This is a genomic window from Desulfovulcanus sp. (assembly GCF_982781345.1).
In genome coordinates this window covers 1-52,389 of the sequence record NZ_CEYAEZ010000012.1, presented here as the reverse complement: position 1 = coordinate 52,389, position 52,389 = coordinate 1, and the positions used below count along the sequence as shown (strand labels likewise).

The following is a 52,389-nucleotide window of genomic DNA, read 5'->3' as shown; positions in this document are numbered from 1 at the left end:
TCAAGGAATGATTTTTAAAATTTTCTTATTTTTACATTTAACACATTGATTTTGTTTTATTTATTATGAAATCAAACTGGTTAACTTTCCCATGAAAGTTAGCAAGTTAATTATTTAGAGAGAGAATTAACTTCGCTAATAAAAAAGGCCAGGTAAGAATACCTGACCTAGAAAAGAGACTATTGTCTTGCTAAGGAAACTTCAATTCTCTATTAAGTCTCTTGATAAATCTTCAGCTAGTCCAATTAGTTCTTTAGCTTTTGTGATTAAGTCTTTTATTCTTCCTTCAACTCCTTTATCTTGAATGTTCTCCCATTCTTTATAAAATACCTTAGACTCATTTTCTTCAAGGTAAAAATGAACATCTTGCCAGATTTCTAACTCTTTACCTTCTATTCTAAGAAGTAAATCAACCATAGAAAATACCTCCATTTAGTTAATGTTATTGAATTAACTTTAAAGAATGGTAAAGTACACTATGGATTTAGTTTAAACTACTTTTTTTAGATTTAGTCAAGGATTTAATTTAATGAATAGTTAAACACTAGCGTCTAACTAATCAAAAAAAATAGATTAAGAATAAAAGAGATAAAGATTTTTATTACTAGCTCTTTTATTGTTGCACATCCTTTCTTTGAGAAACTTCGTTTCGGTATGATGATTGACAATAAAAAGGAAGGGCTTTAGTATCTTTTAAAATAGAGTTAAAGACTTGCCTTAGCTTATAAGGTAAAAGGTAAGGGGCAAGGGGGGGGAAAAGTTACAGGCGAAGGAATAGCTTAATGGTGTCTCAAATTTTTGTACCAAAAAAAATAGAGCAAAGATAATCATAAGGAAACAAAGGAGGGAATAAAAATGAAAATCTTTACTAACAACAAAGAGATAAATAAAAATAGAGACTCCGTTCCGATTAAGAAAATAAAAATAGAAATAGAGTTTACAACAAAATTAGCCTTGTTTCTTATCGGCATATCATTAAGCGTTCTTTCAGTTCTTTATTGTATTAATTTATTTGTAATCAACCGTTATCAAATTTCATCTAATTTTCCTTCTCTTTTATACGATAAGATTAGCCGAGAATTTTATCTCAATTACGGAGAGATTACTGGGTGGGAGTGGCAGAGCTTAAAAAATATAGCATCACGATACAATCAACCCAAAAACAGTCTAGAAAAAACTAGTAAAGAAATTGAAGAGAAATTACTCAACCTTCTCTGTGCTGAAAAAGTAGAGAAATTTAAAAAGCTAGCCTTAGAATATAAAAAACACAAAATAAGTAAAGAAAAATTCCTTGAGAAAGCTAAAGAAATTATGGGAAAAGAAAAGAAATAAAGAAATCAGTTTACATCACTAAATTTAATGAAGTACATTTTAACACCTTGTTTAAGAAGATTTATTTCTTCATAAGGTATTACTAATCCCCAAAAAAAGTGTTACAAATTTTTTAGAAAACTAGCTTAAATGGTGTTACAAAACAAAAATAGTAATACAAAAAAAGGATAAACTACTCCATTAAGCAACAGCTTTGAAGTAATTTATCCCTTATGGAAGAATGATGGAAAGGAAGGAAGCTAATTAGGAATAATTGCTAATAAGAGATAAAAAAAGAAGGGGGACTAAGAAGGATAAAGAAAGGGAAGAGATAGAAAAAATAATTTTTAACGAGACTAAGCCTCTCTTTATAGAGAAACGAAGCTTTCTTAATAAACATAAAACCCCCCTTTTTTGCTTCTATTTTGCTTCAAAATCTACTTAGATGACCGAAACTATAGGTTAATCCATTTTCGAGCATTCTAGAACAAAAACTCGCTTGTCCATAGGCTTAAATTTATGATTTTGAGCAATTGCTCTTCTCTTTTCCCGTGTCTCTTTACTTATATTTGGATTTGTGCCCAGTCTGAACAACCATAAGAAACATGGCTCATTATCAAGATAAGGTTCATTGCCTTGGCACTCTTTAACTTCTTTGGCACTGCCTAAGCAATCAAGACAATAATTGTGGATAGCCTTTAGTGTCCGTCTATCTGTACCAGGTTCAATACGACCTAAACGATAAGGAAAGAGTGAACAATCTTGATTTTGACATTCTTCTACAAATTTATAACTACCGCCCATACAACTTAAACACTGCTTCCTGATTGCTTGTAATGGAGTAAGTCTTTTCATGTTGTCTCCCCCTTTGTTTTTTATAGTTTTATCTTTTTAGTAATATATCTTTAACTCCCCCCTTTCTTTTTAACAGTAGAATAAAATAATAAATAATAAAAAAAGGCTCAAAGAACAAAATAAAAAACTTCATTCTTTGAGCCTATATAAGGGGGAGTATATTTTAATTTCTATCTATTAAGAAAGAGAAAGATGTTTCTCTTTAGCGAGACAAAACCTCTCTTTATTCTTGATTATCGCAATATCCTTCACGATTACAAAAATATTTTTCAGTCGTATAGCCAATCCATTTAAGATTGCTGGCTCTGTTATCTGACCTATCACAATTCTTATGGATAACAATAGGAAGGTTTTTCGGATTGGGAACAAAATATTCAGCAACCAACCTGTGAATAGGATAAGTTTCACGTGGTTTCCCTTTAGCTACAAAGGAAACAATCTTTTTACAGTTTAATATTTTTTCTTTACCTTTGTGGAAGCTCTTAATTCTTCCAAAATTTGAAATTTTATAAAGACCCTCATAGCCTTTAACGTCTTTCCAAACTTCTTGTTCTGCCATAATTCTCCTTTAATGATGATTTTCCTTCTTAGTTAGGTATTTTTGTAAAGACCATCACTAAGGATAGAATTAAGAAACTTATTCTAAATCCTTTTTTAGGTTAGTTTTTAAAGAATTCTATTTCATAGGTCTTTTTAAAATACATTTTAAAGTTTATTTTTAGTATTATCTTCTTCTTGGTGTATTATCTTCTTTTTTAAGAAAACTTTCTTGGTATTCTTTTCTGGTATATATTTAATTATATATTTATAATAATATTTATAATAAGTGTTTTCCTTTCCTTTTTTTTGGATTCTTTCTTCTTCTCCCTTCCCTACAGTGCGGGTATTAACTAACCCTTCGAATTCATTAATAAATTTCAGTCCACAAAGAACCCTTCTTTAGATTAGGATTTGCACCAACAAAATGTTTTATAACTATCTGTAATTATTTATATAATTGTTTTTTTGTTAGTATTTCTTTTTCTACCTAAGATGAAACTTAAAACTCCCATCAAAGGAACTTTGTCTTTCTCAGGGAAAAGATAAGAAAGTAAAGAATATTCTCAGGTTGTAATTGAGTTAAATCTTTCCCTTTTCTCTAATGGTGCGACCTAAACTCCCGTCAAAAGTCCCGTCACCTAAATTTCATAGTTTTTATTTTTGGGTTGTAACTTATTGAAATTTTTGGCCCGCCCTGCACGATTCGAACGTGCGACCTACGGATTCGAAGTCCGGCGATAATCATTTAAATTTAATTATTTCACTAGGTTATGAATATAAAAAGGTAGGGATTTAAGAAGGACTAGCATCAGTATTCATGTCAGTTTTACCGTCAGATATACATCAGGTAGTCTTAAAGAAAAGGGAAAGGACAGATTGACAAGCCTTTTAGTTGAACATAAAATTTTATACAAATTTTTAACACAACAAAAGTGATGAGCTTGAAATTAGTGTAATTTTTCTAATTAGTTGTTGATTTGAAGCGAAAAGTATTAAAGTGGTCGTAACGGGGGCGACTCGAAATCGCTTTGTCCTGTGAAGGCAGGGCACGTGGGTTCGAATCCCACCCTCTCCGCCAATTTTTACTTTGTATGGCCAGGAAACAAAACAAATCCAGTCAGCCTAGCACCTCACCTAGGCTTCACTATCTTTTTGCGTCTTCCTAGCCACAACTTTGGCTAAAATAGCCTGCAGCTCTTCTATCTTAAAGGGTTTGGTCAAAAAGTAATCTATACCACTTTCAAAACACTTCTTCTTGTAGTTCTCAAAGGCGTGACCAGTCATAGCTATAATAGGAATATTAATCTCTTTTTGGCGAAGTTTTCGTGCACACGTTAATCCATCAACACCAGGCATTTCCAGGTCTAAAATCAAAACATCAAATCTCTTTTCATCCTGCTCAATCAGATCCAAAACGTTTTGCCCGTTGCTAACGCATAATACTTCCTGCACTCCTAAAATATTTAAAACATCTTCCATTACTTCCAAATTCTCTTGACTATCATCAGCCACTAAAACACGCATTTTGCTGAATCCTGCTCCTTCAATTTTCCGGGTTTCGGTCCAATCCTTTTCTCTTTTGCCTAGTTGCATAGGCAAAACAAACCAAAAAGTACTCCCCTTCCCCTCTTTACTCAAACAATGCAGACCATCACCACCCATTCTTTTGACCAATTCATTGGCAATGGTCAGGCCCAGACCAGTCCCACCATATTCTCGGTTTAAACCTTGGTAGGCCTGGACAAAAGGAGAAAAAATATCATTAATCTTATCCTCGGGAATTCCCACTCCCGTATCCTGAACGGAAAATCGAACAAGAACCTCGTTATTATCCCCAACCTTTTTGTCCTTACCTGAAACTGAGAATTTGACTTCTCCTTTGGAGGTAAATTTTATGGCATTTGATAAAAGATTCATCAAAACTTGTTTCAAACGCGTCTCGTCGAAAAGCATCCACTGGGGTATGGCAGGATCTATATCTTTTAGAAATCTTAACCCCTTATTTTCAGCTTGATGATGATAAATCTCGGCCAGATCATTGATTAACTGATGTAGATTATTATTTTCAAGTTTGATCTCTAAACCGTCAGCTTCCATTTTAGCGACATCTAAAATATCATTGATAATCCTCAGCAAATCTTGTGATGCATTTTTTATCATGCGTACGTATTTTTTCTGTTCCAAACTTAATTCAGATCTTTCTAATAACTGGGCTACTCCCATAACAGCATTAATTGGAGAACGAATCTCATGGCTAACATTAGCCAAAAAAACATCCTTCATCTTGCTAGCTTTCTCTGCCCTGTCTATAGCCTCGTTTAAACTCTTCACCATTTGTTTAAAATTAAAATATAAAATATGAATCTCATCATGTGAAGAATAAAAATTGTCTATACTATACCAATCAATATTTTTACCTTCTTTAATTTCTTGTGATATTCTGGAAAGTTGAGCAATTGGTTTAAATAACTTTTTCTGAAGAGATCTGAGACTAAAAATTAACAAAACAATTAAAAACAATGAACCCATAATAAAAATTTCTAATAATCGATTTAATGGAATTCTGATCTTCTTAATTTCCTGTAGAATCAATCCTACTAAATGAGCTCCTTTATATTTAAAATTAAATTTTTTAAAAGCATAATTCTTATTTTCCTTTTCTAAAAAATAAAAAATATCAAAAGAATACCTAGACACTTTATTACTATCTTCTAAACTGATTGAATTGATATATTCTCTTATCCAGCTCGAACATAATATTACCTCGTTATCTAAACCAAAAGCAAGGCCATGCTCTCTGCTTCTAGATAATTTTTCAATCCTACCTATTCTTGGAAAATGAGTATAGGCAACCAAATAACCAACAATGTTGTTATCAAAAACTACTGGTTTGGTTACCAAAGCGAGAATCTTATTTTTAAGATTGACAATTCTTATTGACTCATTTTTATTTAACTCTAGATGAAATTCCCTATTTAAAGTAGAAAATCTTTCTTTTCCGTTTATATCATATATAACCAATCCCAAAACTTTAGTGTTAGCGATTAAATCTTTAAAATAATTTCTGCCATAATCAGGTAAATCCAATTTCATAACAACTTTCAAGACATTGTCTTTAGTTAACTGCTCTACTTTCTCTTCAAAAGAAATCAGTTCTGTCCACAATACTTCATTAACATATTTTATATCATTCTCTAAGCTTTGCTCAACATATATATTTAATATTTTCTTATAACTATATACAAAAATAAAATTATAAACCAAACCTAAAAAAATTAACACTAAAAAAGGCAAAAAAATTTTTACCTTTAATGATTCTTTAGGATTAAAATTCATGTCTGCAAGCCTAACAATAACTTATATTTTTTAATTCAAGGCAATAAAGCAATATCTTCATATATTACATCTCCTGCTAGTAAAATTTCTTTAGGAATTCCTATCTTTAGCATCCTGGCTCTAGCCCGATTAAAAACTATCGCATACTCCCTGGCATCTTCAATGGATAAATCACCAGCCTTCTTCCCCTGTAAAATATAAAGCACTTTTTCTCCTGCCTGCATACCCATCTGACAAAAATCTACGGCAGCTCCGCCAAACAGGCCCAAACTGCAAAAATAGTAATTTACAGCTAGCTCTGGCAACTTTGAATGCTCAATCGTCCACTTGAAAATCTCTTTAAATGTCACCTGACCCTGGGCACTGGGTAAAGATAGGGCCACAGGATAAAGAGCATCAGCTAAACGTTGCTTGTTTATCTTCAATACCAAATTTTGGTATTCTTCATAGGATTTCACTTGAATGGTTTTCCAGTCGACATCAATATTTTTTGTTTCCAATGCAATCTGCTTCTTTATGGCATTGCCAGTAATTGTAGAATCAACAATAGCAATGAGCCTTTTCACCCTCGGACAAATACTTTGTAGTACATTGACCGATTTCTGGATATACAATTTTTCATAAACCCCGGTTACATTATAACCTGGTCTGGCTCGCGTAAGCATGAAATCTCTTTGTCGATCATAGTCTTCAGGCTGACCATTTAGCCCGGTAAACACCACGGAAATGTGAGGATCTCCCACAAGTTTCAATCCCACATAAGCAAAGGCTGCATCATCAAAAGTAACCACCACATTTGGCTCATTTTTGGCTATGACTTCCAGAGCCTTTTGAGCCTGCATTATGATCTGTTCTCTGGTGGTGTAAGTAGCTTTGGTATCCATATAAAAGTTTATAATCTGCATTTGATCATAAAGCTGCGATCTTCTTAATACCTTTAGCACTCCTTCATACTGTGGCCTTCCGCACACATCGTCGCTAGCATAACTATGCACTAAAACCAGGTTAAATTTTTTCTGCGCTGCCCATAGGTTAGATAGACAAAATATCTGTATACTCAAAAGATAAAGGATCAGCTTGATATACATAACCTCACCCGTTTAAACTTTTTTTAAAAGAATTATTAATTAGCTTATTTTTTTATAGTATTCCTTAAAAAGAAAGAACTGGTGGGTCAAGTAGGATACAAACAAAAAAAGACAAAAAAGAAGCCCAGGAGCACCGTTGGTGATTGAGCCGGATTTTTTAATAGGCATTTCAAACTAACTTTTCTTAGCCTATTAGATCCTATGTCAATCTACCGACAACTTTATCCTGGGCAGGAAGGCGTGAATTTGCAATGAAAGTGTTCTGATATTTAATTGTCAAGGTTCAATGCCCACATGCTTAGCCTTTCTTAAACCATGTTTGTTTAATTATCCCCTCTTACTCACATAATGACTATGGATTGGCGTCACTTTTGTAGCCTTTTTATAGCCTGAAAACCTTTTGCTTTCTCCTTTTACTCTGATTAACTCTTTTTGCAAAGTAGCGTGAAGCCCTCGGGCTGCTGCCATTACCTGGCCTTGGAGTTTTTGCAATTGTTTTAATTTTTGTAAAAATTCATCCTGTGAAAAACTATCCTTTTGGGCAAAAAAACGCTCCAACACCTCCCCTCTTTTCTGGGCCAATTCTTGAGCTTGCTCCACATTTTCGTCTTGAAGAGAGGAGATTTCTTCCTGACTTAACCAAATCGCCTGTTCAAAATATTCATTTGCCTTATTCATTATATTATGCCTTAGCAATTTTTTTGATTTCATCTTGCAAATAAGCAACTATCTTCTTCCATTCTTCCACTAAAGGCAAAAATTCATATTCGATTAAATCAGATAGCAGTATCCAATCTTCATTTTCCTGTACTTCCATCATTTCAGAAAAAAGCTCGGAAAGCTTGTCTAAGGAGCTTTGAAATTCAGGAATATCCTGCAACCTAAACTCAGCGCGTAACACTCCAACCATGCCCAAAAAATCCCTGGTCACTTCCAGTAAATCCTGGTACATGTCCAGAGCTTCCATGTCGTCAGCCTGACGAAAAAGACTGGCAATTTCACGACCACCCTTACCCATAAGATTAATCACCTTATATAATTCGCGAGTAATATTCACGGCCATCTCACTTATGGGCACAGTCTTGATTTCTACCTTTTCAATTTCCTCTGCGCCTACATCCTCAGCTTGATGAGGATAAATTTCTGAAAAAGCTTCATCATTGACTAAAACATCTGTGACAATGCGATCATTCATCTGTTCATCTTCCATGAGCTTAACCAATAAATCTTCCAGATTATCAAAATTTTTCACGCTTAAGTCACTTCTTTGGCCATCAATTATAATCATTTTTCCCCTCCTGGCTTAACAATGGTATTTTCTTAAATTTAATTCAATTTACGTGCCACGATCAACAGAAAAAAAGTTAAACATGCTCGTTAAAAGAGTGGAGTAATTAGAACAAAGGCGGACAAACGCATCAAGATTCTGGCCTGCTTCCTGGGACTGATAGGTCCAGAGCAAACCAAGTACAGAAAAATATCTATTTTTTTCAAATAATTGTCCAAGTCTCTGCCAGGTCTGCATAAATTTATGCTGTAAAGTCTTTACCCGCCTTTGCTGTAATACTCTGGCCTGCTGAACCAGTAATTCAAGAAGCGAGTTTATCTTTACAATGTCTTCAATCAATTTCTGTCCAAATTCAAAGCCAGGAAAATTTTTTCTATCCGGAGACAAACAAGGTCTATTATCCAAAAAAGAAGCATAAAAGTAACGCTGCAAATACATCCATTTGACTCTATCCGGCACATCATCTCCAAGTTGTTCGAGCCCCATAAAGTGACTTTCCTTTATGGTTTTCCAGGCCAAAACCCTTGATTCTAAAATTTTAGGCCAAGACTTCGTATTTAAAAAACTTTCGATAGCCTTGAACACAACCTCCGGGTCAATAGTTTTCCTGCATTTAAATTCATGCTCACACACCTGATCGAAAGAGCAGGGATGACAGGAAACTTTCGGCTCCAAACATAGGCTGTTTTCTAAATAAGGCCCGGTATCCCAGGGCTGGGCAGTAGCCAGGAAAAAAGCCACGATAGGAACACTCAAACCTGCTGCCAGATGCATAGTTCCGGTATCATTGGTGACCAACAGTTTACACTGCCGCAAATATCCGGCCAGATGCACAAGGTCTGTCTGACCAATTAGATCAATATACGGCCCGGAGCTCATTTGTTTAAACCGATTAGCAAGGCCCTTCTCTGACCCAGCCCCAAAAAGGACGGGACAAAGCTTTAATCCAGGCCACAACAACTCTGCCAGGCGGACAAAATGGGCAACGGGCCATCGCCGCTTGTCATCACTGGCTCCCAGTTGAAAACCAATAAACCCCTTGGCCCCTTCAGGGGCCAGACCATTCAAGTTTCGTTGACATTTTTTAACTATTCCAGGCTCTGGGTCTTTGAGCTTGAAAAAAATATCTCCTGGCTCAAGTTCTGCGGCGCGAACCTGAATATCCACAAGATTAAATGGACTGCACCCTCTGGCTTTTGAGGATGCCTGTAAAAAAGCTGCCCAGTTATTGGAGTAATAGCCAAAACCAAGTTCATCCAGACCAAAACCAACGCTTCGGCTGCGTTCGTCACTTACGCTAATTTTTACACCAGAAAATAAACGTGAAAGCAGACGGGCGCTTATGGAGGGTGTCAAATTAACAACCAGGCTAATTGGTAAATTATCAACGATATTTCTTACCCACAAATGAAGTTCTTTAAGGGCCTGGGGCCATGAATTATCAAGCAGGGCCAGTAGCTTGGCCCCGGGCAGGGGGAAAACATGATCCACATCCCGAAGCAGGCAGGCTGCACCGGCAAAATTTTCCAGACAGACCAGAGCGACATCATATCCCTTTTTCTTGTAACCACTAAAAACAGGCTGGGTCTGTAAAAGATCCCCAAATCGCGTCAAATTTATGACCAAAACATTTTTATTATTGCTCATCTGAATTCTGAGTCCTGAGTTTTAAAAAGACGAGATGAGCCAATCTCGCCTTTTACCCTACCTCTTAATATTTTAACCTTTTTTGCCCGTAAACAGCCTGTCCCAAAGAAATACAAGCATCATTTGGTGGAACCTGTCTATGCACAAGAGGCTTTAGTCCTTGCCTTTTTAGCATCTCTGGCAGTTCCCTGTGCAGGGTCAAATTTTGCATAACCCCGCCACTTAAGGCTACATGCTTAATGCCTGTCCTGGCACTTGCCTTCTTTGCCCAGCTACATAAACCATGCATAAGTCCCAGGTGAAACCTGCGGCTTATCCGACCCTTGTCCAACCCTTTTTCCATATCATCAACAATTTGGGCCATAAATTCTACGGTATCAAACACTAAAAGACCATTTTTCTCTTTTATTTTTACCTCATAAAAATCTTTCTCAGAAAAATCCTGCACCCTCTCCAAAAGAATAGCGGCCTGTCCTTCATAGTCTATTTTTAACTTAAGACCCAAAAGGGCTGCCACCGCATCAAAAAGCCGGCCGCAACTGGAAGATTTCGGACAATTGATATCTTTTGAGAGCATTTGAATGACAATTTGATCCGCCTTTGCAAAACTCTTCAGCCATAGCAATTTTCCCTTGCTTTCATCGATCCCTAATGAATAGAGAAAACTGCGGGCTATGCGCCACGGCTCATGGATAGCCATTTCTCCGCCGGGCAAGGAAATTGGGCTGAAGCAACCAAGCCTGGCATGGGAAAGTCGAACATTATCAATCAGAAGAAGCTCACCACCCCATAAAGTACCGTCCTCGCCATACCCTGTCCCGTCAAGAGCCAGCCCAAGACAAGGACCTGAAAACTTATTTTCTGCCAGGACTGCATGAATATGGGCAAAGTGATGTTGCAAACTATATACCGGCAAGCCATGCTCACGTGCATATTTGGTGCTTAAATAATCGGGATGCAGGTCACAAACTATGGCTTTTGGACTTACCTGGAGAATTTTTTGCCAGTGCGCAATGCTCTCCAGGAAAAATTCATAGGTCTCCAGGTTCTTTAAATCGCCAATGTGCTGGGAAACAAAGGCCTGGTTTTCCTTGGTTAGACAAATGGTGTTTTTAAGTTCGGGGCCAACTCCAAGGACTGTCTCTCCATCGGAAGCCAAAAAAACAGGCGATGGAGTATATCCCCTGGCCCTGCGGAAAAAAAGCCTTTTACCCTCACTAGTGTAAACGACCGAATCATCACAGCGAACTAAAATATCTCTATTATGGACAAGAAAGTAATCGGCAATTTTTGAAAGTCTCTTTAGAGCCTCCCGGTTACCTAAAGAAATAGGCTCAGAACTGAAATTGCCCGATGTCATAACCAGGGCAGGCAACTTCTCCGCTCCAATATATTTCTGATACAAAAAAAGAAGAATACAATGAAGCGGCGTGTAGGGCAGCATGAGTCCAATATAATTGGTATCCGGGGCCAGATATGGACTTAAGGCAGTATCTGACTTTTTCTTAAGAACTACTATGGGGTGCTCCCGGCCCAGGAGGAGTTCTTCTTCATGGGTATCAATATGGGCAACTTGGCGGGCAATAGCTATGTCCGGAACCATAATCGCCAAAGGCTTGGCCGGCCTGTTTTTTCTCTGACGCAAGGAGTTTACCGCGGTATCATTTGTGGCATCACAGGCCAGGTGAAATCCGCCCAACCCCTTGATGGCCAGAACACGCCCCTGGGTCAAAAGTCTGGCTGTTTGTTCTAACGCTTCCTTCTCCCTGCTCAAGGTCTTTCCCTGCTTATCTATTAGCCAGACATGGGGCCCACACTCTGAACAGGCATTGGGCTGGGCATGAAAACGACGGTCTAAAGGATCCTCATACTCTTTCTGGCATAGAGGACACATGGGAAAGCAGGCCATTGAGGTCTTGTCTCGATCATAGGGAATAGAACGGGTAATGGTAAACCTGGGCCCACAATTGGTGCAATTGGTAAAAGGATACATGTAACGCCGGTCTTCAGGATCAAAAATTTCCTGCAGACAATCATCACAAATACATACATCCGGGCTTATCAAAACCTGATGCCCCTCACCGCCTTCGCTTTTTAAAATGACAAACCGGGTTTCGTCCTCGTGAAGGGGAATCTCCTTTCTTTCCAGATGGACAATTCTAGCCAGAGGCGGCAGCTTATGCTTCAAGGCAAATTCAAACTGGCTTAGCTGGCTATCACTACCCTGGACTTCGATAAGTACCCCGGCAGAAGTGTTCTTAACCATTCCGGTCAGATTTAAATCCATGGCCATTTTATACACAAAAGGCCTGAATCCCACGCCCTGAACCTGACCATTAACAATATATGAATTTCGCTTTAAAAGAATCTTATTTGAGTTCATTGAATCCTTTTAATGGGTTTGTTGAATCTGTTGACTTTATTGAGAAGGCTATAACATTTGCACAATTCATTCAACTTCTAAACAAGTGATATAATTACTCGTTTAAAATCATCGCGACTATAAGCGGTGCGGTGGTGGATAAACAAAAAAGGATACCATGGCACAATGGAATAGTAATGGGTCAATCTTGGTTTTGAAAACAAACCAGGGGATATGGCGGCCAGATATGGATGCAGCTGAATACAAGCTATGCGGGAAAAGGTGTAAGCCGAGGCCGAATCGGGTGTCCGGTTCGGCGATTTTTTGTATTCTGCGAAAGAAAAAGGGTAGAAACAATTCCAAGTTTCTACCCTTCCTGTAATATTGCAATATAAAATAACAATTTTTAGGTTACGGTGTTAAGCCAAGAGCAACTCTCTTCTTCTTGATTCGTTCATCAAATAGCTGAGCCGCTTTGACCGGATCAGGTTCGACTAGATAACAGGCCCCCACCAGATCTTCAAAGCCCTCAAGCACAAGGTCGGTAACAACCTTTGAACCGAGTATATTGGGTGGAAAACCAAGATGGGTATAAATTCCTGAAGCGACCGCATAGGTTGCAATGGCAGCCGCTTTTTCCGAATACCATTCCGGCGAAGAGGCTCCTACGGGAAGATCAGATATACTCACTCCCAACTCATTGGCGATGAGTGCACATGCCTGCAATATCCTGGAATTGTCCACACAGCTGCCCACATGCAGGACGGGCGGCACGCCAAGGGACCCACATATTTCCCGAATACCCGGACCGGCCTGGTCTATACTTTCAGGTAAAAGAAGGCCAACCTTGCCAAGGGCTGTGGTCACACATCCGGTTACCAGCACCAGAATATCTTTTTTAATGAGCTCCCTTGCCAGGGTGACATTAGAATAATCATGCTTGAATTTCGGATTGTTGCAGCCGACTATACCGACTATTCCCCGTATTTTTCCCGCCTTGATGGCATCAATTAACGGGGTAAAAGAACCACCAAGTGCCTCAATGAGGGCCTCGTTGGAAAAACCGGTCATAACTTCCACCGGTTCAACAGGGATATCAACCCGTGTTTGATCTCGCTGCTCAAACCGCTCAATTGCGAGTTTGACTACCTTTCTGGCCTGCTCCCTGGCATTTGACATCTCAAAGCGATAGTGGTCCGCGCCGGTAAAACGTGCCTTGTCAGCGGTCGTCACCATCTTGGTATGATAACATTTACTGACCTGAACAAGACTTGGCATGATGCACTGATAATCTACGACAATGAGTTCAACTGCACCGGTAACAATAGCAAGCTCGGTCATCAGGTGATTACCGGCCATGGGAACCCCTTGACGCATCAAAAGTTCGTTACCTGTACAACATAAGCCGGCCAGGTTGATTCCGGCAGCTCCTTTTTCTTTGGCAAGCGCAATAAGTTCAGGATCATTCACCGCCTCAAGAATTTTTTCCGAAACAATGGGATTATGTCCATGAACAAGGATATTTACCTGATCTTTTTTTAAAACACCAAGATTGACCTTTGATCTCTTTGGTTTCGGGGTGCCGAAAAGCATATCAGACACCTCGGTTGCAATCATGGAACCACCCCAGCCGTCAGCCAAACAAGTCCTGGCGCAATGCAACAGGGTGTTGAGTGCGTCATTATCGCATCCCATGTGCGTCCGGTGCATCATCTCAGCAATTTCCCTGTCAATTCCCCGCGGCGTAATACCCAATCTTTTCCAGAGTTGCCTCTGTTTTTCAGGAAGCCTGCACAGAAAAGAGAGCTCTTTTTTGCGACTGCCAAAATCGCCAAAAAATATTTCAACAAGGTCCTTGCCCACTTCCAGTACGTCCCTGTCTTCCGTGACAATGCCCAACTCATCGGCAATTCGCAACAGTTTTTGCGTATCAGTTATCGTATAATCATCGGTCTCTTTTTCGACCACAGCCTCAAGGGCCTCTATGCAGTCACGGCCGTGGTCAGAATGTCCGGCTGATCCTCCGGCAACAAACCGGCCAAAGTTGCGGGCAACGATAACATCGGCATTAGCTCCGCAGACTCCCCGTTCAGCCTTTTTACCGATGCGACAGGGGCCCATCATGCAGATTCTACAGCAAACGCCACTTTCCCCGAATTTGCAATGGGGACTCTGGGCCTGGAGCCTGTCCCATGCTGTTTCTACCCCATCCTTCTTTGCTTTCAGCAACATAGCCTGAGCATCTTTATGGATTGACATTTCTTCGACATTAAACTCTTTCTCTGCCATGGGACAACCTCCTGTTTTTATGTTATCTGCTCAATAGTGAAAGGACTGGATAAAAATAGGGAAGGAAAATAGTCAGCCTTGTGGTGAAAGACACAGATTGATTTTCTGATTTTTAAGGCCCAGCTTTTTTCTCAAATTCGCCCGGTATGTCTCGACGGTGTATTGTAAAACACCCAGCAATTCAGCTATTTCTTTGCTCAACCGTCCCTATTTTAAAGGCTAATTGAACAGGAATCAGTTTAAGGCTATAGTAGGTAGGTACATGAAACCGCCGGAGAGAGCTATTACCCTCAGCAAAGCTTCACAGACCGGGCCTGAGCTACATATCTTGCAACCGAACCTTTGCCTCCTGAATTTTCAGGGTCAAGCAAGCTAACTCGCCCTTGAACGCAGCGTATGAACCAAAAAACGCAGCCAATTTGGCGGTTAGCTTGACATAGTTGTTTAACACAAATCTTTCATTTTAATTCATGTGTCTTAATAGTCCTTATTAACTTATCAAACCAATCAATAACTGAGGATATTTCCCCTTCTGTAAACTTCCGATTAACAAGAACTTTTAATTCATGACCAGCGGATTGAAACAAACCAGTATGTTGTGCTTCTTGCCAGAGTTCTTGAGTTACAGTTTCGGATACTTCCAGTTTGCTTGAAAACCCACCTCTACCAAATAAAGCCGTATACATAGCTTGTTTAAAGACAGCCGCAGGGGGATAACCATAACATATGGGAACATGAATACCTTCCTTATCAACATTCATTGAAAAACCTTTTGTCCCCCAACGAATCAGTAAAGCATTCTCATCTGAGTAATGTAATATTTTTTGAAAAAAATCTCTGCCATTTTCGTCAAGAGACTCCAGAAAAGCCTCTTTAGTTACTATCGGTAATGAACCTGAAAAAATCTCTCTTATTTTTTTTGGTTCCTTTCCAACAACTATATTGTATGATAATAAATTCTTTTGGTCGTCGGCCTGGAAAAAAGAAAATTCAAGACAAGTAACCTGAATCCCTTTCATGCGCAAAAATGTTGCAGTCTGTCTAACTTCACTAGTTATATTTTGGCCAATAATTACTATTCGTTGATTTTTAAAAGATATTGCCTCATCTGATTTTAATTCAAAATAATCTCTATGAAATTCTGCTAAATTTAGTGACTCATCATTAAGATAATGTTGAAGAATTTTTTCTAATTGTTCTGTATCTAATTCTTCAATAAATGATGCGTATTCAAGTGCTTGTGCTAATGTCTCTCTTGGTGTTCTATCCCTTTTAAGCTCAAGAACAACAATATTTCCTTGTCTGTCTATACCAAGTAAATCAATAATACTTCCCAAATTAGTTGTTGTCTGTCTTCCGATGATTAAAAGTTTACTATTTTCAAGAATCTCATTTGGATTATTCTCAAGCCATTTTTCTAAAATGACCTCTTCATAATTTATATGAAAAGGTATGTGGGTAAATTCTTTAAATTTTCCGTCTTTTTCTATACTAAATATTCGCATTTTCAATAACTATTTCTTTTTTATGCCAAATGTCGTAAGTCGCAGATAGACCACTAAAGGTGCATCCAAGGTTCGGCACAGGCTCTTAAATGGTATTTACATACACAATTTAAACTTACTTAACCATTCAGTTGGGATATTCGCTTTTTTCTTTCCTACTATAGCAATATAGTAAAGCGGTTTACCCTGAATTGATAATCTATGCTGATATCTTTCTTGTAAGCGAACATCAAGAATATCATTCTCTATCATATTTCGTATTAAAAAATAAAATCCGGTTAAACCATCACCTGAAAGGAAGCCTTCCTTAATATTGAAAGCAACCCATCCTGGAGTCGAGAGCAGGTTTATTCCTTGGATAAGCACTTCAGGAGGCACACTGAATCCCAAGGCTGCAACCGCAACTAAACAATTAAATCTTTTTTTGTTGAGCTCATCACGCAGAGATTGAGGTAAGCGCGTAAGGTCAGCCACATAATAATCATTATATACCGTTGGACGATCTCTTTTTACCGCTTTTTCTGCGAATTTTTCTATATCAATTCCGTATACTGTTTTGACACCTATATTGCGCAACTGTTCTCCAACCATTCCATTTCCCGCACCGAGGTCTAATACATAAAGATCACTCATATCAAGAGACTCAGTTTTGATTGCACGTTCAAGAAGACTACAAACCTTCTCAGGTGAACAACATTGAAGCTTATCATAAAACAGATACTCATAAAGTCCAGGTATTGAATATATTTTCCCGTATTCATGAAATCCAATCTTGTAGGTTTTTTGTTTTTCCCTATCTTTTACAATACAGTACTCTTTATCCTGAGGAAGGTTATCTGTTTCATTCCATGGTATTGTAACCGAATAAATACTATCCATATTCATTTACCCCTATATATTCTCGCTGTTACATGTTGAAAATCAATCGTGATTATACTAAAAACATACAGCACAATTCATTGCAACAATGACAAATCGTATCTTCAATGAACGAATAATCTTTATTAATTATCCAAAATTGTCTTTTTGTATATCTTATTTTTATCTCATTATTTTTAATTTGTATTTAATTTAATCACAAATCATTAACCTAATGTCAACAAACAATCATAAAAAACATCCTTCAACTCTAAAAACTTCAACCATATCAACGAATTAAAAAAGATATTTTATCCTTTTCACACCATAACTTTTTTATTTTTTATGGATAATATTAAGTTAAAATCAATTCCTTGGCTAAACGAGGAGACACCTTTTAATATATGCCAGCTCAAGTCTGTATCAAAAGTCTCCGTGCCCCAACACCATCACACACCAACTTTTTAGAAGAAACTTGACGGGGAATCATGATCGGAGACTTGTTAAAATTAGTTGACGAGCAGCTATGCTTTGCTTTTGAATAGAAGCGGATGAACGGACAAGGGATTAAACCGAACAACCTTTTATCCAACTGACTAAAATATAAGCCTTTTTTCCAGACAACAACAAAATCATTAAAAATAAAAATGGACTCAAAATTCATACATATTCAAGGCGCCAGGCATCATAATCTCAAAAACCTGACTCTGGACATCCCCAGAAATAAACTGGTGGTCATTTGCGGCCCGTCCGGTTCAGGAAAGTCAACGCTGGCTTTTGATATTATCTATGCTGAAGGGCAAAGAAGATATGTGGAATCACTGTCCGCATACGCTCGTCAATTTTTGCCCCAATTAGACAAACCCCTTGTGGATAAAATTGAAGGACTCTCCCCTGCTATTTCTTTAGAGCAACAGACCGTTTCCCGGAACCCCCGCTCCACAGTAGGGACAACAACTGAAATTTATGATTTTTTGCGCGTGTTTTTTGCCCGCCTGGGCACGCCCTTTTGCCCAAAATGCCATCTGCCCATCTCCGCGCAAACCAGTGATGAAATCATCGACCGCATTTTAGACTTGCCAGAAAAAACGAAATTTCTCCTCTTAAGTCCTCTGGTAAATAACAAGAAAGGAACCCATCAGGAGCTTCTAAAAAAACTTAAAAGCCAGGGTTTTGTACGCGTACGCATAAATGGAGAAATAACCATTTTAGACCCTCTGCCAGAGTTAAATAAAAACCAGCGCCATACCATTGAACTGGTGGTGGACCGCCTGGTCATGAAAGAAAATTTACGCAAAAGATTGGCGGATTCTGTTGAACTGGCCTTAAATTATGGTCAGGGCAGCCTGATTCTCTCCCTGGTTGATGGGGAAGACATATTGCTTTCCACCCAAGCTGTTTGTCCCAGGTGTAAACTTTCTTTACCCAGGCCCAGCCCACAACTTTTCTCTTTTAATAGCCCGCAGGGTGCCTGTACCACATGCTCTGGTCTTGGCAGCGTGGACTATTTCGAACCTGACCTTATCGCACCGAACAAGGGCCTGAGCCTTGCTCAAGGGGCCATAATTCCCTGGAAACGGCCAAAAATCTTTGACCGCTACGTACAAAGCCTTGAGCAACTAGGCCGGAAGTTTGGCTTTACCCTGGATACGCCATTGCAAGAATTTTCCCAAGAAGCATTGGATGCCCTTTTTTACGGTCATGCTCCCTTATCCTGGCCAGGAGTAATAGTTTTGCTTGAACAGGGCTATCACCTGGGCCGTATCTGGCGGGACGAACTGGCTCGTTTTCGGCAGACAAGACCGTGTCCGGATTGTAAAGGAGCAAGGCTTAGACCAGAAGCCCTGGCCGTGTTTGTCCAGGACTTAAATATCTTTGACTTCACTAATCTGTCTATTGCCCGTGCACTTGAGTGGCTAAAAAAACTGAAATTTTCCGGAGTACAAAACAAGATCGCTGCCCCATTGACCAGGGAGCTAAAACACAGGCTGGAATTTCTGGTCAATGTAGGCCTGGATTACTTGAGTTTATCGCGCAACATGTCCACTCTGTCCGGCGGTGAGGCCCAGCGCATAAGGCTTGCCAGCCAATTGGGCTCGGGGCTGGTCGGGGTTACCTATGTCCTGGATGAACCAAGCATTGGTCTGCACCCCAGGGACAACTACCGGCTGCTCAGGACTCTGCGCGAACTGCAAAGCAGGGGCAATACCGTATTGGTGGTGGAACACGATGAATCAACGATTCGGGCCGCAGACCATGTTCTGGAGCTTGGCCCCGGTTCAGGAGCCCTGGGTGGAGACCTGGTTTATAGCGGGGATGTAGAGGGATTATTAAAGTGTGAACATTCACTGACCGGCAAATATATGCGCGGTGAGCTTAAAATCAAAAAGCCACAAGTAAGAAGAACGCCTAAGGATTATCTTCTGCTCAAAGGCGTTCAGACCAACAATCTGAAAAATATTGATTGCCGGATTCCACTCGGTTGTCTGGTGGTTGTAACCGGAGTTTCAGGCTCGGGTAAAAGTTCTCTGGTCATGGATACATTGTATAAACACCTGGCTATGGCAAAAGGGATCAAGGTAGAAAACCCGGGAGTTATCAAAGGTATTGAAGGCCAGGAAAAGATTGAAAAGATCATTGCCATCGACCAGACACCTATTGGCCGGACCCCCAGGTCCAATCCGGCTACATACACCAAAATCTTTGATGAAATTCGCAAAATTTTTGCCGGAACCAAAGAGGCCAGGAAACGTGGGTATAAACCGGGCAGGTTCAGCTTTAATGTCCGGGGAGGTCGATGTGAAGCCTGTCAGGGCGACGGCCAGATCCGGGTAGAAATGCATTTTCTGCCCGATGTCTTTGTTACCTGTGAGGTCTGTAAAGGCAAGAGGTACAATCGCGAAACCCTGGATATTGAATATAAAGGACTGAACATCGCCCAAGTGTTAGACCTTACAGTGCACCAGGCCAAAAAATTCTTCAGCCATTATTCCATCCTGGAACGCAAATTAGGCATCCTGGAACAGGTCGGCCTGGAATATTTAAAACTGGGGCAAGCCGCAACCACACTCTCCGGCGGTGAGGCCCAACGCATAAAATTATCCAGAGAACTTAGCAAACGAAGCCTGCCCGGAACGCTGTACATCCTGGATGAACCGACCACAGGCCTGCATATGGATGAAGTAGGCAAGCTGATCCACGTCTTAAATCAACTGGTGGATAAAGGGGCTTCTGTTGTCATTATTGAACATAACCTGGATGTGGTCGCGTGCGCTGATTATGTCCTTGATTTAGGCCCTGGAGGAGGTGAAAACGGAGGCCAGATCGTGGCCCAGGGAACACCCGAAGAGATCAAGAACAATCCCCACTCGATTACAGGCAAGTTTTTATAGATGCTAGCCACATAATGGATGTCAGAGGGAAAGCCTGAGCGTTTAGTCTATTATGGCTTAGGGTTCACCTATTTATTTTTCTTTTTGTCCATAAAAAATTTGGTCAATCCGGCCAGGAGCCCACATAGAATCCCTAAAGCCAAAGCACGGCCAGCGTGCATACCTGTCCACCCGGCAATTAACCCAATAGAACCGCCCAAAATGACTCCACGCAAAATAGCACTGTTAGTATCCATGATAGTATTTTCCTGAGTGTAAAATTTTTCTTACTTGATTTTTTATATCAACCCAAGTTGAGTGATTTTTAATAATTTAGTTTTATATTAAATTGTGTGGTTTCGACACATTGGTGCAAAACTACATTTTGAGCCAGCGATTTACACCCTATGGGTAAAATTGGGTCAAGGTTTACGCTTCTCGCAATGATTTAGCGTTTATTCTGTCATTGCGAGGGCAGCGAAGCTGCCCGTGGCAATCTCAAACTTTAAACTACAAAAAATCACTCAATTTAGAAACAATAAAATTTTACTTGAGCCTAAGCTTATAGCCTGGTTAGGGAACCAAACACCCGAAAACCTACACAAATTCTTTATTAACCGGCAACTACCCAAAAAACCTCATATAAGCAAGATTAACCACAGTCACATTGTCACCTAATCTGTTAGAAAAATACACTTATTAGCGCTGACCGGTATCGTATATAAAACGTGTATCAACAAAAATCGAAAAAATAAAGCCAAGTATAACTAAGAAAGTTTGCACAAACAAATCCTTGTTCGATAGAACACATCTATCCCGCCCATTCCTCTAATACGAGGACAGCCGCAACTTCCCTCGAATTAGCGACATGCTCTGGCCACAATCACTAATGTCCGCTTAAGTCCCAATTAATTTTTAAATCTTTAAGCGGTACTTCAAGACCTTCAGCCTAACTTATTAACCAACTACAATCTTATGGCATTACTTAAACCAAAATACAAACAACTAAAAATAAATACTAACCACCTGCCTTTATTAAAACTTTTAAACCTGCATTAATGAGTACAAATAACTAACAAATATCTTCTCATTTTTAATGTTTAGTTGACTTTTAACATAAAATATGTGTATTATGATAATAAAAACATGCTAGATTAATAAACTTAATAAATTTTTAGAATCAAAATACTTAAAACTTAATCGTGTAAAATATTAGTTACATGTCAATATACATTTTTTCCTAAATATAAATCTTGTAATGATTAGAAATATTTACAAATTAAATTTTTAATGTCTTCGTAAACAACGAATCAGTTATAAGGATGCACCTGCAAAAAGTCCCTTTTTGCAGGCAATGTTGAATTTTGAATTATGAATGTTGAATTATTTAAACGGGTTATAGGATATTTTTTGCCAAAATTGTAAATTTTTAATTTTTGCAGTTGCATCTATAAGTATAGAAAAAAAGAATAAAAATCAGTTATTACTATAAGTAAAATTACCTAGCGAGAATCGCTTCGGCAAAAGTGATCGTGTTTAAAAATGGGCCAGAGACTACTTGGGCATGCGCTGCGCTCAACTCGAGAATAAATGACGCAATTCAAGTCAAAATTATTGAAGTAAATAAATGAACAAAATCAACCATTATAAATCAAACAATGGTTTCACCCTGATAGAGCTTCTTGTCGTTATAGCTATATCCGGAATTCTCCTAACCGCAACATACTCGGCTTTTCAATGGCAGCACAAAAGCTACCACATCCAGGAAGAGGTCGCTGAGATGCAGCAGAATCTGCGGGCGGCCATAGACATAATGGTCAGGGAGATCAGAATGGCAGGCTATGACCCGAGAAATAGCGGAAAATTTGGCATAACAGATGTCAGGCGCTACGACCTTAACGGCAACCTTAACTCTTCAGGATTCAGCGCCATCACATTTACTACTGATTTGGATGGCGACGGCACTGTCGACTCAAATGAAATTATCTCCTATTCCATATATGATTACGATAATGATAATAATCTTGATCTGGCAAGAAAAATCGGAGGTAGCGGCCGGCAATTACTGGCTGAGAACATAGACTCATTTGTCCTGGCCTATGCCTATGACGATGACCGTGATGGTGAACTGGAAACCAACGCTTCCAATGATATTATATGGGCAATTGATAAAAACAACGATGGTAAACTGGAGTATTCTACCACATCTGTTGCCATTGTCCGGATACGTGCGGTCAGGATCTGGATCCTGTCCAAGACAGGCGAGCAGGACCCGGATTTTCAGAACACGAATACGTACGTGGTCGGCAATCAAATCATAACACGTAATGATAAATACCGTCGACGACTTCTTACCACGTTCGTACAATGTCGGAACATGGGGCTTTAGTGGATCATGAATAAAGAAAGTCAGAAAGGTCTCTCCATGATAGAGTCATTAATGGCCTTGACAATACTCGTCATTGGCATCCTGGCCGTCGGCGGGATGCAGACTACCGCCGTCAAGAGCAACGCTATTGCCAGCGACATCACAGAAGCCAGTGTATTGGCCGCGGGCCAGATAGAGTTGCTGGCGGCGTTACCATATAACGACCCACTATTAAACGATACGCACGGTGACGGCACCACTGGCCTGGACAAAATCGGGGCGAGTGCAGATCACCAGAGAACCCAAAGTAAATACACCATCTCCTGGAACGTCGCGACTAATTCGCCAATGAATAATACCAAAAGCGTAAGAGTCATTGTAACCTGGACAGGGAACGGAAAATCAAGACAGGTCTCCATTGATTACATTAAAGCGGACAATTAATCGGGAAGGGAGAATAGAAGATGAAAAATTTAATATCGTTTAAAAAAGAAGAAAGGGGCTTTGTATTTGTGCTCGCCCTTTTGATAATGACATTACTTCTTATTATCGGCATAACCGCCAATAAAACTAGTAGAGTAGAAACTCGGATAGCCGGAAGTGATAAAACGTATAAAACTGTCTTCTGCGCCGCTGACGCGGGTATTGAAGCTGGCCGTGCAGCGCTTTACATTCTCAAAAAAGCCGATAGCGGCAACTGGGACAATCTCCTTGCCAGGAAGGGTCTTGCCGGGCCATATGGGGGTAGTAACACCTTAAACGATGTAATTGATAAGCTCAATCCTAACGGGCGTAATGTAAACGGCGCTACCTATACTCTGCGAGTTGTTGACAACAATGACCTGGACGGTGACCCACTGGTGGATACTGACAATACCGTTATTCTTATCTCCACCGCTACCTCATACCAAAACGCGCAGACCAAAATCCAGGCCCGAGTGCGTTACATTGGTGCTGCGGATGAAGCCCCACAGGAACGTTACGGAGCAGAGAATACAGGCCAGGCAAAAAACGAAGTCTCTGCAGTGACAACAACAAACCAGCGCTGGTAACAAAAAGCGCTGGGCCCTGGGCAAGTAGCATCAGGAGCTGTAATTATGAAGAACAAAGTCCGCATTTTTATTACGATAATTTCTCTGTTCTGCCTTCCACTGCGGGCACTGGCCGTGGAACACAATTTTCCGGCCGGTTCTCTCATCATCCCCATGGATAGTTTTTACCAACCAGACACTGACGGCGGCATACTGGAAGCATACGGCCTGACCTTATACTTGCTGAAGGCCGGAGTCTCGATATACTGGATAATTAACACTGAAAAAACCGAGATCAACGGCACTGACGTCGTGATCGAGGACCTCTCTCTGGAAAAAGACAAGGCGGTGGTCAAACTTTATGACCATAAAGGCGGAACCACCAATCTTACCTTTAAGCCTGGCGACAACCCCAAAAAAATTACATACATCGGCGCCCCATTTATAGTGGATGGCTCAGATGCGGAGAAAGCCAAGGAGGTTATCAACCAGGACGGCTGGGCAGCAGTCGAGGTGCACGAAGCTCAAGTGCCATTCAAAGCCCCTGTCTACCGAAAGATGGAGGGTGCACTGCCAAAAATCGCCTTGATGGACAGCAGCGAGAAAGGAGGCAACGCCGCCATTCTGGAATCCTATCTGCGGCTGGCCGGCATCTGTACGGATATCTATGAGGTAGTGACGCCAAATCAAATCAGGGACGGTATTCTGCAACTAAAAGATTATGATTTTCTCTGGGCACCACACTGGGAGGGTTATAATAGCTATTCAGAAGACGCGGATGGAGATGGCGTTTCCGACGTGGAAGAAATTGTTGCCAATATAAAAAAATTCCTCCTGGCCGGGAAGGGCATGCTTGCCGAGTGTGCTTCCATTGAAACCTTCGAACACAGCAAAAACGGCCGCTTTCTCAGCACCAAGGGTTTTGGTCATAACGGCGGCACCAATAAAGCGGAGGATATAATCTATAACGATAAGTCTCTTCCCTACTCTCAGATCGGCGACTTTCCGTTTGTGCCTGAAGGCGGCCATCTGCACAACTGGCGCCCCTTTGTATATGGCGACCCGTACTCTAACGTCGGCGACCCACCAAGTAATTGGGACGAAGATAAAGTTACAGAGAGTAATCCCAGCGTTTACAGGAATACGGTAACCCGTTTTACAATAGACAATACTGGATGGGACTACTACGTTGGCGGTTATGCTTACGGCAATCGTGATTATGGTTATGTGGTTTATCTGGGTGGCCATAAGTATGCCGCGTGCAAAAGAAATGTCAGCGAAGATGTAAATCCTGAACCGGAGATCCACCGCCTCGATTTTGAGTTTAACAAGAATATCAGCAATGAAAGTTTCACTCTCGTGGTCAAATATAATGGCGTCTCCAACAGCACGGTAACTTTCAACAAAAACGAACTCACTGCCAAGGCCGGCAGCCCTCTGGAGCTTGATCTTACCACTGCCTCGGTAAAAAATAAGAGGCTCACCGAAGTAACCTTCAGGAATAAAGGGGATAGCACCATCACCGTGGATTCCATCACTCTTTTCTGGAACGGCGGCGATACTTCTCAGACTCTCAAAAAGATTACCGATACTAAAACCGATTATGAACTTTACAATGACAAAAGAGGGGTCTCATCCGGCGTTGAGCTAACCGCAAATTTCACCATAGGTACAACTGGCGGCGAATCCGCCATTTGTACCTATAACGACGACTGCTCCTGGAAAAACATCGCCGGAGTCCGGTATGTTCTCAACACCCTTTTTGACATCAAGTACATGCTCACTAAACAAGAATACACACGCGCAACACCCATAACATCATTCCCTTATTTATACCAAGGAAGCTTCGAATATCCTAGCTTTAAAGGGCACTTTCGCTGCTATGATGTGAGGAAGGATAGCGCCAACCCCGAGGAAGCCATATGGGATACTGCTGATCATATCAAAGATTCAGATACCCGGCAGATATTTACGGCCAGACAGGAAAGAGATGGTACCTGGTCCCGGATAGGCTTTGATGCAAGCCATATTGAGGAACTCAGAGCGCTTCTCAATCTCACGCCAAAAACGCCGGCCGAAGGCGGCAACGACACAGATGAAATCCAACTCATCAACAGAGTAAGAGGGAATAAACTAGGCGGGATCATGCATTCAGCTCCGGCGATTGTTGGACCCAACAGCCGTACCAACAAAGACAGGGAAGAGATAGCCTATGTTGGGGACCTCTACGGCATGCTGCATGCCATTGAGACCAAAACCGGCAAGGAAAAATGGGCCTATATTCCGAGAAACCTGCTTGGCAAACTCAAAAATGACCGAACCGATCCCTATGCATTCCCGGACTTTGCCGCTGTAGACGCATCACCAACGGTCAGAGATATCTACTACGATCATGACAACGACGGTGACAAGGAATGGCGCACCATCCTCGTGTGCCCCGAGGGCATGGGAGGCAGATACCTCTTTGCCCTTGATGTTACTAATCCTGACGATGTGAAGGTGCTTTGGGAAGTCACCGACCAAGAAGATCCCGGAGGTGGCATGGGACACGCGTATCGCGCCGCTATTGGCAAGGTGAAATGGCCTGTTAAGTATATAGACGATCCCGGCAAAATAGTCCTGAACGAAAAGAGCAAGATGCCCTATGCTTACGAAACAAAATGGGTGGTTTTTGTAGCTACGGGCTATGCAAAAATTGCAGAAGAACACGGGGGAATCAGTATTTTTGCCTATGACTTGAAAACCGGCAAAAAATTGTGGCGCTTTTCTCAAGACTACCAAAGCGCAATAAATGACATCCCCGGGGCCATAAGCCTTTTTGACATTGATGGTGATACTTTTGCGGATCGACTTTATGTGGGAGACATGGAAGGCAGGATGTGGGAACTCAACACCTTGTGGGAGTCCAACTGGGAATTTAAGAATGAACTAAATCCCGGCCAATATGAACGGAAACCCGACGGTGTAGGTTACTATGTAGGTCATAGACTCAACCCTAACGGTACTTATGACGATTTTAAATACCCTGAATATGCTGACAAACAGGTTCCCCTTTGGGACGCCGGCGTGGGCAAGCCTATCTCGGTGTCACCGGCAGTTACCCGCTTTAACCCCGTGGTAGTAATCTTCGGCACCGGCGGCGCAGACTGGGCGGACGATAATGAACGGTATAAAATTCTGGCCATAGACGCCACGGACAAAAATCCGGATCCGGACCCCAGGGATCCGGCCTTGGCTGGCGCCGGCACCTTGTTATGGGAGAAGGATACCGGGGTGGGAGAAAAAGTATGGTCCTCGCCCACTGTTGCCGCCAAGCATATTTATATATCCACAGCCACTGGCACGATGGAAAGCCACGACCCGGCCAATGATAAAATGGGGACCGGCTACTTGTATAACCTTAATTTAGCGGATGGCTCCGGAGGATGGGTCACCGATGACGGTTTAGTCGAGTCCATCAGCATAAGGAAAAGCCGCGGCGCCCCTTACGTGGACAGAAAACATATCTACCTGACCACCATAGACAACCAGGTCATCCAGATTGGTGATGGAAATTTTACCGCCCCACCCGGCAACAGAGTGATCCTGCAGAGCTGGCGGGAGATTTGGCAATAATATCAACATCTAAGCTACCGGGGAAGAAGAAATAAGAAGGAAAGAACACTATACCAAAGGACGCATCCGCTATTTGCACTGATTTTTGAGAAGCCTTAATTTTGGCATTGCATCTGCTGATTGTTTTCTCTCTTCACCTACTCTCCTACTCACCTCACTCGCCTAACCAACCCACCCCACCTAAGTTCTCATCTTCTCAACTTCAGAGCTTCCTCTTCAATACGCCCTTTTCTCTTCTTTTTCATTCAACATTAAGCATTAAACATCCAACATTAAAATAACCCCACTCAACACTCAACTACTCGACCCAAGTGCAGCCAGCTGTGATCCGCCCTGAATTCTGGTTCTTCCTTTTTGCGTGACCACTGACACTCCCTCAACATAAGAACCGCTGTTCTCATCTCTTGAAACCGCGATGTTTCAACTAAGCCGGAGTAACTACAAGTAGATTCGGCCCTTTAATTAATTCTTTACTTTCTAGTTGACTCAACACTAAATATGAATATATATTTTAATATAAAAACATAGCGAAAAATAGGAACCAGACGAGCGTTCGGGCTTTAATTATAAATTCTCGAAATACCAATGCGTAAAATATTAAGGAGGTAAATACAGGTAGGTTCTACAAACTTTACAAAGCTGACAAAGCTTCGATGGCTTATATTTTTAACTCCGGGCTACAATAAACCAACTGTAAACATGGGAAAAAGAATGAAACACCGTCTTTCTCATAATCTTATTCACCAGGCGGGAATTACCTTTATTGAGATGGCAGTCGTCATTGCCATCATGGGCATCCTGACCGCCATTGCCGTGCCAAATATTCTCAGTTGGTTTCCCCGCCACCGGTTAGAGTCGGCGGCAAGGGACCTGTTGTCAAATATGCAAAAAATCAGATTGAACGCTGTCCGGGAAAGTAAGGAGTGGGCCATAGTATTTGATGTTCCCAATAACCGTTACTTCATTTGTTCAGACAAGGGCCCAGACAATAACTGGGCTACACATAGTGACAATACCGTACAGGAAACAGTCAACTTAGATGATTATCAAAGTGGAGTAGGTTATGGCCATGGAAACGCCGCATTTGATGTAGCACACAACACAATTTGGGGCGACCATGTTACCTTTACTAATAACGTGGCCGTATTTAACGCAAGGGGACTTCTATCTGGCTTTAATGGCTATTGTTATCTTTCAAACAACAACAATGACGCCGTCGCCATAGGCGCAAGGTCTTCAGGGGCAATTGTCTTAAGAAGCTGGAACGGAACCGATTGGGAATGATCTGCGTCTATAGAGATAATAAATAACGCAATTCAAATCTTCGGTTCAAAACAAAAATAAAGTAAAAGAGATGAGTAAAATCTATCATTTTAAATCAAATAATGGTTTCACCTTGATAGAGCTCCTTGTCGTGATAGCCATATCCGGGGTCCTTCTAACCGCGATATACTCGGCATTTCAGTGGCAGCACAAAAACTATCACGTTCAGGAACAGGTCGCTGAGATGCAGCAGAACCTAAGGGCGGCCATGGACATAATGAGCATGGAGATCAGGATGGCAGGGTATGATCCGACAGGTAGCGGAAACTTCGGTATAACTAACGCTGCATTCAACTTCATCAAGTTCACCAGTGATATGAACGACAACGGCAATGTCGACTCAAATGAAACCATCTCCTATTCCCTGTATGATTTCGATAGTGATAGTAATCTTGATTTGGCAAGGGACGACGGCAGCGGACGGCAATTGCTAGCCGAAAACATAGAGTACTTTGGCCTGGCCTATGCTTATGACAAAGACCTCGACGGTAATTTGGAAATCAACTCGTCCAATGATGTCATTTGGGCAATAGATACTAACAACGATGGCAATCTGGATTACAGTATCTTCGACAACTCTCCTATAAGTCCAGTTGCCCTTGACCGGATCCGGGCGGTCAGGATTTGGATTCTGGCCAAGGCAGACAAGGAGGACCCGGATTTTCAGAACACAAATACGTACGTGATCGGCAATCAGGTCATAACTCCTAATGACAAATTCCGTCGGCGCCTTCTTACCGGGATCGTACATTGTCGGAACATGGGTCTTTAATGGGTTATGAATAAAAAAAGTCAAAAAGGTCTCTCCCTGATAGAGGTTTTAATAGCCATGACGATACTTGTCATTGGCATTCTGGCCGTTGGCGGCATGCAGACTACTGCCGTCAAAAACAACGCCATTAGCCGCGGTATCACCGAGGCCAGCGCATTGGCTGCAAGCCAGCTGGAATTCCTGACGACCTTACCATATAACGATCCCTTATTAAATGACAGGAACGGAGACGGTACTACCGGCCTGGACAAAACCGATGCACAGGCAGATTTCAATATAACTCAAGGCCAATACAGTATTTCCTGGAACGTCGCGCTGGATTCACCGGTACCTAATACCAAAAACATAAGGGTCATTGTGACCTGGACAGACGGTGGGAAATCAAGACGCGTCTCCTTTAATTGTATTAAAGCGCCATAATTAATAGGGACGGGGGGGCATATGAAGAAAGAATCATCAAGTCATTTTAAAAAAAATGAAAAAGGTTACATCCTCATAGTCTCCCTTTTGGTAATGGCATTACTTATTATTATCGGCATATCCGCCACCAACATCAGTAGAACAGAAACCCAAATCGCCGCTAGCGACAAGGCTCAGAAAACGGCTTTTTTTAATGCCGAAGCAGGCGTCCAGTACACTCTGGCCCAGATTAACAATAAAACTTTTCCCCTCCCCGTAACAGACAACACTTCTGTAACCCCAACCTATACAGTGCCGAACGGTTATGATTTTACCATTTCGGCCATATCTAAAAACGGTACTAACTACAGCTTTACAAGTACAGGCAGAGGCCCCCAGGGAGCCAAGGCAGTCATCCGGGTAGTTTTTCAAAAAACCTCCCATACGCTTCCCCCTCCGGATGGGGCCATGGGGGTCTATGGCTCTAACTCGACCATCCATTTCGCCGGCAGCGGTGCACACAAAAATTTTGTAGATGGCCGTGATTATGACCCGCCGGCCAATTTTTACTGTTCAGGTGCAAATTGCGCGGGAACACTTACTAGCAAACCTGCAAAGCCCGGCTTATATACCGAAAACACTACCCCCACGCTTAGCAACGTGTATGACTCGGGAGGGAAACAAAATGTATATGGCGACCCGCCCGTAAAGACAGGCGGAGGGAACATGACGGCAACAGACTGGCAAGATTTTGCAAATGAGCTTATTCCTCTGGCCGATAATACTATCAACGGTACACCAACCATAGCTGGTTCCCTGACCCTTGGAACGCGAGACGATCCTCAGATCACCTATGTAACAGACGACACAAAGTTCGCGGGCAGCGTGGACGGGGCAGGCATATTGATCGTGGAGGAGGGTGCAACATTTCAAGGAACTTTTCATTTTGAGGGATTGATTATCGTCTTAAACAAAACCTGGGATGTTGGTACCTGGGACCTGGATCTAGGGAAAGGGAACGCCTATCTGTTTGGCGCAGTTGTGGTGGCTGGCAACAATGTTGCCGATTCTGAAGTGGAGCTTAGGGGAAATGCCAAAATCCGTTACAGCAGCCAGGCACTGAATAACGTGGGTAATAAATTATTATACACCGTAAGCATGACCTCCTGGCGGGAGGTTAGGTAAAATTTCAGTAGAAACTATCTTTAATCAAGCTCAATTCCAATGTTCATCTGGGTCGCAGAACCATACATTGTCTTACCGAGACTTGCATAAGAACCTTTATTAAAGGCCCTGCAGTAGAGGCGAGTTTTATTGCCGGTAGAAGGAATTATATTCTTTTTTTCAATTATAATCTACATTTTATCTTTTAGTAACTCAACTTTCCGACGTGTTCAACTCATTGATATTACAGCATTTTCAAAAAACACTTTTTCTTTATTGCTAACAAAGAAAATCTGCCCGTCTTTTAACACGGAAAGTTGACCTGGTAATTTCTTCTCATTACTGACACATCCAACTATCACTCATCAAATCATCAAAGCCTGAAGTTTGATCTCATCGTAGACACATTGATTGACTTACTTGACTTTTCATCATTCATGGGCGAGATACAAAGTTTTCATACGTTAAGGAGAATCACTTATGCCTGTTCTAGTTGTCAATGTCGACCATATAGCTACTTTGCGTCAGGCTAGGCTAGGCAAAGAGCCAGACCCTGTCACCGGGGCACATCTAGCTGAACTGGCTGGAGCCCATGGCATTATTGTTCACCTGCGCGAAGACCGGCGTCATATCCAGGACAAAGATGTTGAGCTTTTAAAAACAACCTTGAAGACCAACCTGCACCTGGAAATGGCAGCCACTGAAGAAATGCAAAAAATCGCTTTACACACTGTTCCTCACATGGTCTGCTTGGTTCCGGAAAAACGCCAGGAGTTGACAACCGAAGGAGGTTTAAACTGCCTGGGTCGTGAAGGGGAACTAAAAGACTTCCTAGCACCAATCAAGGCCAAGGGGATAAAAACCAGCTTGTTTATAGACGCTGAAAAAGAGCAGATAGAGGCCGCGGCCAAAATTGGTACCGAATACATAGAAATCCATACCGGTCATTATGCAGATGCCCAAAACACGGAAGTTCAACAAAATGAGTTTAAAAAAATTGTTGCAGGCATCGAATTTGCGAGAGAGCTGGGGCTCAAAGTCAATCTTGGACATGGTCTAAATTATCACAACATTTTAGCCTTTGCCAAAGTACCAGGGATCAGTGAATACTCTATTGGTCACAGCATTATTTCCAGGGCTGTTTTTGTCGGTATGTTCAAGGCTGTACAACAAATGGTAAATATCATTAGTCAATTCGTATCGTAATCAGGTCTAAACACATGATACTTGGGCTAGGGCTAGATATAGTTGAAATTGACCGCATATCTCATAGTTATGCCAAATTTAAAGATCGGTTAGTACATAAAATTCTTACACCAAAGGAAATAGAAAATCTACCTCAAAACCCTATCTCCTACTTAGCTTCGCGTTTCGCAGCAAAAGAAGCTGGCGTCAAGGCTTTGGGAACAGGTTTTGCTCAGGGGATTACCTTTCAACATCTGGAAATAAAATCCTCAAAATCCGGTCAGCCACATTTATATTTTATTGGCCCGGCCTACAAAAAAGCCCTATCCCTGGGTTGTAAAAAAGTACATTTATCAATCACCCATAGCCGTAACACAGCCGCGGCTGTTGTCATTTTAGAGGGATGAAAAGTTTGTTTGACCGGCTTTATTAGTTCAAGAGGATAGTGTAACAACAAAAAACTAAACTTTATAACTCAGACAATATATTGATTAAGTTAACACGTTAAAACAATTTAACATTTTAAGATGTTACTGTAAAAACCAAAAAACTGACTTTTTTACAAAATTCTTAGCGCATAACTGTTGGAAAACATTGAACCTTGGATTTTGAACAAAGTCTGCAAAAATGTAGTTTTTGCAGGCGCATCTTTTAAAGCCTATGCACTCTGCCGCTGCTGAGATTGCATGTATGTCTAAACTCCAAACTTTTAACATTTTTTTCGGAGAAGATACTATGTACAAACCCCTGCCAACTCCTTCAGAAATGGCCCAATGGGACCGACTTTGCATGGAAGAGTTTGGTTTACTCCCAGAAATTTTAATGGAAAATGCCAGTCGCGAAGCATTGAATCTTCTCAAACAAAAACTCGGTTCTCTCAAAGGAAAAACAGCTCTTATATTTGCCGGATCTGGTAACAATGGAGGAGACGCCTTTGCCTTGGCCCGGCATTTACATAACCATGAAGTGAAAACAATGGTTCTGCACACCAGGCGACAAAAAGAGTACACTGGTACAGCAGGATATCACCTGTCTTTAATCCAAAAAATGGGCATCCATCTCATGCATTTGCCCGAATATCACATGGACTTCATAAATAAAGTTGATATCATAGTTGATGGTTTGTTGGGAACAGGTTTTTCCGGACAACTACGAGAGGACTATATCTCCTGGATCAAGGCCATCAATAAACTGGGGCAGGACGGCTTTATACTCTCTCTGGATATCCCGTCAGGCATAGACGGGTTAACGGGAAAACCAAGTCCTATAGCCGTGGAGGCTCATGCTACTATCACCTTTGAAGAAGCCAAGCTTGGCCTATTTCTTCCACCTGCCAAGCCATTTGTGGGCGAACTTGTCGTTGGGAAAATAGGTATCCCCAAAAAAATAAAAAAAGAGCATCCCTGTACCCACTACGCTCTGACAACTAAAGTCCTGGATATGGTCAAAGAGCCCAAAAGCACTATGCACAAAGGCGAAGCAGGTCATGTCTTAATTTTAGGCGGCTCTTCCGGACTAACCGGAGCGCCTCTGCTGGCTGCTTTAGGGGCCATCCGTTCTGGTGCTGGCCTGGTGACTATTGGCTGCCCCAAAGACTTGGCCCATGAAGTTAAATGCAGTTGGCCGGATATTATGACTTTGCCTCTGGGAGAGGGAAAAGATTGGGATGAAACATGCATTAAAAACGTAGAAGAAAACTTTTTTAAGTTTGACGCCGTGGTCTTCGGCCCTGGTCTGGGACGAACTTCAGGCGCTTTGGACTTTTTGAAAAAATATTTAAGCATAACCCATCCTAAAACCATTTTTGATGCTGACTCCTTATATTTCTTTGCCAACCATCCGGAACTATTCGACAAAATCCATACCCTAGATGAAGTCATTTTCACTCCCCACCCTGGAGAGATGGCCCGCTTTTTTAACACGGAGGCTGCTGAAATCAATCGCCATCGGGCCAGATTTGCCCGCGAATTCACGCAAAAATTTAAGACCAACCTGGTCTTAAAAGGTGCCGCAACTATTATTTCCAGTCCTAGCTCACCCATTTTAATTTCTCCTTTTGCAACCCCCAATCTGGCTCTCGGTGGCTCAGGAGATATACTGGCAGGAATGATTGGCTCTCTTTTGGGCCAGGGATTTTCAGCCCTGGATGCCTGTTCTATTGCTGTTTACTGGCACGGTTTGGCCGGTAAAAAACTTAAAACAGATTTTCCATATCGAGGAAATCTAGCCCAGGAAATTGCCCACATCTTGCCTCAAACCTTAGCGGAGGCTAAAAATGATCAAGGCTAAAGACATAATGACCACCAATCCCATTGTTGTCTATCCAGAGACAGATATTGCTGAAGCAGTAAAAATTTTACTTTCCAAACATATCAATGGGTTGCCTGTGGTGGATAAAGAAATGAATGTAGTGGGCATACTCTGTCAAAGCGACCTGGTAGCCATGCAAAAAAAGTTCCCTCTCCCCTCCATATTCACCATCTTAGATGGTTTCTTTCCCCTTTCCTCTCTGTCCCAGGTCGAGAAAGAGCTACAAAAGATGGCTGCGGTAAAAGTAAAACAGGCCATGACTCCTGATCCCCAAACTATTGACCCGGATACCGCTCTGGAAGAAATTGCTCAACTCATGGCTGAAAAAAAATTCCATACCCTGCCAGTAGTAGATAACGGCAAACTTATAGGTGTGGTGGGCAAGGAGGATGTCCTTGCTACCTTATTCACCAGAGAAAATGAAGCTGATTCTTGACTCGCCGGAACAGGCCCTTAAATTCGGGCAAGCACTTGCATCTTGCCTTTGCCAGGAAAATTGTTTCCCCCCTCTCTTGTTTCAGGGCGAACTAGGCGTGGGAAAAACTACAATCATCAGAGGGATTGTTGCCAGCCTACCTCATGGAGATGAAGCAGAAGTTAGCAGCCCTAGCTTTAATATTGTCAATATTTACCCTACCGAGCCTGAAGTAGCCCACTTTGATTTATACCGTCTTCAAACTTGTGGTCTTGATGAGGGGATGGAAGAATATCTCTATTCCGGTCAATATTTTATTCTCATGGAGTGGAGCGAATACCTGCCCGAAGACCTTTGGCCAGAAGATTATGTCCTTATATCTCTTTCTTATTGCACTAAAGGCAGAAAAATGGACATTAAGGCCAAAGGCTCAGGAGAAAAGATTTATACTTGTCTGCAGAATTGGGACGTAAGAGGGTTGGAGGGCTGAGTAAGTGTATAAAACTCGGACAAGCCTATAAACCTTAAACTTTTATTATAAACTTTAAAGGAGTAAAAATAAGCCATGCGCATTCTGGTACAGAAATTTGGCGGTACCTCTGTGGCCAATCTGGAGTGCATGCTCAAAGTGCGAGAAAAAGTCTTAGCAGCACTAGATAAAGGGTATAAGGTTGTGGTCGTTCTTTCGGCCATGTCCGGAGAAACCAACAGACTTATCGATATGGCCAAAAAGTGGTCTTCCAAGCCTGATCCGGCAGAGATGGATGTCCTTTTGGCCACTGGTGAACAAACTTCAGTGGCTCTGTTCTCTATGCTTCTCAAAGATAAAGGTATTAAAACCAGATCGTTATTAGGTTACCAAATCCCTATTCAAACAGATAAAAGTTTTGGCAAGGCACGCATCCTGGATATTGATGCTGAAAAACTAAAACAGATGCTCACACGCTTTGATGTTTTAGTTGCTGCCGGTTTCCAAGGTTGTGACTGCGAACAAAGAATCACTACTTTGGGACGTGGTGGTTCAGATACCTCAGCGGTTGCCCTGGCTGCGGCCCTAAATGCTGAACTGTGTGAAATATATACGGACGTAGATGGAGTATATACCACTGATCCCAATATCTGCTCCAAGGCCAGAAAAATCCATAAAATTGCCTATGATGAAATGCTGGAAATGGCTAGTATGGGGGCAAAAGTTTTACAAATCCGGTCAGTGGAATTTGCTAAAAAGTATAACGTCCCGGTTCATGTGAGGTCCACATTCTCTGATGAACCAGGAACCTTAGTTGTACAGGAGGACGAAACAATGGAAGCTGCAATGGTTTCGGGTATTGCATACGATAAAGACCAGGCCAGAATTACCCTGGTTGACGTTTATGATGAACCAGGTATTGCCGCTACAGTCTTTGAACCACTTGCCGCGGCTAATATTGTTGTGGACATGATTGTCCAGAACCCAAGCCGCGAGGGACGAACAGATATGACCTTTACAGTACCTAAAGGTTCTCTTGAAGAGACTCTGGATATTATTGAAAAAATAAAAGACCAGATTGGAGCCAGGGGAGTACTCTCTGATCCCAATGTGGCCAAGGTCTCTGTTATTGGCGTGGGCATGCGCAATCATTCTGGTGTTGCAGCCATTGCCTTTTCTGCTCTAAAAAACGAAAATATTAATATAATGATCATTAGTACCTCGGAAATTAAGATATCATGTCTTATAGAGGAGAAATACACTGAACTTGCAGTGCGTACCTTGCATGAAGCCTTTGGTCTAGACCAGGCTTAAGACAGTGAGAAATTATGAAGTTGATAGGTCAAAGGAGATGGACCCCCTATTTCCACCAAGGCGGGTTTATGAGCCAGGAAGACGACTCAATAACAAAACTACTCAATCCCAAATAACCGGCAAAACCAATGAAAACAGTAAAAATCTATGACACAACTTTAAGGGACGGCACCCAGGCTGAAGACGTGCATTTGTCCACTGAAGACAAAATCCGTATCGCCCAAAAACTAGACGAATTGGGCATCCACTATATTGAAGGAGGCTGGCCTGCTTCTAATCCTACAGATCAAAGATTTTTTCAGGAAATAAAAAACTATGACCTGAAAAATGCACAGATATCTGCCTTTGGCAGCACCCATCTTGCCAAGAAGTCTCCTGAAAACGATCCGAATCTGAATTCTTTACTTCAAGCTCGGACCCCTGTTGTCACTATCTTTGGCAAAACCTGGGACATTCATGTTCGGGAAGCACTTCGAACCACTCTTGAACGTAATTTAGAGCTTATCTACAATTCACTTGCCTATTTAAGGCCCAAGGTAAAAGAATTATTTTTTGATGCCGAACATTTCTTCGACGGCTTTAAAGCCAACAGAGACTATGCTCTGGCTTGCTTGAAAAAAGCCTTTGAGGCAGGAGCCGATGTCCTGGTTTTATGTGACACTAACGGCGGGACTATCTGCTCCGAACTATCAGCTATTATTGAGCAGGTCCAAAAAGAATTGCCAGAAGCATCCTTAGGCATTCATACTCACAATGATTCAGAGCTGGCTGTAGCCAACTCTTTAATTGCTGTAGAAAAAGGCATCGTCCAAGTACAAGGAACCATAAACGGCTATGGGGAAAGATGCGGCAATGCCAATTTGTGTTCTATTATCCCCAACCTACAACTGAAGATGGGCTATTCTTGTTTGCCGGAAGACAAACTCAATCTCTTAACCTCTATATCTCACTTTGTTTCGGAAGTAGCAAATTTACCCTCTTTTCATCGTCAACCTTTTGTAGGTAAATCTGCCTTTGCCCACAAGGGCGGTGTCCATGTCAGTGCTGTACGCCGCAACCCCAAGACCTACGAACACATCACTCCCGAGTCAGTCGGCAACAAACAACGCATCCTTCTTTCAGATCTGGCCGGACAGAGTAATATATTGTTTAAGGCCAGACAATATGGATTTCATCTCGATAAAGATGATCCTTTTGTTCTAGACCTTCTATCCAGGTTAAAAGACCTTGAAAGCCAGGGTTATGAATACACAGCTGCGGAAGCCTCTTTTGAACTTCTACTTAACCGAACGCTGGGCAGGGCGCGCCGCTACTTTACTCTCGAAGAATTCCGAGTTTTAGAAACCAAGCGGGTTGAAGACAGGGAGCCAATTTCCGAAGCCACGGTCAGGGTTCGCGTAGGAGGAATCCTGGAGCACACAGCAGCTACCGGCAAAGGGCCAGTCAATGCACTGGACAATGCCCTGCGCAAGGCCTTGGAAAAATTTTACCCTGCCCTTTCAGAAGTGCAGCTACTGGACTTTAAGGTAAGAGTATTTTCTGTCCTAACTCACGGAGATCTTTCCGGTACAGCTTCCAGAGTACGCGTCCTCATCGAATCCGGCGACCACCAATCCAGGTGGATAACTGTGGGAGTATCTTACAATATAATTGAAGCCAGCCGTCAGGCCCTGGAAGACGCTTTAAACTATAAATTGTTTAAAGATGACAAGGAGAAATTAACCAAGGCGATTATAGAAGTGAAGGAAAAATAACTAAAACATGCATACTCCCCTGGCTGAGAAACTAAGACCCCAGAACCTGGACCAATTTGTGGGCCAGAAGCATATAAAACCCAGACTCAGGGCCATAATTCAGGGTAAAAGGCTGCAAAGCGCTCTTTTTTTTGGACCGCCCGGGTGCGGAAAATCTAGCTTAGCTTTACTCATTGCCAAGGCTTCAGGACGAAACTTTGCCCGTTTCAGCGCTCCGGAAATTGGCCTTGCTAAGCTTCGCCAAAAAATTTCTGGCCTGGACATCCTTATTCTGGACGAGTTGCACCGCTTTTCCAAGGCGCAGCAGGATTTTTTTCTTCCCCTGCTGGAAAGCGGTGAGATTGTGCTTCTGGCCACCACTACTGAAAACCCCTCTTTTAGTGTAACCAGGCAACTATTGTCTCGCCTAAGTGTTTTTAGATTACATAGTTTAAGCCAAGACGAATTACTACAGATTGCCCGGAAAGGAAAAGAAATCCTGGACATAGATATTCCTGACCAAAGCCTTGAACTTCTGGCTTCTCTTGCCGGAGGTGATGCCAGAACCCTCCTCAATCTTTTAGAATATACAGCTAGCCTTAAGGAAAATGAACGCTCTCCCCAAAAATTGAAAACTATTCTTCCGGAAATAGTTATTCGGGGAGATAGGGCTGGCGATGCCCATTATGAACTTGCTTCAGCACTGATCAAATCCATCCGCGGTAGTGACCCTGATGCTGCCCTGTATTACCTGGCCTGCCTTCTGGAAGGAGGAGAAGATCCCCGTTTCATCTGTCGACGCCTGATTTTATCGGCTTCAGAAGATATCGGCCTGGCAGACCCCATGGCTTTGCCTTTAGCTGTTTCTTGCCAACACGCTGTTGAATTTGTGGGTATGCCTGAGGGCTTTATTCCTCTGGCCGAAACAGTGGTTTATCTGGCCCTGGCACCTAAATCCAACTCCACCTACGCAGCCTATCTTGCTGCCCAAAAAGAGGTGAGGTTAAATGGCCCCAAGTCAGTGCCACTACACCTGCGCAATGCTTCTACCAGGCTACAAAAAGAATGGGGTTATGGAAAAAATTATAAATATCCTCACGCCTATCCGGGGTCCTGGGTAGAGCAGGATTATCTGCCCCAAGAATTACTAGGTCGCCGTTTTTATCATCCAAAAGATCAAGGACAAGAGCCAAGATTGCTTGCATGGATTAGAAAACACAAGAAGAAGTCAAAAGGCTAAAGAGCCGGTGGCCACCCCCTATTTTAACCGCCAAATTGAAAGTCTTGGTTTCTGGAATGCATTACAAACGGCTTGGGTAACCCAATCTTGAACTTTGCTTGCGGGAAAACAGAGCATCGGGAGGAATGGGCTAAATATTTTGCGATACTGACCATAACTATCGATAATAAAAAGAATATCTGTTTACCCAAAATATCCCATTATGCTCTGTCCGCAAGCAAGTTTTAGATGGGTCCAAGTCTTTGTACCAGCATGAAAGAAGCCAAGACCGGAATAAACCATGGAAATTGAGTTGATATAAAGGTTCGGCCACAGGCTCTAAAGGTTCAAAGTTTAAGAGGTTAAAGGCCCTGGTTAGGTGGCAAACAAAATCCTTTTCAGATCCATAATCGTAGCGCACCCTAAAGAAGCGTCGCTTCTAACTTTAGGGCAGAATATAGGCTTGTAACCCAGCTTTTCTGCCTGACGCAAACGCAGGTCATGCCCCAACACAGGTCTAATCTGGCCGTTCAAATCTACTTCCCCCCAAAAAACTGCCTGTTCAGGAAGTGGCTGATCAAAAAAAGAAGACAAAACAGATGCCACTAACCCCAAATCCAAGCCGGGGTCATTAATCCTAAGTCCTCCGCCAATTTTGGCATAAATATCCATTTGACCCAGGTTGAGCTTTAGCTTTTTTTCCATAACAGCGAGTAGTAAGTGGAGCCTATTGGCATCAATGCCTAAAGCCGTACGCCTGGGAATGGCCAGAAAAGTATTGCTGGCAAGGGCCTGGACTTCAACAGCGAAAGGTTTTTGTCCGTCCACAGCCATGACAATGGCAGAGCCACTCAAACTGGCATTTCGAGCCTGGAGGAAAAATGTGGACGGATCCTGAACTATCTCCATACCGTAAGCTTTCATTTGCCATAAAATCAGCTCATTGCTGGGCCCAAACCTATTTTTAACCACGCGCAAAACCCGGAATAAATGCTCCTTGTCCCCTTCCAGGTAAAGTACCGTATCCACCATGTGTTCCAAAAGCTTAGGGCCGGCAATCTGTCCATCCTTGGTCACATGACCCACAAGAATAATGCAGGTGTTATTTTCCTTGGCCTTATGGATAAGTTCCGAGGCAACAGCTCTTATCTGAGATGGGGACCCGGGTATGGAATCCACAGAGGTACAAGCAATGGTCTGGACAGAATCAATGATCAACAGCTGAGGGATATCTCCGGACTCAAACAGAGCCAGAATCTCTTCCAGAGAATTGGTGGCCATCGCCAACATAGCCGATGGCAGAAGGTTCAATCTTTCTGCCCTGGACTGGATTTGAGATAAAGACTCTTCTCCGCTTATATAAATACTTTTTTTCCCTTCCCGGGCTACATTAACCGCCAATTGCAAGAGCAAAGTGGACTTGCCTATGCCCGGCTCTCCTCCCAAAAGGATAACCCCGCCTGGAACAAAACCTCCACCCAACATGTCATCCAGTTCAGCAATAGAAGTGCTAAAAAATTGCGCGCTGAGTACTTGACCGGTATCAAGCCTTTCAGGCTTGGCCTTAGATTTAGGTACAACAAGCCTAGACGAAGCAACTTCTTTTAACTCCAGGGTATTCCATTCTCCGCATTGCACACACTGCCCTTGCCATTGTAAGGCCTTTGCCCCGCAGGCTGTACAAATATATACTTTTTTACTTTTCACACCCAATCTTCTGTTATGATTAATGCACTATTCCGGCCACGCTAGCACTATTGCTTTAGTTTTCATCCGCCTCTCTGTTTCACCGTTTCTCAATTTCTCCTATTCACTTCTTCGGCGGGTCTTTAACATCAATAACCTCAAGACCAAACTCCTCTACACTTTTCGGAGGATCTTTAAAGACAACCATAAACGGAGTGGAGCCACCGGGTTTGATATAGGTATTATTGGTCAGAATGCCAACTTTAGCATTCAAAGCTGATTCCAGTTCTTCCAAGCTCAACACCTGCAATCGGAACAGAGAAACAACATTGCCACAATAAAACTCTTTGGATTGAACTACATTGCCCTGCTTATCGTACAAGCTGGCCCTTAATTTAATAAGTTCTTTAGGTTGGTTAAATCTATTCACGGCCTGGCCTTCAATAACAAATAGCTGACCGATTTTTTCGTTGGTCACAAAATATTGGCGCACATTTTCCAGGGAGATATTTTTCACTCTCTCTTCATTGACCACCTGCTTTTGTTCCAAACTTTCCTGGGTTTGTTTAATAGTGTTTAGACCAGGAATATAGTTTATTAATTGAGGGAAAAAATAGTATATACCTCCGCCGAGCCCGATCAACAGGAAAACCAATAAAATAAAAACAACAAAAAACCTGGATCTCTTTTTGGACTTTTTTTTCTTTTGTGGCGAAATCTCTATTTCTATATCTTTAGGTTCTTTTTCCTCCGTTTCAAACTCCCTCTCCTTCCCGGTCTCCTTTTCATTTTCAGGGGCAACGTCACCGAGACCATCTATTTCGGGTTCGTCCAGCTTTATACCGTCATCTTCTGGTAAACTAGGAGCAAAGATATGTTCGCATCTGGTACATTTGAGTTTAACTCCGGGTTTCAATCTGGACTCGTTTATTTTGTATTTTGTGCTGCATTGCGGGCATTGTACAATCATAAACCACCTCTTAGAATGAATTTTTTTTGTCAAAAGACCAATTCATATATTCCATCCTTGTTCCTGTACTTCTCAGCATAATCTAAACCATAACCAACAACAAAACCTTTTTCCAGAACAAATCCCGGATAGTCAACCTGAACATCCACTTGTCGTCTCTCTCTTTTATCCAATAAGGCACAAATTTTTATACTTTTTGGTTTCCTTGCCTCAAGTACCTTAGTTAAATAATTTATAGAATGACCTGTGTCCACAATATCTTCCACGACGAGAACATTCTTGTTTTCAACGGAAATTTCCATGTCCTTGGAAAAAACAACCTTTCCGGTAGTTGAAGTCTGGTCAGCATAGCTGGATAAACGAACAAAATCCATTTCTGGATCAATAGACAAAGCCCGCATCAAGTCAGCAAAAAATACAAATGCTCCTTTTAACACGCACACAGCAACTAAAGGTTCATTGGCATAATCTTTGGATATTTGCGCGCCCAGTTCCTGAACCCTTGCCTGAATATCCCTCTGACTATAAACAACTTTAAATTGCATTCTGTAACTCCTTAAAAAAAATAATAAACTCCCTTTTTTTTGACCTTTTCCCAAAAACTGGCTAGAATCATTTTTTTCTCCTAACTGGCTAATTAAACTTAATTCTTTTGTCCAGAGTTCATCCACTGTTATTTAAACCTGGCTACGGCAAACCCTGCCATAAAAAGAGTAGTCGAACTCAAAAGATTTCAAAAAACTTTTTTCTCTATATTGCTATCCAGGCATTATAATGATCAGGAGGAATTAATGATAATATGTGTTGATACAGGAGGAACTTTTACTGATTTTATTTACAAAGACGGCAATGAATGGGGTGTGTATAAATTGTTATCTACCCCATCGAATCCAGCAGAGGCTGTATTAGCAGGAATTAGGCATATCGTTAAAGACGGTAAATTCCGTGTTATTCATGGTTCTACTGTTGCAACAAATGCAATTTTAGAAAAAAAAGGGGCCAAGACTGCACTCATAACCAATAAAGGGTTTGAAGATATTATTGAAATCGGTAGACAAAACAGAAGCGAATTATACAATCTCTCATACAAAAAAAATGAGCCTCTTATCCCGCCAAAATTACGATTTGGTATCAGCGGTAGAGTGAACTATGTGGGCACTGTACTGGAAGAAATAGACGAACAAGACCTATTCGAATTAATTGACAAACTGCAAAGAGCCCAGGTTGAGTCCATTGCAGTTTCTCTACTTTTCTCGTTCAAAAATCCAGAGCATGAACTAAAAGTAAAAGAAATTCTTGAAAAGTTGAATATCCCTATATCATTATCTCACGAAATATTATCAGAATTCAGAGAGTATGAAAGAACTTCAACTACAGTTATCAACGCCTATGTTTCTCCAAAAATGAAAAAATATATTACATATATAAAGGATAGTATAGGCGATAACAAACTAAGCATAATGCAGTCCAATGGAGGAACTATTTCTGCTGAAACAGCAATGAAAGAATCCGTGCGGACTATATTGTCCGGTCCTGCCGGAGGTGCTGTTGGAGCATACGAATTAGGCAAGTTGGCTGGATTTGATAGATTAATAACTTTTGATATGGGCGGAACATCTACAGATGTTGCACTTATAGATCAAAGCCTGCCGCTCACACTGGAGTCAAGTATTGCAGAATTTCCCGTAAAAGTGCCCATGATAGATATACATACTGTTGGAGCAGGTGGTGGCTCAATAGCTTATATTGATGCGGGTGGATCATTAAAGGTAGGTCCAGAAAGTGCCGGGGCTGACCCCGGTCCGATATGTTACGGAAAAGGAGAAAACATCACCGTTACAGATGCAAACTTGTTTCTGGGAAGGCTCATCCCGGATAATTTTCTGGGCGGCAAAATGGAGTTACATGTAGATAGATTAAATAATTATTTTAATAAAATGTTTCAAGAAATTGGGCTTTCTCCTGTTGAGTTGGCGGAAGGAATTTTGTCAGTGGCCAATACGGCTATGGAAAGGGCTATTCGGGTAATTTCTGTGGAGAGAGGGTTTGACCCAAGGGAGTTCGTGTTGTTTTCTTTTGGTGGAGCAGGAGGAATGCATGCGGCATTTTTAGCGAAGCTTCTGAATATGCCGAAAGTGCTGGTCCCTAAAAATCCAGGCATTCTCTCTGCTATTGGCATGATGATGGCCGATATTATAAAGGATTATTCTCAGACAGTAATGATTAAGGAAAAGATGGAGTTTGCAGAAATAAGCAAACTGTTTTCTCCTATGGAAGACAAAGCCGTCCATGATTTGTTGTTTGAGGGTATAAACCAAGATAACATTATCTTGGATAAATACCTGGATATGAGATATCAGGGCCAATCTTATGAAATCATTGTTCCCTTTAATGAAAACTATGAAGAAACCTTTCATAAATTGCATGAGAAGACATACGGTTATTCGAACAAAGATAAGCAGGTCGAAATAGTAAATATCAGGTTGAGGGCGAGAGGACTTCCGGACAAACCCCAATTTCCAAAAAGTAAACTCACTAAAAAGGATATTCCCGCCGAGGCCATTATTGATAAAAAAGATGTTATCTTTGACAGCAAAAAAGAACAGACAATAATTTTGGATAGAGATAAACTGATTTGTGGAAACTTGATAAAAGGGCCGGCAATTGTTGTTGAATATACCTCGACTATTGTTATTCCTCCATTTGCTACCGGAGAAGTTGATGACTATGGGAACATAATCATTTCCATAACCTAATGAAATGAATAGTCAGTTTTAGTTCATGGCATCAAACTTTTAACTTAAATACTCGCAAAGGGATTGTTATGAAAGTAAACCCTATTTTGCTTGAAGTTTTCAAAAACAGATTTGCCTCCATTTCAGAGGAAATGGGAGTTACCTTGAATAGAACGGCATTTTCTCCAAATATTAAAGAAAGAAGGGATTTTTCCTGTGCCATTTTTGACGCACAGGGAGATATGATAGCCCAAGCTGCCCATATTCCTGTTCATCTAGGTTCAATGCCTTTGTCAGTAAAGGCAGCGATTCAGGAATATGAATTAAATGAAGGGGATATGATCATCTTAAACGACCCGTTTAAAGGCGGTACTCATTTACCTGATATTACGATAGTTGCTCCTGTCTTTGCCGGAGAGAAAAAACCAGTCTACTATGTCGCAAATAGGGCCCATCACTCTGATGTTGGAGGGATGAGTTCTGGCTCAATGCCCTTATCAAGTTCAATTTTTCAAGAGGGGGTAATAATTCCACCCTTAAAGATTGTAGAAAACAACAAGATTGATGAAAAAGTGATGAAGTTCTTTCTAAATAATGTGAGGACTCCCCAGGAAAGAGAAGGAGACTTTGCCGCGCAGGTTATGGCCAACATCACTGGTGTCAAACGTACAAAAGATCTTATACAAAAATATGGTTTAGAAACAGTAAATTTCTATGCAAAAAACTTAATTGACTATTCTGAAAAAATTACCAGAAAAACAATTTTAGAGATACCAGATGGTATTTATTCTTTTGAAGATGTTCTTGATGACGATGGTTATGGAAACAGCAATATAAAAATCCATGTTAGCATTACAATTAAGGACGATACAGCAACAATAGATTTTTCAAAATCAGACAGGCAAGTAGATGGCAGTGTAAATGCTGTTTATGCAATTACATTATCTGCAGTTTTATATGTCTTTAGATCACTTATTAAAGAAGATATACCAACAAATGCAGGTTGTCAGCGTCCTATAAAAATCATAACCCAAAAGGGAAGTATTGTTGATGCCACTTTTCCTTCAGCAGTGGCCGGCGGAAATGTAGAAACATCACAAAGGATAGTTGATGTTGTGTTGGGAGCTTTATCTCAAGCTTTGCCTGAAAGGATTCCTGCGGCAAGTCAAGGAACAATGAATAACCTTGCCATAGGTGGGATAGATGATAGAAATGATACTCCTTTTGCGTATTACGAAACCTTAGCAGGGGGTATGGGTGCCACTTTTAAACAGGATGGTGACTCTGCAGTACACTCACATATGACAAATACTTTAAACACACCTGTAGAAGCATTGGAGTTCAGTTACCCATTTTTAGTTACCCAATATTCTATTCGTAGAGGGTCGGGTGGAAAAGGACAATACAACGGTGGAGATGGGCTCATAAGGGAAATAAAATTAATTTCCGATGCAGAGGTGACTGTCTTGTCAGAAAGAAGAACCAATGCACCTTATGGCCTTTTTGGAGGTGAAAGTGGAAGGTGTGGTAAAAATATAATAATTCAAAATGGACAAAAAAAGGAAATGCCTGGCAAATTCTTTGTAAAGTTGTGTAAAGGAGATATTCTGAGGATAGAAACACCAGGTGGCGGAGGATATGGACAGATGGATAATAACGCATCTAAAAAACCTTCGTCTGCCACAAAATAAACAAAAGGAGGAAACTACATGAAAACATTTACAAGGATTATGACATTTATCTTTATTGTGGTCTTTTTCGCTGCTCCAGTTCGTGCCGAGGTGATTAACCTTGATCTTAATGCTATTTATGGCCCAACCAGTTTCCATACCCAAGGCGCTTTTGAATTTGCGAAGTTGGTGGAAAAATATTCCGAGGGCACGGTTAAAATCACGGTGCATCCCGGTGGAAGTTTGGGATTTAAGGGGCCAGAATTGCTAAAGGTGGTCAAAGACGGTCAGGTTCCAATGTCGGACATTTTAATGGGGGTAATTGCAGGTAGTGAGCATGTTTTTGGAATTAGTTCTCTCCCGCGACTGGTAAAGAGTTTTGATGAAGCGAAAAAATTATATAATGAGTGTAAGCCCTTGTACCAAAAAGCGGCAAAGAAATGGAACCAGAAATTTTTATATGCTGCCCCCTGGCCTCCAAGCGGCTTGGTAACCAAAAATCCAATCAATAGCGTTGCTGACTTAAAAGGCCTTAAAACACGCACTTATGATAAAAATGGCGCTAAATTTTTAAGAGAATTGGGTGCCTCACCTTTGTCCTTGCCCTGGGGTGAAGTATATTCCTCCCTGCGGACAGGAATGATAGATTCAGTATTAACTTCTGCTGAATCAACAAAAAATGGAAAATTCTGGGAAGTATTATCATATTTTAAAGACATAAATTACGCTTTCCCTCTAAATATGGTAACCATTAACATGGATTACTATAAGGCTCTCTCTAAAGACCAACGAAATGCCCTGGAAAAGGCTGCCGCTGAAATAGAAGAAAAGCAATGGAAGGCATCAGAGGAAAGAACAGTTAAGGCCTTAGAAATAATTAGTAAACATGGAATTAAAGTTTCAAAACCAGATGCAACATTAAACAAAGCAATGGATGAAGCTGCAAAGAAAATTATAGATGAGTTTTTAGAAAAGGCTAAAAGTAGCGAAAAGAAAGTATTAAGCAAATTTGTAAAATAAAATTAAATAATGCGCCTGCGAGCCTGTGGCCAAACCCTATTTTAAGCGCTGATTGAAAGTCCTGGTTTCTGAAATGCATTATAAACGGCTTGGGTAACCCAATCTTAGTAATGCTTGCGGAAAAACAGAGCATCGGGATGCAAGAGCTGAATACTTTGCTGTATTCACCATAACTATCGATAATAAAAAGAATATTTGTTTACCTAAAATATCCCATTATGCTCTGTCCGCAAGCAAGTTTTAGAAGGGTCCAAGTCTTTGTACCAGCATGAAAGAAACCAGGACTGGAATAAACCATGGAAATTAAGTTCATAAAAAGGTTCGGCTACAAGCTCTTGTAAGTATACTATTTGCTGGCGTATTTATTACCAATCCTCAAAGTTTGATACCCATACGATTTTTTTATCGCAACACGCTAAAATAATTAAAATTATTAGCGCTATACAATCCAGCTGATAGCCGGATTGTATAGCTGCATTTCCAGTATAAGGTTATTTTGATGAAAACAAACATTATTAAGCTTGCAGACAAATTATCTAATATAAGTGCATACCTATCTGGTATTCTGATGATTCTTATTATAATTTTGATAACATTTGAAATATTCCTAAGGGCTTTTTTTAATACATCTACATTAATCGCCGACGAATACAGTGCCTATTTTTTTGTTGGCGTTGTTATGCTTGGCCTTGCATACACATTAAAAGAAAATTCACATATAAGGATTACTCTTATTTCTTCAAGATTAAATAAAAAAATTAATAAGTATTTAGATTTATCTGTAACTTTAATCGCGGTCTTAATTTGTAGTTTTCTTTTGTATCACTCAATACTAATGGCTTACGATACATATTCACTTGAAATGACAGCTGATACTATTGCAGAGACACCTTTATATCTACCTCAACTTTTTCTTCCGATTGGCTTTTTTGTTTTTGATTTACAATTAATATCATACTTCATAAGGAGGCTACCATAATTACCGATCCTTTAATCTTAACATTTGTCCTTTTCGGCATAATGTTCATATTCCTGCTTTCAGGACTATGGATAGGTTTTTCCCTTTTTGCTGCGGGCATTACCGGGATGTTGATATTTAAACTTAATCTTCCGCCAACTATTTCAATCTGGCAAAAGATTGGCGGATTGATGGCTAATTCAGTGTGGAACAGTATCAATTCCTGGTCTTTGACAGCCCTGCCTCTGTTTATATTTATGGGAGAAATCCTATACAGAACAGCTATTTCCACCAGACTACTAAATGGACTATTGCCGTGGCTGTCTAATATACCTGGAAGGCTTCTGCATATTAACGTAGTGGCTTGTTCACTTTTCGCAGCAGTGTCTGGCTCTAGCGCAGCCACAACAGCAACAGTTGGAAAAATTACTTTAGACGAGCTTTCAAAGAGAGGATATGACAGACAACTCGCCATAGGCTCTCTGGCCGGTGCGGGGACATTAGGATTTCTTATTCCTCCGAGCTTGATAATGATTATCTATGGCATCCTATCCGATACTTCGATTGGTAAACTTTTTATCGGAGGGGTGATCCCGGGCTTAATTCTTGCTGGTAGTTATTCTGCTTTTATTATTTTTAAAGCAATAACCAATCCAGATATAGTCCCTAAAAGTGACGAAAAATATTCAGTCAAAGAAAAAATTAAATCTTTAAAAGAGTTAATACCTGTCTTCTCTCTGATTTTTATTGTTCTAGGCGGTATTTACCTTGGCTATACAACACCAACCGAAGCTGCTGCCATAGGAGTTGTAGGCTCTATAATCCTAGCATTAATTTTTAAAAATTTAACCACAAAGAGATTTATTGAGGCAGCTTTGAATGCAGTTAAAACAACAGCAATGATCTCATTTATAATTACCGGAGCTGCATTTTTGTCTCAAGTTGTCGGATTTGTGGGCATAGCTAGAGCTTTAAGTGAATATATTGCGAGTCTTGGCTTATCTCCATACTTATTGATATTTGTTATTGGAGCTATGTATCTTGTTTTAGGAATGATACTTGATGGCATCTCTATAGTTGTGATGACTTTACCTATTGTGTTGCCTATTATATTAGCTGCTGGATTTAAACCTTTATGGTTTGGAATATTTTTAGTATTTATGGTTGAATTGTCACAAATAACCCCTCCAGTAGGATTTAGCATTTTTGTTATCCAAGGAATATCCAACGAAAAGGTGGGAAACATTTTAAAGGCTACCTTCCCCTTTTTTATAATTATGATTTTAATGGTTATTTTGATTACAGTTTTCCCGGAGGTAGTTTTTTATTTACCGCAAAAAATGATCCGATAATTTTTTAACAGACGATCTGTTAAATTCTAAACTTAAAACCAGTATTTGTTGGTGTCCTTATTATGACTTAGAGCAATTTTACAATAAATTAATGGGATGACATCGTAAAAAAGGCAGGACTAAAGTCCTGCCTTTTTACATGAAAATTAAAATTTTAGATTACTATATTTTTGTTATTGTTAGATACTTTCCCCGAACTAAATCGCTTTACCCAAGCATCTTCACTACTTAAGAGTCTGTTGCCAAACCCTATTTTGACTACCAGATTAGAAATCCTGGTTTCTTGAATGCATTGCAAAGAGCTGGGTAAGTCCCGCACCCATTTTCAGCAAATTTTGTGGCAAAGCAAAAAATTAACTTTAAAATCATCAATGCTCATCGCTATTCAGATACTTAGTCAAAATGGGTGCGGGACGAAGCTTGCGGAAGAACAGAGCATCGGGATGAATGGGCTAAATATTTTGCTATACTAACCATAACTATCGATAATAAAAAGAATATTTGTTTACCCAAAGTATCCCGTTATGCTCTGTCCGCGAGCAAGTCTTTTACCCAGTTGAATCCAGCGAAGCTGGGCTGGCTTTGCCAATATTCAACAGGGGTAGATGGGTCCAAGTCTTTGTACCAGCATGAAAGAAACCAAGACTGAAATAAACCTTGGAAATTAAGTTGATAAAAAGGTTCGGCCACAAACTCATAAGTAAAATTCTGTTTAAACCAGGTCAAAATGAAAAAATTTAAAAATATATAGCTGAGAAAACTTTGACGAACGTCTAAATTAAAGGCATAATTAATAACCAAAAATGTTTTGAGGGGTGATTATGAAAAACGAAAAGCAAATAATGAATGCCGAACAAATGCAAAAAACCCTGGAAAGACTAGCCTATGAAGTTCTAGAACGTATATCTGACTTTTCCAAATTAGCCCTTATTGGTATTCAAAGACGCGGCGTTGATTTAGCCGAACGCATAAAAAAAATCCTGGAACAAAAAACAAAAAAACAATTAGACTTAGGTAAGCTAGACATTAATCTTTACCGGGACGACTGGACCAATTTGGCCTCTACCCCCTCTATTAATAAGACCGATATTCCGTTTGACCTAGGTGAAAAAGATATTGTTTTGGTAGATGACGTTCTCTTTACAGGCCGTACTGTCCGGGCAGCATTGGAAGCCATTTTAGATTTTGGCCGTCCCAAAACCATCAAGCTTCTGGTTTTAATTGACCGGGGACACAGGGAACTTCCCATCCATGCAGACTTCGTGGGCAAAAAGTTAAACACTTCCAGACGAGAGCTCGTACATGTTCTAACTAAAGAGCATGACGGTGAAGACATGGTTGTGTTAGAAGGATAGAAGGCTAAAAATAGAAAACCTGGAAAGATAAACACTTTTAACTTTAAATAGTTAAGGTACTTTTTAATGGACTACCCTCAACTTTCTACCTATATATTTAAACTCTCCCTAACGGCAATTTTAGGGGGAATTATTGGCTTTGAACGTGAATCACACGGACAAAGCGCAGGCTTTCGCACCAACCTTTTGGTTGCTATAGGAGCCTGTTTGATGATGATTCTCTCTTTAGCAATCACTGATATATTCAAAGAATATAATGTAAACAGCGTTATTCGTCTTGATCCAGCGCGAATTGCCTCTTACGCTATTGCCAGCATGGGTTTCTTAGGCGCGGGAGCAATTATTAAGGGAAAAGGATCCGTACGAGGGTTAACAACTGCTGCAGGTCTATGGCTAGTAACCGGCATTGGCCTCACTGTAGGAGCTGGATTATATATTCCAGCCATTTTAACCACTATCATCAGTATATTTGTCCTCTACCCTTTACGTTTTTTTCGCCGAACCATAACCCATGATCAACACACCCTTTTAACTCTCAGGTGTGAATGTTCCGAAGCCCCTTTGAACATGATCAAGGCGGTCCTATCCCTTTACGAACCTAACTTGCGGATAAAATTTATCAATTATTACCAAGATAAAGTGGAAGGCTATGTAACCTATAAAATAAGGTTACACAGTAAAGATACTCTGCCCTGGAACAAGATTGTATCCCAACTACTTGATTTACCTCAGATAAAGACTATTTCCTGGGAAGAAGCAGATGTGCCTTAATATAGCAGGAACTAGTTGATTACTCAACTTTCTGACATGATTAACATCCCCAAATTACTACACAATTGAAGAGTGCATTTTCTGAAATGCATTACAAACGGGTTG

General features: G+C 41.1%; 42 protein-coding genes. 25 read left to right on the top strand and 17 right to left on the bottom strand.

Features of this window, described 5'->3' with window-relative positions:
* Positions 1 to 201: 201 nt before the first annotated feature.
* Positions 202 to 417: a hypothetical protein gene (locus AC3WVG_RS03485; RefSeq protein WP_488796790.1), complete on the bottom strand. Its 216-nt coding sequence runs from the start codon at positions 415 to 417 to the stop codon at positions 202 to 204.
* A gap of 438 nt (positions 418 to 855) precedes the next feature.
* Between AC3WVG_RS03485 and AC3WVG_RS03480 the strand changes: the two genes are divergently transcribed.
* Positions 856 to 1,332 carry a hypothetical protein gene (locus tag AC3WVG_RS03480; protein ID WP_488796789.1) on the top strand — a complete coding sequence of 159 codons (477 nt, stop codon included), beginning with the start codon at positions 856 to 858 and terminating at the stop codon, positions 1,330 to 1,332.
* A gap of 441 nt (positions 1,333 to 1,773) precedes the next feature.
* On the opposite strand, the gene AC3WVG_RS03475 is transcribed toward AC3WVG_RS03480, so the two are convergent.
* The 12 genes from AC3WVG_RS03475 to AC3WVG_RS03420 all read right to left on the bottom strand — a co-directional run bounded on the left by AC3WVG_RS03475 (position 1,774) and on the right by AC3WVG_RS03420 (position 17,100).
* Positions 1,774 to 2,166: a hypothetical protein gene (locus AC3WVG_RS03475; protein ID WP_488796788.1), complete on the bottom strand. Its 393-nt coding sequence runs from the start codon at positions 2,164 to 2,166 to the stop codon at positions 1,774 to 1,776.
* A 223-nt stretch (positions 2,167 to 2,389) separates the two neighbouring features.
* Positions 2,390 to 2,725 (bottom strand): NUMOD4 domain-containing protein, encoded by a 336-nt coding sequence (locus tag AC3WVG_RS03470; RefSeq protein WP_488796787.1) that lies wholly within the window; start codon positions 2,723 to 2,725, stop codon positions 2,390 to 2,392.
* A gap of 1,115 nt (positions 2,726 to 3,840) precedes the next feature.
* Entirely contained in the window at positions 3,841 to 6,042 is a 2,202-nt protein-coding gene (locus AC3WVG_RS03465) for an ATP-binding response regulator (RefSeq protein ID WP_488796786.1), read from the bottom strand.
* 35 nt (positions 6,043 to 6,077) lie between these two features.
* On the bottom strand, positions 6,078 to 7,130 hold the full coding sequence (locus tag AC3WVG_RS03460) for an ABC transporter substrate-binding protein (protein WP_488796785.1): 1,053 nt from the start codon (positions 7,128 to 7,130) through the stop codon (positions 6,078 to 6,080).
* A gap of 327 nt (positions 7,131 to 7,457) precedes the next feature.
* Positions 7,458 to 7,808, bottom strand: a complete 351-nt coding sequence (locus tag AC3WVG_RS03455; protein WP_488796784.1) for a hypothetical protein — start codon at positions 7,806 to 7,808, stop codon at positions 7,458 to 7,460.
* Positions 7,809 to 7,812: 4 nt separating this feature from the next.
* Positions 7,813 to 8,418, bottom strand: coding sequence for a DUF8043 domain-containing protein (locus AC3WVG_RS03450; RefSeq protein WP_488796783.1), 606 nt, complete (start codon positions 8,416 to 8,418; stop codon positions 7,813 to 7,815).
* Between the two features lie 48 nt (positions 8,419 to 8,466).
* The gene (locus tag AC3WVG_RS03445; RefSeq protein ID WP_488796782.1) at positions 8,467 to 10,065 is read right to left on the bottom strand and encodes a glycosyltransferase family 9 protein; all 1,599 of its coding nucleotides are present in this window, start codon (positions 10,063 to 10,065) and stop codon (positions 8,467 to 8,469) included.
* A 64-nt stretch (positions 10,066 to 10,129) separates the two neighbouring features.
* Positions 10,130 to 12,448 carry a carbamoyltransferase HypF gene (hypF, locus tag AC3WVG_RS03440; protein ID WP_488796781.1) on the bottom strand — a complete coding sequence of 773 codons (2,319 nt, stop codon included), beginning with the start codon at positions 12,446 to 12,448 and terminating at the stop codon, positions 10,130 to 10,132.
* A 390-nt stretch (positions 12,449 to 12,838) separates the two neighbouring features.
* Positions 12,839 to 14,716, bottom strand: a complete 1,878-nt coding sequence (gene cooS / locus AC3WVG_RS03435) for an anaerobic carbon-monoxide dehydrogenase catalytic subunit (protein WP_488796780.1) — start codon at positions 14,714 to 14,716, stop codon at positions 12,839 to 12,841.
* 72 nt (positions 14,717 to 14,788) lie between these two features.
* Positions 14,789 to 14,917 (bottom strand): helix-turn-helix transcriptional regulator, encoded by a 129-nt coding sequence (locus AC3WVG_RS03430; RefSeq protein ID WP_488796779.1) that lies wholly within the window; start codon positions 14,915 to 14,917, stop codon positions 14,789 to 14,791.
* A 257-nt stretch (positions 14,918 to 15,174) separates the two neighbouring features.
* Complete coding sequence (locus tag AC3WVG_RS03425) at positions 15,175 to 16,221, bottom strand: hypothetical protein (RefSeq protein ID WP_488796778.1); 1,047 nt, start codon at positions 16,219 to 16,221, stop codon at positions 15,175 to 15,177.
* Between the two features lie 96 nt (positions 16,222 to 16,317).
* Positions 16,318 to 17,100 (bottom strand): class I SAM-dependent DNA methyltransferase, encoded by a 783-nt coding sequence (locus AC3WVG_RS03420; protein WP_488796777.1) that lies wholly within the window; start codon positions 17,098 to 17,100, stop codon positions 16,318 to 16,320.
* A 626-nt stretch (positions 17,101 to 17,726) separates the two neighbouring features.
* Between AC3WVG_RS03420 and uvrA the strand changes: the two genes are divergently transcribed.
* A complete protein-coding gene (gene uvrA, locus AC3WVG_RS03415) occupies positions 17,727 to 20,471 on the top strand; it encodes an excinuclease ABC subunit UvrA (protein WP_488796776.1) in 2,745 nt (914 codons plus the stop codon).
* Between the two features lie 68 nt (positions 20,472 to 20,539).
* Here the strand turns inward: uvrA and AC3WVG_RS03410 are convergent, their stop codons facing one another.
* Positions 20,540 to 20,707 (bottom strand): hypothetical protein, encoded by a 168-nt coding sequence (locus AC3WVG_RS03410; protein WP_488796775.1) that lies wholly within the window; start codon positions 20,705 to 20,707, stop codon positions 20,540 to 20,542.
* Positions 20,708 to 22,077: 1,370 nt separating this feature from the next.
* Between AC3WVG_RS03410 and AC3WVG_RS03405 the strand changes: the two genes are divergently transcribed.
* The 16 genes from AC3WVG_RS03405 to AC3WVG_RS03330 all read left to right on the top strand — a co-directional run bounded on the left by AC3WVG_RS03405 (position 22,078) and on the right by AC3WVG_RS03330 (position 39,788).
* Positions 22,078 to 22,839, top strand: coding sequence for a PilW family protein (locus AC3WVG_RS03405; RefSeq protein WP_488796774.1), 762 nt, complete (start codon positions 22,078 to 22,080; stop codon positions 22,837 to 22,839).
* Between the two features lie 6 nt (positions 22,840 to 22,845).
* Positions 22,846 to 23,262, top strand: coding sequence for a type IV pilus modification PilV family protein (locus AC3WVG_RS03400; protein ID WP_488796773.1), 417 nt, complete (start codon positions 22,846 to 22,848; stop codon positions 23,260 to 23,262).
* 20 nt (positions 23,263 to 23,282) lie between these two features.
* The gene (locus tag AC3WVG_RS03395; protein WP_488796772.1) at positions 23,283 to 23,870 is read left to right on the top strand and encodes a PilX N-terminal domain-containing pilus assembly protein; all 588 of its coding nucleotides are present in this window, start codon (positions 23,283 to 23,285) and stop codon (positions 23,868 to 23,870) included.
* A 45-nt stretch (positions 23,871 to 23,915) separates the two neighbouring features.
* Positions 23,916 to 27,464, top strand: a complete 3,549-nt coding sequence (locus AC3WVG_RS03390) for a pilus assembly protein (protein WP_488796771.1) — start codon at positions 23,916 to 23,918, stop codon at positions 27,462 to 27,464.
* Between the two features lie 711 nt (positions 27,465 to 28,175).
* Positions 28,176 to 28,748: a pilus assembly FimT family protein gene (locus AC3WVG_RS03385; protein ID WP_488796770.1), complete on the top strand. Its 573-nt coding sequence runs from the start codon at positions 28,176 to 28,178 to the stop codon at positions 28,746 to 28,748.
* 70 nt (positions 28,749 to 28,818) lie between these two features.
* Positions 28,819 to 29,559, top strand: a complete 741-nt coding sequence (locus AC3WVG_RS03380; protein WP_488796769.1) for a PilW family protein — start codon at positions 28,819 to 28,821, stop codon at positions 29,557 to 29,559.
* Positions 29,560 to 29,565: 6 nt separating this feature from the next.
* Entirely contained in the window at positions 29,566 to 29,979 is a 414-nt protein-coding gene (locus tag AC3WVG_RS03375; protein ID WP_488796768.1) for a type IV pilus modification PilV family protein, read from the top strand.
* A 21-nt stretch (positions 29,980 to 30,000) separates the two neighbouring features.
* Positions 30,001 to 31,143, top strand: a complete 1,143-nt coding sequence (locus AC3WVG_RS03370; RefSeq protein ID WP_488796767.1) for a pilus assembly PilX family protein — start codon at positions 30,001 to 30,003, stop codon at positions 31,141 to 31,143.
* 459 nt (positions 31,144 to 31,602) lie between these two features.
* The gene (locus AC3WVG_RS03365) at positions 31,603 to 32,328 is read left to right on the top strand and encodes a pyridoxine 5'-phosphate synthase (RefSeq protein WP_488796766.1); all 726 of its coding nucleotides are present in this window, start codon (positions 31,603 to 31,605) and stop codon (positions 32,326 to 32,328) included.
* A gap of 14 nt (positions 32,329 to 32,342) precedes the next feature.
* Positions 32,343 to 32,714 carry a holo-[acyl-carrier-protein] synthase gene (locus tag AC3WVG_RS03360; protein WP_488796765.1) on the top strand — a complete coding sequence of 124 codons (372 nt, stop codon included), beginning with the start codon at positions 32,343 to 32,345 and terminating at the stop codon, positions 32,712 to 32,714.
* Positions 32,715 to 33,042: 328 nt separating this feature from the next.
* Positions 33,043 to 34,596, top strand: a complete 1,554-nt coding sequence (locus AC3WVG_RS03355) for an NAD(P)H-hydrate dehydratase (RefSeq protein ID WP_488796764.1) — start codon at positions 33,043 to 33,045, stop codon at positions 34,594 to 34,596.
* A complete protein-coding gene (locus AC3WVG_RS03350) occupies positions 34,583 to 35,053 on the top strand; it encodes a CBS domain-containing protein (RefSeq protein ID WP_488796763.1) in 471 nt (156 codons plus the stop codon). Before AC3WVG_RS03355 ends, AC3WVG_RS03350 begins: the two co-directional genes overlap by 14 nt.
* Positions 35,007 to 35,522, top strand: coding sequence for a tRNA (adenosine(37)-N6)-threonylcarbamoyltransferase complex ATPase subunit type 1 TsaE (tsaE, locus tag AC3WVG_RS03345; protein ID WP_488796762.1), 516 nt, complete (start codon positions 35,007 to 35,009; stop codon positions 35,520 to 35,522). Before AC3WVG_RS03350 ends, tsaE begins: the two co-directional genes overlap by 47 nt.
* A gap of 75 nt (positions 35,523 to 35,597) precedes the next feature.
* Positions 35,598 to 36,815, top strand: coding sequence for an aspartate kinase (locus AC3WVG_RS03340; protein WP_488796761.1), 1,218 nt, complete (start codon positions 35,598 to 35,600; stop codon positions 36,813 to 36,815).
* 128 nt (positions 36,816 to 36,943) lie between these two features.
* Positions 36,944 to 38,569: a citramalate synthase gene (gene cimA, locus AC3WVG_RS03335; protein ID WP_488796760.1), complete on the top strand. Its 1,626-nt coding sequence runs from the start codon at positions 36,944 to 36,946 to the stop codon at positions 38,567 to 38,569.
* 7 nt (positions 38,570 to 38,576) lie between these two features.
* Complete coding sequence (locus AC3WVG_RS03330; RefSeq protein ID WP_488796759.1) at positions 38,577 to 39,788, top strand: replication-associated recombination protein A; 1,212 nt, start codon at positions 38,577 to 38,579, stop codon at positions 39,786 to 39,788.
* Positions 39,789 to 40,142: 354 nt separating this feature from the next.
* On the opposite strand, the gene radA is transcribed toward AC3WVG_RS03330, so the two are convergent.
* From radA to hpt, 3 genes are all read right to left on the bottom strand, one after another.
* Positions 40,143 to 41,474: a DNA repair protein RadA gene (gene radA, locus AC3WVG_RS03325; RefSeq protein ID WP_488796758.1), complete on the bottom strand. Its 1,332-nt coding sequence runs from the start codon at positions 41,472 to 41,474 to the stop codon at positions 40,143 to 40,145.
* A gap of 103 nt (positions 41,475 to 41,577) precedes the next feature.
* On the bottom strand, positions 41,578 to 42,423 hold the full coding sequence (locus AC3WVG_RS03320; RefSeq protein ID WP_488796757.1) for a DUF3426 domain-containing protein: 846 nt from the start codon (positions 42,421 to 42,423) through the stop codon (positions 41,578 to 41,580).
* Between the two features lie 29 nt (positions 42,424 to 42,452).
* Positions 42,453 to 42,968 carry a hypoxanthine phosphoribosyltransferase gene (gene hpt / locus AC3WVG_RS03315; protein ID WP_488796756.1) on the bottom strand — a complete coding sequence of 172 codons (516 nt, stop codon included), beginning with the start codon at positions 42,966 to 42,968 and terminating at the stop codon, positions 42,453 to 42,455.
* Positions 42,969 to 43,214: 246 nt separating this feature from the next.
* On the opposite strand from hpt, the gene AC3WVG_RS03310 reads away from it, so the two are divergent.
* The 7 genes from AC3WVG_RS03310 (at position 43,215) to AC3WVG_RS03280 (ending at position 52,284) form a co-directional block, all read left to right on the top strand.
* A complete protein-coding gene (locus AC3WVG_RS03310; protein ID WP_488796755.1) occupies positions 43,215 to 45,179 on the top strand; it encodes a hydantoinase/oxoprolinase family protein in 1,965 nt (654 codons plus the stop codon).
* Between the two features lie 68 nt (positions 45,180 to 45,247).
* Complete coding sequence (locus tag AC3WVG_RS03305; RefSeq protein WP_488796754.1) at positions 45,248 to 46,849, top strand: hydantoinase B/oxoprolinase family protein; 1,602 nt, start codon at positions 45,248 to 45,250, stop codon at positions 46,847 to 46,849.
* Positions 46,850 to 46,867: 18 nt separating this feature from the next.
* On the top strand, positions 46,868 to 47,848 hold the full coding sequence (locus AC3WVG_RS03300; RefSeq protein WP_488796753.1) for a TRAP transporter substrate-binding protein: 981 nt from the start codon (positions 46,868 to 46,870) through the stop codon (positions 47,846 to 47,848).
* Positions 47,849 to 48,347: 499 nt separating this feature from the next.
* Positions 48,348 to 48,827, top strand: coding sequence for a TRAP transporter small permease subunit (locus AC3WVG_RS03295; protein WP_488796752.1), 480 nt, complete (start codon positions 48,348 to 48,350; stop codon positions 48,825 to 48,827).
* Complete coding sequence (locus tag AC3WVG_RS03290; RefSeq protein ID WP_488796791.1) at positions 48,824 to 50,158, top strand: TRAP transporter large permease; 1,335 nt, start codon at positions 48,824 to 48,826, stop codon at positions 50,156 to 50,158. The genes AC3WVG_RS03295 and AC3WVG_RS03290 overlap by 4 nt, the downstream gene beginning before the upstream one ends.
* Positions 50,159 to 50,979: 821 nt before the next feature.
* Positions 50,980 to 51,513: a bifunctional pyr operon transcriptional regulator/uracil phosphoribosyltransferase PyrR gene (gene pyrR / locus AC3WVG_RS03285; protein WP_252379588.1), complete on the top strand. Its 534-nt coding sequence runs from the start codon at positions 50,980 to 50,982 to the stop codon at positions 51,511 to 51,513.
* Between the two features lie 66 nt (positions 51,514 to 51,579).
* The gene (locus AC3WVG_RS03280) at positions 51,580 to 52,284 is read left to right on the top strand and encodes an MgtC/SapB family protein (RefSeq protein ID WP_488796751.1); all 705 of its coding nucleotides are present in this window, start codon (positions 51,580 to 51,582) and stop codon (positions 52,282 to 52,284) included.
* Positions 52,285 to 52,389 lie beyond the last annotated feature (105 nt).

What these genes read in the sequence shown, in the direction of transcription:
- AC3WVG_RS03445 (WP_488796782.1), bottom strand. Translation starts at nt 10,065, where the DNA reads ATGAGCAATAATAAAAATGTTTTGGTCATAAATTTGACGCGATTTGGG.
- AC3WVG_RS03305 (WP_488796754.1), top strand. Translation starts at nt 45,248, where the DNA reads ATGAAAGTAAACCCTATTTTGCTTGAAGTTTTCAAAAACAGATTTGCC.
- AC3WVG_RS03420 (WP_488796777.1), bottom strand. Translation starts at nt 17,100, where the DNA reads ATGGATAGTATTTATTCGGTTACAATACCATGGAATGAAACAGATAAC.
- AC3WVG_RS03300 (WP_488796753.1), top strand. Translation starts at nt 46,868, where the DNA reads ATGAAAACATTTACAAGGATTATGACATTTATCTTTATTGTGGTCTTT.
- AC3WVG_RS03405 (WP_488796774.1), top strand. Translation starts at nt 22,078, where the DNA reads ATGAACAAAATCAACCATTATAAATCAAACAATGGTTTCACCCTGATA.
- AC3WVG_RS03460 (WP_488796785.1), bottom strand. Translation starts at nt 7,130, where the DNA reads ATGTATATCAAGCTGATCCTTTATCTTTTGAGTATACAGATATTTTGT.
- AC3WVG_RS03355 (WP_488796764.1), top strand. Translation starts at nt 33,043, where the DNA reads ATGTACAAACCCCTGCCAACTCCTTCAGAAATGGCCCAATGGGACCGA.
- pyrR (WP_252379588.1), top strand. Translation starts at nt 50,980, where the DNA reads ATGAAAAACGAAAAGCAAATAATGAATGCCGAACAAATGCAAAAAACC.
- AC3WVG_RS03340 (WP_488796761.1), top strand. Translation starts at nt 35,598, where the DNA reads ATGCGCATTCTGGTACAGAAATTTGGCGGTACCTCTGTGGCCAATCTG.
- AC3WVG_RS03450 (WP_488796783.1), bottom strand. Translation starts at nt 8,418, where the DNA reads ATGATTATAATTGATGGCCAAAGAAGTGACTTAAGCGTGAAAAATTTT.
- hypF (WP_488796781.1), bottom strand. Translation starts at nt 12,448, where the DNA reads ATGAACTCAAATAAGATTCTTTTAAAGCGAAATTCATATATTGTTAAT.
- AC3WVG_RS03380 (WP_488796769.1), top strand. Translation starts at nt 28,819, where the DNA reads ATGAGTAAAATCTATCATTTTAAATCAAATAATGGTTTCACCTTGATA.
- uvrA (WP_488796776.1), top strand. Translation starts at nt 17,727, where the DNA reads ATGGACTCAAAATTCATACATATTCAAGGCGCCAGGCATCATAATCTC.
- AC3WVG_RS03425 (WP_488796778.1), bottom strand. Translation starts at nt 16,221, where the DNA reads ATGCGAATATTTAGTATAGAAAAAGACGGAAAATTTAAAGAATTTACC.
- AC3WVG_RS03320 (WP_488796757.1), bottom strand. Translation starts at nt 42,423, where the DNA reads ATGATTGTACAATGCCCGCAATGCAGCACAAAATACAAAATAAACGAG.
- AC3WVG_RS03330 (WP_488796759.1), top strand. Translation starts at nt 38,577, where the DNA reads ATGCATACTCCCCTGGCTGAGAAACTAAGACCCCAGAACCTGGACCAA.
- AC3WVG_RS03365 (WP_488796766.1), top strand. Translation starts at nt 31,603, where the DNA reads ATGCCTGTTCTAGTTGTCAATGTCGACCATATAGCTACTTTGCGTCAG.
- cooS (WP_488796780.1), bottom strand. Translation starts at nt 14,716, where the DNA reads ATGGCAGAGAAAGAGTTTAATGTCGAAGAAATGTCAATCCATAAAGAT.
- AC3WVG_RS03375 (WP_488796768.1), top strand. Translation starts at nt 29,566, where the DNA reads ATGAATAAAAAAAGTCAAAAAGGTCTCTCCCTGATAGAGGTTTTAATA.
- AC3WVG_RS03370 (WP_488796767.1), top strand. Translation starts at nt 30,001, where the DNA reads ATGAAGAAAGAATCATCAAGTCATTTTAAAAAAAATGAAAAAGGTTAC.
- AC3WVG_RS03485 (WP_488796790.1), bottom strand. Translation starts at nt 417, where the DNA reads ATGGTTGATTTACTTCTTAGAATAGAAGGTAAAGAGTTAGAAATCTGG.
- AC3WVG_RS03390 (WP_488796771.1), top strand. Translation starts at nt 23,916, where the DNA reads ATGAAGAACAAAGTCCGCATTTTTATTACGATAATTTCTCTGTTCTGC.
- AC3WVG_RS03385 (WP_488796770.1), top strand. Translation starts at nt 28,176, where the DNA reads ATGAAACACCGTCTTTCTCATAATCTTATTCACCAGGCGGGAATTACC.
- AC3WVG_RS03295 (WP_488796752.1), top strand. Translation starts at nt 48,348, where the DNA reads ATGAAAACAAACATTATTAAGCTTGCAGACAAATTATCTAATATAAGT.
- AC3WVG_RS03360 (WP_488796765.1), top strand. Translation starts at nt 32,343, where the DNA reads ATGATACTTGGGCTAGGGCTAGATATAGTTGAAATTGACCGCATATCT.
- AC3WVG_RS03410 (WP_488796775.1), bottom strand. Translation starts at nt 20,707, where the DNA reads ATGGATACTAACAGTGCTATTTTGCGTGGAGTCATTTTGGGCGGTTCT.
- AC3WVG_RS03455 (WP_488796784.1), bottom strand. Translation starts at nt 7,808, where the DNA reads ATGAATAAGGCAAATGAATATTTTGAACAGGCGATTTGGTTAAGTCAG.
- cimA (WP_488796760.1), top strand. Translation starts at nt 36,944, where the DNA reads ATGAAAACAGTAAAAATCTATGACACAACTTTAAGGGACGGCACCCAG.
- AC3WVG_RS03280 (WP_488796751.1), top strand. Translation starts at nt 51,580, where the DNA reads ATGGACTACCCTCAACTTTCTACCTATATATTTAAACTCTCCCTAACG.
- AC3WVG_RS03480 (WP_488796789.1), top strand. Translation starts at nt 856, where the DNA reads ATGAAAATCTTTACTAACAACAAAGAGATAAATAAAAATAGAGACTCC.
- tsaE (WP_488796762.1), top strand. Translation starts at nt 35,007, where the DNA reads ATGTCCTTGCTACCTTATTCACCAGAGAAAATGAAGCTGATTCTTGAC.
- AC3WVG_RS03475 (WP_488796788.1), bottom strand. Translation starts at nt 2,166, where the DNA reads ATGAAAAGACTTACTCCATTACAAGCAATCAGGAAGCAGTGTTTAAGT.
- AC3WVG_RS03470 (WP_488796787.1), bottom strand. Translation starts at nt 2,725, where the DNA reads ATGGCAGAACAAGAAGTTTGGAAAGACGTTAAAGGCTATGAGGGTCTT.
- AC3WVG_RS03310 (WP_488796755.1), top strand. Translation starts at nt 43,215, where the DNA reads ATGATAATATGTGTTGATACAGGAGGAACTTTTACTGATTTTATTTAC.
- AC3WVG_RS03350 (WP_488796763.1), top strand. Translation starts at nt 34,583, where the DNA reads ATGATCAAGGCTAAAGACATAATGACCACCAATCCCATTGTTGTCTAT.
- AC3WVG_RS03395 (WP_488796772.1), top strand. Translation starts at nt 23,283, where the DNA reads ATGAAAAATTTAATATCGTTTAAAAAAGAAGAAAGGGGCTTTGTATTT.
- AC3WVG_RS03400 (WP_488796773.1), top strand. Translation starts at nt 22,846, where the DNA reads ATGAATAAAGAAAGTCAGAAAGGTCTCTCCATGATAGAGTCATTAATG.
- AC3WVG_RS03465 (WP_488796786.1), bottom strand. Translation starts at nt 6,042, where the DNA reads ATGAATTTTAATCCTAAAGAATCATTAAAGGTAAAAATTTTTTTGCCT.
- hpt (WP_488796756.1), bottom strand. Translation starts at nt 42,968, where the DNA reads ATGCAATTTAAAGTTGTTTATAGTCAGAGGGATATTCAGGCAAGGGTT.